This is a genomic window from Rhodococcus sp. NPDC056506, assembly GCF_042794945.1.
Classification (GTDB): domain Bacteria; phylum Actinomycetota; class Actinomycetes; order Mycobacteriales; family Mycobacteriaceae; genus Rhodococcus_F.
The window spans coordinates 1-57,671 of record NZ_JBHTSW010000026.1; the positions used below are offsets into that span (position 1 = coordinate 1).

At 63.5% G+C, this 57,671-nt stretch carries 54 protein-coding genes and 1 riboswitch (1 of these 55 running past the window's edge); of the genes, 31 read left to right on the forward strand and 23 right to left on the reverse strand.

All coding sequences use genetic code 11. The annotated features are described in order from the left end of the window. Nucleotides 1-72: 72 nt before the first annotated feature. The 6 genes from ACFQ6H_RS19715 to ACFQ6H_RS19740 all read right to left on the reverse strand — a co-directional run bounded on the left by ACFQ6H_RS19715 (nt 73) and on the right by ACFQ6H_RS19740 (nt 10,470). A complete protein-coding gene (locus ACFQ6H_RS19715; RefSeq protein ID WP_378648043.1) occupies nt 73-4,248 on the reverse strand; it encodes a TIGR02680 family protein in 4,176 nt (1,391 codons plus the stop codon). Continuing rightward, nucleotides 4,245-5,687: a TIGR02678 family protein gene (locus ACFQ6H_RS19720; RefSeq protein ID WP_378648045.1), complete on the reverse strand. Its 1,443-nt coding sequence runs from the start codon at nt 5,685-5,687 to the stop codon at nt 4,245-4,247. Before ACFQ6H_RS19720 ends, ACFQ6H_RS19715 begins: the two co-directional genes overlap by 4 nt. Next, nucleotides 5,684-7,189 carry a TIGR02677 family protein gene (locus ACFQ6H_RS19725; protein ID WP_230815680.1) on the reverse strand — a complete coding sequence of 502 codons (1,506 nt, stop codon included), beginning with the start codon at nt 7,187-7,189 and terminating at the stop codon, nt 5,684-5,686. Before ACFQ6H_RS19725 ends, ACFQ6H_RS19720 begins: the two co-directional genes overlap by 4 nt. A gap of 33 nt (nt 7,190-7,222) precedes the next feature. Continuing rightward, on the reverse strand, nt 7,223-8,308 hold the full coding sequence (locus tag ACFQ6H_RS19730) for a hypothetical protein (protein ID WP_230815679.1): 1,086 nt from the start codon (nt 8,306-8,308) through the stop codon (nt 7,223-7,225). A 147-nt stretch (nt 8,309-8,455) separates the two neighbouring features. Then, complete coding sequence (locus tag ACFQ6H_RS19735) at nt 8,456-9,619, reverse strand: MFS transporter (RefSeq protein WP_378544045.1); 1,164 nt, start codon at nt 9,617-9,619, stop codon at nt 8,456-8,458. Then, nucleotides 9,616-10,470, reverse strand: coding sequence for a PAC2 family protein (locus tag ACFQ6H_RS19740; RefSeq protein WP_378648132.1), 855 nt, complete (start codon nt 10,468-10,470; stop codon nt 9,616-9,618). Before ACFQ6H_RS19740 ends, ACFQ6H_RS19735 begins: the two co-directional genes overlap by 4 nt. A gap of 168 nt (nt 10,471-10,638) precedes the next feature. On the opposite strand from ACFQ6H_RS19740, the gene metH reads away from it, so the two are divergent. From metH to hisG, 6 genes are all read left to right on the forward strand, one after another. Continuing rightward, the gene (metH, locus tag ACFQ6H_RS19745; RefSeq protein WP_378648047.1) at nt 10,639-14,208 is read left to right on the forward strand and encodes a methionine synthase; all 3,570 of its coding nucleotides are present in this window, start codon (nt 10,639-10,641) and stop codon (nt 14,206-14,208) included. Continuing rightward, entirely contained in the window at nt 14,201-14,899 is a 699-nt protein-coding gene (locus ACFQ6H_RS19750) for an HAD family hydrolase (protein ID WP_378648049.1), read from the forward strand. Before metH ends, ACFQ6H_RS19750 begins: the two co-directional genes overlap by 8 nt. A 12-nt stretch (nt 14,900-14,911) precedes the next feature. After that, entirely contained in the window at nt 14,912-15,772 is an 861-nt protein-coding gene (locus ACFQ6H_RS19755; protein WP_378446060.1) for a rhodanese-related sulfurtransferase, read from the forward strand. A gap of 57 nt (nt 15,773-15,829) precedes the next feature. After that, nucleotides 15,830-16,690: a pseudouridine synthase gene (locus tag ACFQ6H_RS19760; protein ID WP_378648134.1), complete on the forward strand. Its 861-nt coding sequence runs from the start codon at nt 15,830-15,832 to the stop codon at nt 16,688-16,690. A 59-nt stretch (nt 16,691-16,749) separates the two neighbouring features. Then, entirely contained in the window at nt 16,750-17,013 is a 264-nt protein-coding gene (locus ACFQ6H_RS19765) for a phosphoribosyl-ATP diphosphatase (protein WP_003944933.1), read from the forward strand. A gap of 97 nt (nt 17,014-17,110) precedes the next feature. Continuing rightward, nucleotides 17,111-17,962 carry an ATP phosphoribosyltransferase gene (gene hisG, locus ACFQ6H_RS19770; protein WP_095970083.1) on the forward strand — a complete coding sequence of 284 codons (852 nt, stop codon included), beginning with the start codon at nt 17,111-17,113 and terminating at the stop codon, nt 17,960-17,962. Nucleotides 17,963-18,008: 46 nt separating this feature from the next. On the opposite strand, the gene ACFQ6H_RS19775 is transcribed toward hisG, so the two are convergent. Together ACFQ6H_RS19775 and ACFQ6H_RS19780 are read right to left on the reverse strand one after the other, a co-directional pair. Beyond that, complete coding sequence (locus ACFQ6H_RS19775) at nt 18,009-18,818, reverse strand: thioesterase family protein (protein WP_378544051.1); 810 nt, start codon at nt 18,816-18,818, stop codon at nt 18,009-18,011. Nucleotide 18,819: 1 nt separating this feature from the next. After that, complete coding sequence (locus tag ACFQ6H_RS19780) at nt 18,820-19,710, reverse strand: RecB family exonuclease (RefSeq protein WP_378648051.1); 891 nt, start codon at nt 19,708-19,710, stop codon at nt 18,820-18,822. Nucleotides 19,711-19,797: 87 nt separating this feature from the next. Here ACFQ6H_RS19780 and ACFQ6H_RS19785 point away from each other — a divergent pair, with 87 nt between their 5' ends. Next, nucleotides 19,798-20,772, forward strand: coding sequence for a tRNA (adenine-N1)-methyltransferase (locus tag ACFQ6H_RS19785; RefSeq protein WP_378648053.1), 975 nt, complete (start codon nt 19,798-19,800; stop codon nt 20,770-20,772). A gap of 64 nt (nt 20,773-20,836) precedes the next feature. On the opposite strand, the gene ACFQ6H_RS19790 is transcribed toward ACFQ6H_RS19785, so the two are convergent. Then, complete coding sequence (locus ACFQ6H_RS19790) at nt 20,837-21,361, reverse strand: hypothetical protein (RefSeq protein ID WP_378532930.1); 525 nt, start codon at nt 21,359-21,361, stop codon at nt 20,837-20,839. A gap of 195 nt (nt 21,362-21,556) precedes the next feature. Here ACFQ6H_RS19790 and arc point away from each other — a divergent pair, with 195 nt between their 5' ends. Next, on the forward strand, nt 21,557-23,332 hold the full coding sequence (gene arc / locus ACFQ6H_RS19795) for a proteasome ATPase (RefSeq protein WP_003944870.1): 1,776 nt from the start codon (nt 21,557-21,559) through the stop codon (nt 23,330-23,332). A 119-nt stretch (nt 23,333-23,451) separates the two neighbouring features. Further along, nucleotides 23,452-24,129, forward strand: coding sequence for a TIGR00266 family protein (locus ACFQ6H_RS19800; RefSeq protein WP_230815672.1), 678 nt, complete (start codon nt 23,452-23,454; stop codon nt 24,127-24,129). Nucleotides 24,130-24,147: 18 nt separating this feature from the next. On the opposite strand, the gene ACFQ6H_RS19805 is transcribed toward ACFQ6H_RS19800, so the two are convergent. Beyond that, the gene (locus ACFQ6H_RS19805; protein WP_378648055.1) at nt 24,148-24,705 is read right to left on the reverse strand and encodes an NUDIX domain-containing protein; all 558 of its coding nucleotides are present in this window, start codon (nt 24,703-24,705) and stop codon (nt 24,148-24,150) included. Nucleotides 24,706-24,763: 58 nt separating this feature from the next. Between ACFQ6H_RS19805 and dop the strand changes: the two genes are divergently transcribed. From dop to prcA, 4 genes are all read left to right on the forward strand, one after another. Next, entirely contained in the window at nt 24,764-26,263 is a 1,500-nt protein-coding gene (gene dop, locus ACFQ6H_RS19810; protein ID WP_378648057.1) for a depupylase/deamidase Dop, read from the forward strand. Between the two features lie 148 nt (nt 26,264-26,411). Beyond that, entirely contained in the window at nt 26,412-26,606 is a 195-nt protein-coding gene (locus ACFQ6H_RS19815) for a ubiquitin-like protein Pup (protein ID WP_003944925.1), read from the forward strand. Further along, nucleotides 26,603-27,481 (forward strand): proteasome subunit beta, encoded by an 879-nt coding sequence (gene prcB, locus ACFQ6H_RS19820; RefSeq protein ID WP_230815669.1) that lies wholly within the window; start codon nt 26,603-26,605, stop codon nt 27,479-27,481. The genes ACFQ6H_RS19815 and prcB overlap by 4 nt, the downstream gene beginning before the upstream one ends. Further along, nucleotides 27,478-28,245, forward strand: a complete 768-nt coding sequence (gene prcA / locus ACFQ6H_RS19825) for a proteasome subunit alpha (protein WP_378532937.1) — start codon at nt 27,478-27,480, stop codon at nt 28,243-28,245. The genes prcB and prcA overlap by 4 nt, the downstream gene beginning before the upstream one ends. A gap of 18 nt (nt 28,246-28,263) precedes the next feature. On the opposite strand, the gene ACFQ6H_RS19830 is transcribed toward prcA, so the two are convergent. Then, a complete protein-coding gene (locus ACFQ6H_RS19830; RefSeq protein WP_378532939.1) occupies nt 28,264-29,682 on the reverse strand; it encodes a phosphatase PAP2 family protein in 1,419 nt (472 codons plus the stop codon). Nucleotides 29,683-29,826: 144 nt separating this feature from the next. On the opposite strand from ACFQ6H_RS19830, the gene pafA reads away from it, so the two are divergent. From pafA to ACFQ6H_RS19865, 7 genes are all read left to right on the forward strand, one after another. Continuing rightward, on the forward strand, nt 29,827-31,185 hold the full coding sequence (gene pafA, locus ACFQ6H_RS19835; protein WP_230815667.1) for a Pup--protein ligase: 1,359 nt from the start codon (nt 29,827-29,829) through the stop codon (nt 31,183-31,185). 110 nt (nt 31,186-31,295) lie between these two features. Beyond that, a complete protein-coding gene (locus tag ACFQ6H_RS19840; protein WP_378532942.1) occupies nt 31,296-32,306 on the forward strand; it encodes a helix-turn-helix transcriptional regulator in 1,011 nt (336 codons plus the stop codon). Further along, entirely contained in the window at nt 32,306-33,283 is a 978-nt protein-coding gene (locus ACFQ6H_RS19845) for a helix-turn-helix transcriptional regulator (RefSeq protein ID WP_378648059.1), read from the forward strand. The genes ACFQ6H_RS19840 and ACFQ6H_RS19845 overlap by 1 nt, the downstream gene beginning before the upstream one ends. A gap of 134 nt (nt 33,284-33,417) precedes the next feature. Next, nucleotides 33,418-33,693, forward strand: coding sequence for a Sec-independent protein translocase subunit TatA (gene tatA, locus ACFQ6H_RS19850; protein WP_003944836.1), 276 nt, complete (start codon nt 33,418-33,420; stop codon nt 33,691-33,693). Nucleotides 33,694-33,766: 73 nt separating this feature from the next. Next, nucleotides 33,767-34,795 (forward strand): twin-arginine translocase subunit TatC, encoded by a 1,029-nt coding sequence (gene tatC / locus ACFQ6H_RS19855; protein WP_378532946.1) that lies wholly within the window; start codon nt 33,767-33,769, stop codon nt 34,793-34,795. 48 nt (nt 34,796-34,843) lie between these two features. Beyond that, nucleotides 34,844-37,555, forward strand: a complete 2,712-nt coding sequence (locus ACFQ6H_RS19860; RefSeq protein WP_378648061.1) for a DEAD/DEAH box helicase — start codon at nt 34,844-34,846, stop codon at nt 37,553-37,555. Nucleotides 37,556-37,607: 52 nt separating this feature from the next. Continuing rightward, entirely contained in the window at nt 37,608-38,423 is an 816-nt protein-coding gene (locus ACFQ6H_RS19865; protein WP_378446049.1) for a DUF4333 domain-containing protein, read from the forward strand. A gap of 4 nt (nt 38,424-38,427) precedes the next feature. Here the strand turns inward: ACFQ6H_RS19865 and ACFQ6H_RS19870 are convergent, their stop codons facing one another. Further along, nucleotides 38,428-39,393, reverse strand: a complete 966-nt coding sequence (locus ACFQ6H_RS19870; RefSeq protein WP_378532952.1) for a 5'-3' exonuclease H3TH domain-containing protein — start codon at nt 39,391-39,393, stop codon at nt 38,428-38,430. 37 nt (nt 39,394-39,430) lie between these two features. On the opposite strand from ACFQ6H_RS19870, the gene ACFQ6H_RS19875 reads away from it, so the two are divergent. Beyond that, the gene (locus tag ACFQ6H_RS19875) at nt 39,431-40,567 is read left to right on the forward strand and encodes a M24 family metallopeptidase (protein WP_378532954.1); all 1,137 of its coding nucleotides are present in this window, start codon (nt 39,431-39,433) and stop codon (nt 40,565-40,567) included. Here the strand turns inward: ACFQ6H_RS19875 and ACFQ6H_RS19880 are convergent, their stop codons facing one another. Then, a complete protein-coding gene (locus ACFQ6H_RS19880) occupies nt 40,568-40,993 on the reverse strand; it encodes a PPOX class F420-dependent oxidoreductase (RefSeq protein WP_030536346.1) in 426 nt (141 codons plus the stop codon). Nucleotides 40,994-41,023: 30 nt separating this feature from the next. Here ACFQ6H_RS19880 and ACFQ6H_RS19885 point away from each other — a divergent pair, with 30 nt between their 5' ends. The 8 genes from ACFQ6H_RS19885 to ACFQ6H_RS19920 all read left to right on the forward strand — a co-directional run bounded on the left by ACFQ6H_RS19885 (nt 41,024) and on the right by ACFQ6H_RS19920 (nt 47,333). Next, nucleotides 41,024-41,785, forward strand: coding sequence for an SDR family NAD(P)-dependent oxidoreductase (locus ACFQ6H_RS19885; RefSeq protein WP_378532956.1), 762 nt, complete (start codon nt 41,024-41,026; stop codon nt 41,783-41,785). Then, nucleotides 41,782-43,065, forward strand: coding sequence for a precorrin-6y C5,15-methyltransferase (decarboxylating) subunit CbiE (gene cbiE, locus ACFQ6H_RS19890; protein WP_378648063.1), 1,284 nt, complete (start codon nt 41,782-41,784; stop codon nt 43,063-43,065). The genes ACFQ6H_RS19885 and cbiE overlap by 4 nt, the downstream gene beginning before the upstream one ends. Continuing rightward, nucleotides 43,062-43,811, forward strand: a complete 750-nt coding sequence (gene cobM / locus ACFQ6H_RS19895; RefSeq protein WP_378648065.1) for a precorrin-4 C(11)-methyltransferase — start codon at nt 43,062-43,064, stop codon at nt 43,809-43,811. The genes cbiE and cobM overlap by 4 nt, the downstream gene beginning before the upstream one ends. After that, a complete protein-coding gene (locus ACFQ6H_RS19900) occupies nt 43,808-44,581 on the forward strand; it encodes a cobalt-precorrin-6A reductase (protein ID WP_378648136.1) in 774 nt (257 codons plus the stop codon). The genes cobM and ACFQ6H_RS19900 overlap by 4 nt, the downstream gene beginning before the upstream one ends. 145 nt (nt 44,582-44,726) lie before the next feature. Next, entirely contained in the window at nt 44,727-45,647 is a 921-nt protein-coding gene (locus tag ACFQ6H_RS19905) for a HAMP domain-containing protein (protein WP_007729850.1), read from the forward strand. A 159-nt stretch (nt 45,648-45,806) separates the two neighbouring features. Beyond that, the gene (locus ACFQ6H_RS19910; RefSeq protein ID WP_378648067.1) at nt 45,807-46,448 is read left to right on the forward strand and encodes a ScbR family autoregulator-binding transcription factor; all 642 of its coding nucleotides are present in this window, start codon (nt 45,807-45,809) and stop codon (nt 46,446-46,448) included. Between the two features lie 10 nt (nt 46,449-46,458). Continuing rightward, the gene (locus ACFQ6H_RS19915) at nt 46,459-46,818 is read left to right on the forward strand and encodes a VOC family protein (RefSeq protein ID WP_378648069.1); all 360 of its coding nucleotides are present in this window, start codon (nt 46,459-46,461) and stop codon (nt 46,816-46,818) included. Continuing rightward, the gene (locus ACFQ6H_RS19920; protein WP_378648071.1) at nt 46,815-47,333 is read left to right on the forward strand and encodes a DUF1990 domain-containing protein; all 519 of its coding nucleotides are present in this window, start codon (nt 46,815-46,817) and stop codon (nt 47,331-47,333) included. The genes ACFQ6H_RS19915 and ACFQ6H_RS19920 overlap by 4 nt, the downstream gene beginning before the upstream one ends. A gap of 13 nt (nt 47,334-47,346) precedes the next feature. On the opposite strand, the gene ccsB is transcribed toward ACFQ6H_RS19920, so the two are convergent. After that, nucleotides 47,347-48,306, reverse strand: a complete 960-nt coding sequence (gene ccsB / locus ACFQ6H_RS19925) for a c-type cytochrome biogenesis protein CcsB (protein WP_378648072.1) — start codon at nt 48,304-48,306, stop codon at nt 47,347-47,349. Between the two features lie 274 nt (nt 48,307-48,580). On the opposite strand from ccsB, the gene ACFQ6H_RS19930 reads away from it, so the two are divergent. Beyond that, complete coding sequence (locus ACFQ6H_RS19930; RefSeq protein WP_378648074.1) at nt 48,581-49,363, forward strand: alpha/beta hydrolase; 783 nt, start codon at nt 48,581-48,583, stop codon at nt 49,361-49,363. Between the two features lie 443 nt (nt 49,364-49,806). Here ACFQ6H_RS19930 and ACFQ6H_RS19935 read toward each other — a convergent pair whose 3' ends face one another. The 9 genes from ACFQ6H_RS19935 to cobG form a co-directional block, all read right to left on the reverse strand. Beyond that, nucleotides 49,807-50,397, reverse strand: a complete 591-nt coding sequence (locus ACFQ6H_RS19935) for a dihydrofolate reductase family protein (protein WP_378648076.1) — start codon at nt 50,395-50,397, stop codon at nt 49,807-49,809. 77 nt (nt 50,398-50,474) lie between these two features. Continuing rightward, on the reverse strand, nt 50,475-50,714 hold the full coding sequence (locus ACFQ6H_RS19940) for a PLDc N-terminal domain-containing protein (protein ID WP_378648100.1): 240 nt from the start codon (nt 50,712-50,714) through the stop codon (nt 50,475-50,477). A gap of 97 nt (nt 50,715-50,811) precedes the next feature. Beyond that, nucleotides 50,812-51,144, reverse strand: a complete 333-nt coding sequence (locus ACFQ6H_RS19945; RefSeq protein WP_378648102.1) for a type II toxin-antitoxin system HicB family antitoxin — start codon at nt 51,142-51,144, stop codon at nt 50,812-50,814. Further along, the gene (locus ACFQ6H_RS19950) at nt 51,141-51,362 is read right to left on the reverse strand and encodes a hypothetical protein (RefSeq protein ID WP_378648104.1); all 222 of its coding nucleotides are present in this window, start codon (nt 51,360-51,362) and stop codon (nt 51,141-51,143) included. The genes ACFQ6H_RS19945 and ACFQ6H_RS19950 overlap by 4 nt, the downstream gene beginning before the upstream one ends. 135 nt (nt 51,363-51,497) lie before the next feature. Further along, a complete protein-coding gene (locus ACFQ6H_RS19955; RefSeq protein WP_378648106.1) occupies nt 51,498-51,902 on the reverse strand; it encodes a hypothetical protein in 405 nt (134 codons plus the stop codon). Further along, on the reverse strand, nt 51,899-52,258 hold the full coding sequence (locus ACFQ6H_RS19960; protein WP_378446033.1) for an HNH endonuclease: 360 nt from the start codon (nt 52,256-52,258) through the stop codon (nt 51,899-51,901). Before ACFQ6H_RS19960 ends, ACFQ6H_RS19955 begins: the two co-directional genes overlap by 4 nt. 26 nt (nt 52,259-52,284) lie before the next feature. Continuing rightward, nucleotides 52,285-53,772: a precorrin-3B C(17)-methyltransferase gene (cobJ, locus tag ACFQ6H_RS19965; protein ID WP_378648108.1), complete on the reverse strand. Its 1,488-nt coding sequence runs from the start codon at nt 53,770-53,772 to the stop codon at nt 52,285-52,287. After that, nucleotides 53,769-54,395: a precorrin-8X methylmutase gene (locus tag ACFQ6H_RS19970; protein ID WP_007729839.1), complete on the reverse strand. Its 627-nt coding sequence runs from the start codon at nt 54,393-54,395 to the stop codon at nt 53,769-53,771. Before ACFQ6H_RS19970 ends, cobJ begins: the two co-directional genes overlap by 4 nt. Nucleotides 54,396-54,414: 19 nt before the next feature. Then, on the reverse strand, nt 54,415-55,557 hold the full coding sequence (cobG, locus tag ACFQ6H_RS19975; RefSeq protein WP_378648110.1) for a precorrin-3B synthase: 1,143 nt from the start codon (nt 55,555-55,557) through the stop codon (nt 54,415-54,417). A 74-nt stretch (nt 55,558-55,631) separates the two neighbouring features. Then, a riboswitch (cobalamin riboswitch) is annotated at nt 55,632-55,718 on the forward strand. Between the two features lie 63 nt (nt 55,719-55,781). Here cobG and cobN point away from each other — a divergent pair. After that, nucleotides 55,782-57,671: the 5' portion of a cobaltochelatase subunit CobN gene (gene cobN / locus ACFQ6H_RS19980; RefSeq protein WP_378648112.1), read on the forward strand. 1,731 nt of this gene lie beyond the right edge of the window; the window shows 1,890 of its 3,621 coding nt (coding positions 1-1,890); the start codon lies at nt 55,782-55,784; its stop codon lies off the right edge, out of view.

Sequence of the window (57,671 nt, forward strand, 5' to 3'; positions counted from 1 at the left end):
TTTTCGCTTCGCTTATGTCCGGCGGGGCGCATTTATAACCCGGGGGGGTTTAAAAACGGCGCACAGCAGTTTCTAGGCGTAGTCCAACGCACCCTCGGCTGGTGTCGGCACCCGGCGCCGCAGCGGCGAGCCCAGCGCCCGCGCCAGATCCGTTCCGTCGTGCTCGGCGAGCAACTCACCGTTCGACCACACCAGCAGCGCGGCGCTGACCGCCTGCTCGGCAGTGGAGTGCGCGAGGTCGTAGTGCGCACAGCCGGGCACGTCCGCGTACGTGATCCACAGGTCGTAGCCGGTCATGAAGAGATCCAGATCGAACTGAACGCTCAAGCCGAGAAGCTCGCTGCGACCGTTGTCGTCGACGCCGGCGAAAGCCTCGTCCAGCGCCAGTAGCCGTGGGGCGTGCGGGTCGGCCGAGTCCAACATGACGTGCGCCGCAGCGAAGAGCGGAAGGTGCAGCGAGACGGACTGCTCGCCACCGGACAGTGCGCTGTGCCGCGCGACGGTAAGGCGGTCTTCCTTGCCCTCACCGCTGATGAGGGTGAACGAGAACACACGCCACTGCCGGTAGTCGAGCGCCGAGGACAGGATCTCCGGGTACGAGCGTTCGGGGTGCGCGGCGCGGGCGGTGCGGATCTGGGTCGCGAAATGTGCTCGCAGAGTAGCGAGTTCATCGACGCCGAGGGCCGACGCATCTCGATCCAGCAGTTTGGAGATCGCCCGCGAGCTGTCGTCGAGGTTGTCGGCCAGCACCCAGTGAACGCCGATGGTGTTGCCCGAGGACATGCGACGCTCACGCATCTCGGTGCCCATCTGTGCGATCAACTCTCGTGCGTCGACGGTGCGCTCGTGGATCTGCTGAGCCAAACCGGTCAGCAGGGCATCTTCGAGAATGCGACGCTCGGATTCGGTGAGCAACTGCTCCTGATCGCCGCGAGCGTCGTGGATCCGCGTTGCGAATTCACCGATCGACGAATAGCCCTGATCGTCCTGCACTCGTACGACGGTCAGTCCGTCCGGTGCATCCCATTGCAGGCGGTAGTCCTGTCCGGCGGCGGCGAGTTGCGCGTCGAAGTCCTGCAGCGCCGAGGTCAGTGCCGTGCGGGTTGCCTTGCGGGCGCCGTCGGTGACGCGGACCGCCGAGGTCGCAGCCTCGAGCGCTCGGTACAACTTGTCGACGTCTTCGGGGAGGACAGGCGGGTGGGCGGCGTCCTCGCTGCGATCTTCGTTCTGGATGCGGTAGACCAACTGATCGGGACTCATCCACGCCGCCGAACTGGCCGGCCAGCTCAGGTGCTCCTTGACGCCCAACAATTCCAGCAGGTCGGGACGAGCGTAGGGCGCGAGTCGCTCTGCATCACTGCGGGTTTCGGTCAGGGTGTGACGCAACGTCTCGACAGCGGTGTTGTATGCACCCTCTGCCGTGCCGATCTGGAGGACTGCAGCGTCGTATGCCTTTCGCGCAGCACGCTGCTCGACCTTGCATTCTTCGATCTTCGCGCGCGCTTTCGCCAGGTCGAGATCGATCTGCTCGGCGCTGGCACCGAGAGTGTCGCGGAGCGTCTCGAGACGCTGCACCTGCTGGAGCAGACTCTCCTCGGCGATGGCGGCTTCTTCGGCGAATTCCTCGGCATTGGCCCGTGATTCGTCGAGGCGGTCACGGGACTCGCGCTCGAGTTCGACTTCCTTGGCGTGCTCGCGCCGGCAGCGCAGCGCCAGTTCGCCCTGCTTCTCGAAGTGCCGGATCGCCGCGGCGAGCGAGTCCAGTTCACGGCCGACGTGCGGCGTCCGGTGCTGCGACGCCGTCGCCCGGAGTTGCTTTTCCTTCGCTGCGAGATCGGCGATCGCCGCGTCGAGTTCGCGTTGCGCTGTTTCGGTGGCCTCCGAGCGAGTGCGGAGAGCACCGGCGGATTCGGTGACGGTCTTGAGTGCGCGCAGGATCGAACCGGTCTTCGGCAATTCCTTTGCCGCAGAGTTGATCCGGCTCAGCTGCTCGTTGGTCTGCGCCACCAGTGCCTTGGCTGCATCGACTGCCGCCGCAAGCTCTTCCAGGGCAGCGTCGATCTCGGTGATCCGAGCTTCGCGTCGACGCGCCCGTGCTGTCGTACCGATGTACTCGGCGTCGGCCTTGACGTGCCGGCCACGTGCGACGCCCTGCCAGAAGCGGCCGTCGACGCCGATGGCGACGCTTGCATCGGAGTCGCCCGGTGCCTCGACGAGACTGATCGACGCGAGAATGTCCTGTACCCGAGCGTCGGGTACGTCGGCATTGCCTTCGACCTCGAGGACGTCGGCCAGCGTTCGTCCCTTCGGGCGCTGCTTGACAGGAAGAGCGGTCAGGAATTGCTCGCTGACGTGATCGGGAATCTTCTCGTCCGGGCAGACCCAGCCGTCCAGCAGATTTGCCGCCTGGAGTGCGGATTCGATTCCCGTGGCCACGTCTGGTTCGACGGAATCGGCGAAGCGCACCAGCTGCCACAGCGGTGCACCACCCAGTTCACTGCGGTTGTCGGTGCGTGCGTGGAAGGCAGGCGGAGCGTCGTCGTGTTCCGCCGAGACGGCCTTGCGCTCGGATTTGAGAGCCGCGATGGAGGCGTGTGATGCCGAGATTTCCGCTTCTGCTTCGCGACGACGCTCGCGCAGCGTCTCGGTTCCGGCCTCGGTGTGCTCGGCGAGAACTGCGGACAGCGCCGGCGCGTCCTCGTCGCCGACCTCGGCGAGCGCTGCGTCGAGAGCCTCGAACAGCGACGTGTCGGCGCCGACAGCCGAGAACAGAGAGGAGTGATCGGTCCACCACGCGCGGAGCCCACTCGCGCACTGACTGCGTGCGAGTTCCACGGCAGCTTCGCCCTCGAGCACAGCCGCCTTGGACGCTTCGAGCAGCTCTTGTCCACGGCGAGAGCTGTTTTCGGCCCGGGTTCGTTCGGTCGCCGCCTTCTCGACGGTCGCCAGTGCGGTGCGGACGACGCGTACGTCACCGTCACGTTCCTCGGCATGGCCACGGACGGCTGCCGTGATCTGGTCACTGCGTGAGCCGTCGGGCAGGGGAGTCCAGACGATGCCGGCGTCCTCGGCTGCTGCCTGCAGTTCGTCCTCGGCGCGCGAGAGTGCTTCGGCCGCACGCTTGACCGACGATGCGGCCTTGTCGGCTTCGTCGCCGCGTTGTGCGAGTGCGGCCTGCGCTTTCCGTGACTTGTCTGCCTGCTGCTCGGTCGAGAGCTTCAGCGTCGCGACGGCCTGGGCGAGATCGTCGAGTTGCTGCTTGCCTTCGTATGCGCTCGAGCGTTGCAGTGCTTCGACATTGGCGCGCGCGTTCTCGAGTGCCTGCTCGGCCTGGTTGAATCGTTCCTCGGCAGCTGCCCGCGCCTCACGGCTGCGGGTCTGGGCGAGCGACGACTCGTCCATGGCGGCAACACCTCTGGTGACCGCTGCGAGGCGGGTACTGACCTGTTCGATCTCTCCGCGGGACTGTTGACGCAGGTACTTGGTGTAGACCCCGATGAAACTCTGCGCCGCCTGATCGGCTGCCGCCAGCCCCTCGAGCGCCCGGCCGACCTCCTCCATGTCGCTGAACGAACGCGCAGCTTCGAGGACCAGCTGGTCGTCGAGCGGACGGAGACCGTCGGTGAGTGCCTGCGAAAGGCCCTTCGGGTCAAGGTTCTTCGCGAGCTGGGGGCGGCGAAGCGTGAGAATGAGGTTGATCAGCTGGTCGTAGCGCTGCACACCGAGACCGAACATCCGCGCGTCGATGGCAGTGCGGTAGTCGAGGGGACGGTCGGTGATGGAATCGCTGCCGAGTTGTTCGGCCAGCTGCTTCTTGGTCAGGGGACGATCGTCGTTACCGATCAGCGAGAAGTCGACCCCGACGCGGCCGTCGGCGACGAAGTACCAGCGAGTGACCTTGTCATTGGTGCGTGTTGCACGCATGCCGATTCCCACGGTCACCGACTCGGGATCTTCGAGTGAGCCGCGGCAGAACTCCATCCACACGTAGGAGTGCGCGCTGTCCTGACCGCGGTAGAGCAGGTTGGACTTCATGGTGCGCTCTTCACCGGCGAACGGGTTGAGGCGCCGCGGTTCGATGCGGCCGTCGAAGACGAACGGGAACAGGACCTCGAGGGCCTTGGTCTTGCCGGATCCGTTGGGTCCTCGCAGAACCAGTCGACCGTCGGCGAACGAGAACTCTTGGTCTCGGTAATCCCAGAGGTTGATGATTCCAGCCCGAGTAGGTCGGAAGCGGGCGTTGCTCATACGTTCTCTACCTCTGATAGTTCGCCGTTGGGGGAAGGTTCGGGGCCGAATTCGTCGACCGGATCCGGTGCGGAGTTGTCCACCGCGAAGTCGATCTGAGGGTCGCGTTCGCGCACGGAGACCACGACGTCGCGGTACCGGGCCAACACGGGCAAGACCAGAACTCCGTCGTCGACCACGTGCGTCAGTCGTAGACGCTGCAACAACCCGAGCGCCTGCTTGCGCAGTCCGTTGTGATCGGCCTGCCACTGTGCCGCGAAGGTTCGCCCGAACTGGTCCACCAACTCGGTGACCTTGTCAGCGAGCCAGTCGTCGTCGATTTTCGGATACGTGACGGGTTCCGGTGGCTCGGCCGGTTCGCCGGCGGGCAGCACGAAGTCGTCGTCCTCGTCGGCGAGGTCCTCGAAGATTCCAGCCTCGGGGATGGCGGCATCGAGTTGTTCGATCAGGTGATCGTCCGACACGTGCGGGATCGGAAGTTTCGGCAGTTCTGGAGCGTCGACGTCGAGTACGCGGTCGGCAATCTCGCCGGCCAGGAGAAGTGCCACCTGAGCGATCGTCCCGGTGCTCGGGAAGCGGACGTCGGAGAGTCGACCGGTGGGATCGATCATCGCGATTCCCTCGGCGCGGCGCTCGGCCACCAACCCCGTCAGGAGTTCGACTTCCGACGCGGTCTTGGGCTGCGCCAACGCGATCAACTCGTGCTGATCGAGTTCGCCGGCCAGTACGACCGGGCGCTCGACGAGTGCCCGACGCACTCGGCGTCCGATCTCTTTCGCGTCCACGGGAATTCCGTCGTCCTCGGAGGCGCTCGAGGTCTCCGCCGCCAGCAGCCCTCGGATGGAGTGAAGGTGCTGCAGGGCGCGCGGCGGACGGAACAGGGCCACGACGACGGACCGATCAATGTCGTAGAGCGCTTCTCCCGCTTCGGGATTGGACGCCCAGCCGTTTGCGTCACCGTCGGCGAGGGCGATGGCGCCCCGGACGCCGAGCCAGCCGACGGCGTCGACGAAGGCGTCGCGGTCCGACGCACGATCGGTGGACAGTTCGACGCCGTCGACCTGCGCGGCGTCGGCCGCGACGTGATCGGCCAACTCCGACAACGTGATCTGGTTTCCGGCGCGGCCCAGAGCGGCCAGGCACAACGCCAGATAGGCGTAGCGCGTGCGATCGAAAGTTCGCTCGGAGGCAGTTCTGGCCGGTGCCGACGGGTTGAGCCGATCCGACACCGTGAACAGGCGCGCCGTGGTCTCCGTCACCTCGAGGCGGTATCCGAACAGCTCCAGTAAGTCGTCGCGCAACTCGGTGGCCCAACGGCGCAAGAGCGGCAACGCAATTCGATCCGGGTACGTCGAGGTGATCAGGTGATTGGACAGAATCACGCGCGCCGCTCGTTGGTACGAATCGAGGGCAAGGGGCGTGATCTCGCGAGCTCTCATCGAACACTGACCTCGATACCGTCGAGATGCATACGTCCGCGGGCGGTCTTGATGGTGGTCGAACCGTCCGAGGGACTGAGCGTGAGCTTCACCCCGTTCTCGCTACCGGTGGAACTCTTGACGCGTCCCACCACCGGAACGCGCGCGGTCAGTGCTGCATTGAGCAGACTCAGCAAAACTTCGGTCTCCTGCTCGTTGAGTTCGCGTTGATAAACACCGTTCGACGCGAGAGATTGCGCGGCGGCGCTGCGGGTACGTTGCGCCGCCAACTGCTCTTCGCGCAGTCGGCGGATGCTGCCGTCGTTGCGGGCAACTTTGCTCGGCAGCCCGGGTGAGGGGGGCCGGCCGGTTTCGGCGAGTGTCCGCGCGATCTCCACCGGCGGTGCCTCCCACCACGAACGCGAGTGCGAAATGATGTCGGCGTCCGGATGCACCATCGACAGGTGGCGGGGTCGGCCGAGATCGAAGACAGCTTGAAACAGAGCGTGAGCTGCGTCTTCGGACGGGGTGGCGGCAAACCAACCGGCGAGGTGCCTGAGTTGGCTCTCACGGCTGACGCCGCCGCGACGGGTCTCCGTGACGCGGCGAAGGAGCGCCAGAACCGCGGCGATCGCACTCATCGTGCCTTCACGCAGGCGTTCGGACTCGCTGATCCCCGATTCCGCGGAGACGAACCAGGCGGTCAATCCTCGCCAACGCGCAGCCCAGTCGTCTTCGCGTTCGGCGATCGGGACGAACACCCGCTCGTCACTGGCGGCGGCGAGGCGGATCATGCGATCGACACCGGTGGATTCGACGTGCTCGATCGCTTCCTTGAGCTTCGGGGCGTAGCGCGCCAGATCGGAGCTGAACTCGCGCATGTGGGTGAGCAGAGCGTCCTTGTGCGTGAGGAAAGCCTGCGGAGTGATCTCCGTGGTCCGCACCAAGTCGCCGAGGGTCAGATAGAAGTGCGCGGCTCGATCGGCCATGTCGGAGAGCGTCGAGTCGAGGCGCTTGAGCTTGCGGAAGATCAGATCGCCGTCGGAGCTTCGGTTGGCTTCCGCGAGTTCGGACATGTCTGCGAGCAGGTCCGCCAGAGCGAGACGAGAGAGCGACGCCGAGTCCAGGCGTGCGGCAAGAACGTCCTCGACTGATCGATAGACCTGGTATCCGGCCTGACCGAACTGGTAGACGAAGTGGCGATTCCGGTACTCGGCCAGCGTCGCTGCACGGGTGCCGTCGTAGCTGCGTTCGAGGATCTCCCACACGTGGAGCTGATCCAACAGGGGAGTGACCTCTGCTGCCGACAGGTCGGCGGCCGGATCCGAGCCGCCGATCTTCTCGAGGATGTGCGCGACGGTTCCGGCATGCAGCAGCACGGTGTAGTTGGCCCGAGCATGGTCGAAGGCACGAAGCACCCAGAGGTACTCGGCCCGTTTTTCCGCGATCGTGAACGAAAACAGCTTCAGTCGATTGGTGTCGGCGTACGCGGCGTAATCGGGCGCACTCGTTTCTTCCACCATGACAGGGTAGGCGAGAGACGCCCCCTCTTTTTCCTACGGGCGATCCGTAGCAGGGGATGCGGCGCGTCGCCACTGTGATTCGTTCTCGATCATCCACGTGAGCAGGTGCTCGGCTGCCGCTTCGTCGGAGTCCGGGCCGACCAGAAGATCAGCGAACGCCTGGCTCGGCGCGACGATGCGGATGCCGTCGCGAGTGAGTAATCGATCGAATGCGGACGGTGAGAGGGGAGCGGTGATCCACACGTCACCGCCGGATTCCACACGTCGAAGGCCGAGAGCGTCGGCGAACTGGTCGACGTTGTCGGCATGGAAGTGCGCGCGTTGGGTGGGGGCGTACCGAGCAAAGGGCGCCGCGGCCACCGAGGCGGTACCGGCATAGATGTGACCGCTGAGCTGACGCAGTTGGTCGAAGAGTGCTTCCAACCCGTCCGGCGCGTGAAAGCCGTGAGGCGTTGGTGCTTTGGCCCCGGCCTCAGCCGCCCATTCACGAAGCATCTTCGGCCAGCGGACGTCGCCAATTCCGCCGCGGGGGAGACGCGTCACCAGTTCGCGATCCGAAAGTGTCTGAACCACCCGATAGGTTGCTCCCGTCGACGCACCGGCCAGGCGCACCAAGGCAGTGATCGCCAGTGGCGCCGCGAAATCGGCAAGCGCACGCACGACGCGAGCTGACGGATCGCCCGTCAGCTGTCCGGAAGGACGTCCGGGCCCCCGCCACGGATCGGCATCTGCTCCGCGTCCGCGAACCCAGACGGCGGGTCGATCTGCGGTCAACGACACGTTGCCCGTGGCATCTGCGTACGAGATCGCGTGAGAATCGAGCTGCCGGCGGACCGGCTCGGACAGATATTTTGCGCACACGAAGCCCGATTGACCGGTGGGGAAGCGGTCGGCAATACCGGGAACGTCGCTGCTCAGGACACCGTGAGCGGCGTACACGCCGAATTTGGCTACGGCGCCGTCAGGGGAGCGGAGGTCGAGGCGGAGCGGCGCCTCGGACAGGTCGGGGGAGCGCTGAGTCGACAAAGACCAGGTAGGAGGCAAATTTTCTTCGATGACGGCAACCGATCGCCGAAAAATGTCGATCGGCCGTTCCGGTTCCGACTCAGATTCGCTCATGTTCCAATGGTATCAATATCTGTCGCTGACGGAAACACAAGATTTTCCGAATATAGCTCAACCGGTCGGTCTCAAGACAACGGCGGTCCCTTTCCTCAAACACCTCGGCGTTCGCACCACAAAATGTCCGAAACCAGCCCAGACCGATCAGCGTTGCTTCGGCATCACCAGGGGAGCGACGACGGCGAGCAGTATCGCGGGGATCAGGAAGCTCGCGGCAGGCGAAGAGTCGTAGATCGGTGTCAGGGCCAGGGGAGCAAGGGCAGCGCCGCCGAAGCGCATCGCTTGCACGACCGACACGGCGCCGCCGCGGTTGGGCCCCTCGGAGCCGAGTACCGCAGCGTTGACGCCTACCAGGACGAACTGGCTCGCGACGCCTGCGACAAACCATGCGATCGCGATCACCGGCACCAAGCCGGCGAGGCCGACGACGGACACCAGAACTGCACCGCCCAGGGCGCCGATCATCACGGAGGACCGTGCGCCGATGCGATCGATGAGGATTCCGATGCGTCGGGCCGAGAGGATGCCGGCCACACCGAAAACGGTGAGCAGTAGGCCGCGGACGGTGGGGGACAGTCCGAACTCGTCTTCGAAGCGGAAGGCAAGCAGGAAGCTCAGCCCACCGAGGGCGCCCCAGCCGAGCAGTGCAGCGATGCCGATCCGGAGCACTTCGGGGCGCAGTGCATCGCGTAAGCGTGCGGGAGTAGTTGCCGTCGGCGCTTCGGACTTCGGGAGCCCGACGGCTCCCAGGATGCCTGCGACCACAGCAATGACGAGAAAGGCCAGACGCCAGTCGAATTCGGCCGCGAGGCCGCCGATCAACGGAGCTGACGACTGCCCAGCAGCCTGGAAAGCGCCGAAGGCTCCGAGCGCTCGGCCCAGTCGAGCCTGCGGTGTTGCGGCCGCCAACGAAGCAAGAAGTAGCGGTGTGGTGAATGCGTTCGCCGAGCCCTGCAGTACCCGGGCGGCCAGGAAGATCTCGAGAGTCGGGGCGAGGAAGCACGCCAACGACGCGAAGACGTAGACCCCGTATGCGATCCGCACGGTCCGGACTTTGCCCCACCGTGTCCCGAGTGTCCCGGACACCAACATCAGTGCGGCGAAGGGGAGCAGGTACGCGGTGAGCGAGGAGGCGGCCGCCGACGGCCCGACCCCGAGATCGTCACCGATCTCGGGGAGGATCGAAGCAACCACACCGCCGCCGAACGGGCCGAGGAACCCGCCGGCGTACAGCGCGATCAGTTGAAGTCGGAGACGCACGGGGCGCTGTGTACTTCCGCCTTCTTCCTCTGGAGTGTTCTTGCTCACAGTCCGAAGCTGCCGGGGCCTCGCCGTCTGAGGTAGCGCTCGAATTCCGCAGCGATGGCGTCGCCGTCGATCTTGGAGATGGCTTCGCTGATGTCGGTTTCAGCGTCGCCCCGTTCTTCCAGGGTGCGCACGTATTCGCCGATTTCCTCATCGTCCGCGGTCATTTCGTTGACCGCTTCCTCCCAGTCCTCCGACTGAGCTGGGAGCTCCCCGAGGGGGACCTCGATGTCGAGAACATCCTCGACGCGTTGAAGGAGGGCCACTGTGGCCTTCGGGTTGGGTGGCTGCGACACGTAGTGCGGAACCGCTGCCCAGAACGAAATAGCGGGTACACCAGCACGAACGCACTCGTCCTGAAGGACTCCGGTAATGCCTGTCGGTCCTTCGTAGCGGGTCTGTTCCAGATTGAACCGGGCGGCGGATTCACTGCTGTACGCGGTGCCGGTGACCGGGACCGGGCGTGTGTGCGGAGTGTCTGCAAGCAGTGCACCGAGGATGACCACGGTCTTGACGTTCAGTTGGTCGATCAATTCGAGCAGATCCTCGCAGAAGCTGCGCCACCGCATGTTGGGTTCGATCCCGCGCAGCAGGACGATGTCGCTCTCGCTGCCAGGAGGCGAACAGACCGACAAACGTGTTGCCGGCCAGACGATTTCGCGGGTGACTCCGTCGACCTGACGGACCGTGGGACGGTTGACCTGATAGTCGTAGTAGTCCTCGGAATCGAGTTCGGCGAGCGGCTGGGCATCCCAGATCAGCTTGAGATGTTCGACCGCACCACTGGCCGCGTCACCGGCGTCGTTCCAGCCCTCGAAAGCTGCAACGAGGATGGGATCACGTAGGACAGGGATGTCGCCCTCGAGGCGGTCGCTGCTGTCGACGGCAAAGCCGTCAGGACTCTCGAAGGCCGCGGAATCGTCGAAATCGACCGGGCCGTCGGGAGTGACGGGGAACTCACTTGGACTCACCCACCCAGCCTACGGCCAGAGCTTGTCGGTGCGCCCACTACTCTGGACGGCATGTCTGCCCCATTTAACTCTGCCCTGCTTGATGCGCTGAAACAGCGCGTTGTCATCGGCGACGGAGCGATGGGCACCATGTTGCAGGCCGCGGACCTCACCCTGGACGACTTCCTCGGCCTCGAGGGGTGCAATGAGATCCTCAACGACACCCGTCCCGACGTGCTCAAAGACATCCACCGTGCGTACTTCGCCGCTGGTGCCGATGCCGTCGAGACCAACACCTTCGGTTGCAACCTGCCCAACCTCGCCGACTACGACATCTCTCACCGGATCCGCGAACTCGCGGAAAAAGGCACTGCTCTCGCCCGTGAAGTAGCGGACGAGATGGGACCAGGCCGCGACGGCATGTCCCGATTCGTACTCGGCTCGATGGGACCGGGAACCAAGCTCCCCAGCCTCGGACACGCACCGTACGCCGTCCTTCGTGACGCGTACACCGAAGCTGCGCTCGGCATGATCGAAGGTGGCGCCGACGCCATCCTCGTCGAAACCTGCCAGGACCTGCTTCAGGTGAAAGCTGCAATCCTCGGCAGCCAGCGTGCGATGGAGCAACTCGGACTGCGGTTGCCGATCATCACGCACGTGACGGTCGAGACAACCGGAACGATGCTCCTGGGCAGCGAGATCGGTGCGGCGCTGACGGCACTCGAGCCACTCGGTATCGACATGATCGGCCTGAACTGTGCCACCGGGCCGGCCGAGATGAGTGAACATCTCCGTCATCTCTCCAAGTACTCGACGCTGCCGGTGTCGGTCATGCCCAATGCCGGCCTGCCGCAACTCGGCCCCAAGGGTGCCGAGTACCCGCTGACCGCCGACGAATTGGCCGAAGCCCTCAGTGGTTTCGTCTCCGAGTTCGGACTCGGTCTCGTCGGTGGCTGCTGCGGTACGACACCGGAGCACATCAGCGCGGTGGCCGAGGCGGTCCGCCAGGTCGAGAAGGCCCAGCGCACTCCGATCCACGAGCCGAGCACCTCTTCGCTGTACTCCGCGGTGCCGTTCGAGCAGGACGCCAGCATCCTGATGATCGGCGAACGCACGAACTCCAACGGCTCCAAGGCTTTCCGCGAGGCAATGCTCTCCGCGGACTACCAGAAGTGCCTGGACATCGCCAAGGACCAGACCCGCGACGGCGCACACATGCTCGACCTCAACGTCGACTACGTGGGCCGCGACGGTGCCGCCGACATGTCTGAGCTGGCAAGCCGTTTGGCGACGTCCTCGACGCTCCCGATCATGCTCGACTCCACCGAGCCTGCCGTGCTGCAGGCCGGTCTCGAGCACCTCGGTGGCCGCTGCGCCGTCAACTCCGTCAACTATGAAGACGGCGCCGGCCCGGAATCGCGTTTCCACAAGATCATGACGCTGGTCAAGGAACACGGCGCGGCCGTTGTCGCCCTGACCATCGACGAAGAAGGCCAGGCTCGCACCGCCGAGACCAAGGTTGCCATCGCCAAGCGTCTGATCGAGGACATCACGGGAAACTGGGGACTCGCCGAGTCCGACATCATCGTCGACGCCTTGACCTTCCCCATCTCGACCGGTCAGGAAGAGGTACGACGCGACGGCATCGAGACGATCGAAGCCATCCGTCAGCTCAAGGCCGCCTACCCGGAACTGCACTTCACCCTGGGTATCTCCAACATTTCGTTCGGTTTGAACCCGGCCGCACGTCAGGTCCTCAACTCGGTGTTCCTGCACGAGTGCACCGAGGCCGGTCTGGACACGGCGATTGTTCACGCGTCCAAGATTCTGCCGATGGCCCGTATTCCGGACGAGCAGCGTGAAACTGCACTCGACCTGGTCTACGACCGTCGTCGCGAGGGTTACGACCCACTGCAGAAGCTGATGGCTCTCTTCGAGGGCGTTTCGGCTGCGTCGGCGCGTGAGTCCCGTGCACAGGAACTCGCGGGACTTCCGCTGTTCGATCGCCTCGAGCGTCGCATCGTCGACGGTGAGCGCAACGGCCTCGACGACGACCTCACCGAGGCGATGACGATCAAGCCGCCGCTGGCCATCATCAACGAGACTCTGCTGTCCGGCATGAAGACCGTCGGTGAGCTGTTCGGCTCCGGTCAGATGCAGCTGCCGTTCGTGTTGCAGTCGGCCGAGGTCATGAAGGCTGCGGTTGCTTTCCTCGAACCGCACATGGAAGCCACCGACGAGGACGGCAAGGGCCGTATCGTGATCGCGACCGTCAAGGGCGACGTTCACGACATCGGCAAGAACCTGGTCGACATCATCTTGAGCAACAACGGCTACGAGGTAGTCAACATCGGCATCAAACAGCCGATCGCGACCATCCTCGACGTCGCGTTGGACAAAAAGGCCGACGTCATCGGCATGTCCGGACTGCTCGTGAAGTCCACTGTCGTGATGAAGGAAAATCTGCAGGAACTCAACGCACGCGGTGTCGCCGAGAAGTTCCCGGTTCTGCTCGGCGGTGCGGCGCTGACGCGCTCGTACGTCGAGAACGATCTGCAGGAGGTGTACGAGGGCGACGTCAGCTACGCCCGCGACGCTTTCGAGGGTCTGAACTTGATGGACCAGATCATGACGACCAAGCGTGGTGGCGGCCCAGCGCCGGACAGCCCGGAGGCCATCGCAGCGCGTGAGAAGGCTGCCGAGCGTAAAGCCCGTCACGAGCGTTCCAAGCGAATCGCCGAAAAGCGTAAGGCTGCAGCGGTTCCCGTCATCCTGCCGGAGCGTTCCGACGTTGCCACCGACATTGCGGTGCCGACACCTCCGTTCTGGGGTTCGCGCATCGTCAAGGGAATCTCGCTGTCCGAGTACTCGGGCCTGCTCGACGAGCGCGCTCTCTTCCTCGGCCAGTGGGGTCTTCGCGGTCAGCGCAAGGGCGACGGTCCGACGTACGAGGAACTGGTCGAGTCGGAAGGCCGTCCGCGGCTTCGATACTGGCTCGATCGCCTGACGTCCGAGGGAATCCTCGCGCACGCCGCTGTTGTGTACGGGTACTTCCCGGCGATCTCGGAGGGCGACGACGTCATCGTGCTCACCGAGCCGAAACCGGATGCACCCGAACGGTTCCGGTTCACTTACCCGCGTCAGCACCGCGACCGCTTCCTGTGCATCGCGGACTTCGTCCGCTCGCGCAAGGACGCCGAGGCCACCGGCCAGGTCGACGTGCTTCCGTTCCAGCTGGTGACGATGGGTCAGCCGATCGCGGACTTCGCCAACGAGTTGTTCGCGTCGAATTCGTACCGCGATTACCTCGAAGTACACGGAATCGGCGTCCAGCTCACGGAATCTCTGGCCGAGTACTGGCATCGACGCGTCCGTGAAGAGCTTGTGCTTCCCGAGGGCCACACCGTCGCGGAGCAGGATCCGACCGAGGTTGCCGGGTACTTCGATCTCGAGTACCGCGGCGCTCGTTACTCGTTCGGATACGGCGCGTGCCCGGACCTCGAGGATCGTGCCAAGTTGGTGGCTTTGCTCGAACCCGAGCGGATCGGCGTCGAACTGTCCGAGGAACTGCAGCTGCATCCCGAGCAGTCCACTGACGCTTTTGTCCTGCACCACCCGGAAGCAAAGTATTTCAATGTCTGAGTTGTTGACCGAAGTATCCGAAACGATTCTCGGTGGTGTCCTGTGGGACATGGACGGCACCCTGCTCGATTCGGAGAAGCTGTGGGACATCGCGCTACGTGAGCTGTCCCTGCGCCTGGGCGGACCGATGACGGAAGCGACTCGCATCGCCGTCATCGGTGCGTCGAGCCCCTTCGCCCTGGCGACGGTGTTCGACGCGCTCGGCCTGGAGAAGCATCCCGATGCCATCGCCGAGGCGAAGGACTGGATGTACACCCGCGTCGGCGATCTGTTCGAGGACGGCGTGACCTGGCGACCGGGCGCTCGCGATGCTCTGTCGACCGTGCGTGACGGTGGTCTGCGTTCTGCACTGGTCACCAACACCGAGCGAGTTCTGGTCGATCGGGCACTCGGCATGCTCGGCCGTGAGTTCTTCGACCACTCGGTGTGCGGCGACGAGGTCCCCAACGGAAAACCGGCGGCGGATCCGTACCTGCGCGGCGCGCATCTGCTCGGACTCGAGCCGGCGCAGTGCCTCGCGATCGAGGACTCACCGACCGGTACGGCGTCGGCTAGCGCCGCGGGTTGCGCGGTGCTCGTCGTTCCGTGTGAGGTCGACGTCCCGGCCGGTCCTGGCCGCGTGTTCCGAGAGTCCCTGGTGGACTTGTCCATTCACGATCTTCACGACGTTCACTCGAGCGCGGCACGTTAGGCTGGATTTGCTGTGGCTATTCCGAAAATTGTTCTCTTCTACCAGTTCACGCCCTTGGCGGACCCGGAAGCGATCAAGCTGTGGCAGCACAGCCTCGCGGAGTCGAACAACTTGACGGGTCGGATCATCGTCTCGCCTCACGGGATCAATGCGACGGTCGGTGGAGACATCGAGGATGTCAAGCGATACGTCCGAGGTACGCGTGGCTACGAGCCGTTCCGCACCGCTGACATCAAGTGGTCGGACGGACTCGGTGACGATTTCCCTCGCCTGAGCGTCAAGGCTCGCTCGGAGATCGTGACGTTCGGTGCCCCCGACGAGCTGAAAGTCGACGAGAACGGTGTAGTCGGCGGCGGAGTTCACCTGGCGCCCAAAGAACTACACGAACTCGTCGACAGTCGCGGTGACGAGGTCGTGTTCTTCGACGGGCGCAATGCGTTCGAAGCCGAGATCGGCCGTTTCCGAGATGCAGTGGTTCCGGACGTGGCCACCACTCGCGATTTCGTCGACGAACTCGACAGCGGCAAGTACGACCATCTCAAGGGCAAAGCCGTGGTCACCTACTGCACCGGGGGAGTGCGCTGCGAGGTGTTGTCTTCACTGATGCGCTCACGTGGCTTCGACGAGGTCTACCAGTTGGACGGCGGAATCGTCCGTTACGGCGAAACTTTCGGCGACCGCGGTCTCTGGGACGGTTCCCTGTACGTGTTCGACAAGCGGATGAACATCGAGTTCTCATCCGAAGCCAAGACGCTCGGCGTCTGTGTCGATTGCGGTACTCCGACGCCGCGGTTCCGCAATCGGATCGACGGTGACGGCCGCACCCTCGAATTGCTCTGCGAAAGCTGTTCACCAGACCTCGAGCAGGACTGAGCAGTGCCCAAGGCCCCGTTGCCGATCCGAAACGGTCTCGGGCCGGATCGGCTGCGGATGCCGGCCGAGTCGTCCGCGCGTACCGTTCTCGAGCACCTGATCGCCGACAATCCGGGGGAGCGGGATCTGTGGGCGGACCTCGTGAACGCCGGGGATGTCGTCGACGAGCACGGGCGGAAGATCACCGGCGAAACGCCTTATCAGCCGACCCGTTTCGTGTACTTCTACCGCGAACCAGCTCCCGAGATTCCGGTCCCGCACGAGATCGAGATCCTGTACCGCGACGACTTGATTCTCGTGATCGACAAACCACACTTCCTGGCGACCATTCCGCGGGGAGCACACATTGTCGAAAGCGCGGTCGTGCGACTGCGTCGCGACCTGGATCTTCCGGATCTTGCGCCAGTTCACCGCCTCGACCGGATGACGGCGGGGGTCATCGTGTTCACCATGACACCGGACCTACGACGGCCGTACCAGGAACTTTTTGCCGAGCAGCGGATCGTCAAGGAATACGAGGCGATTGCAGGCTTCGATCCGGAACTGACTTTTCCGCGCACAGTGCGCAGTCGCATCAACAAGGTTCACGGCGAGATGACGGCCACCGAGATCGCGGGTGAGCCGAACAGTGAGACCTCGATCGAACTGATCGAGGTGATCACCGACTCTGTCGGCCGGACACTTGGGCGATACAAGTTGCTCCCACGGACCGGCCGGACCCATCAGCTTCGCCTGCATCTGAACTCTCTCGGTATCCCGATCGTCGGCGACAATTACTACCCCCAGTACCTCCCCGCGGTGCCCGGCGACTTCTCCACGCCGTTGCGATTGTTGGCGCGGGCGCTGGAGTATCCAGATCCGATCACCGGGCAGACCCGCAGGTTCGTCAGTTCGCGCAGCCTCGACGCAGGGCTGTGAACACCGTTGTTCGTGGGCGTGTGAAAACCGCTTCCGTCCTCGTGAAAGAATGTCTACCCGTGAAGACCTTCGAATCCTTGTTCGCCGAATTGACCGAGCGTGCTGCTACTCGCCCCGAGGGGTCCGGCACTGTCGCCGCCCTCGACGCCGGTGTACATGCGCAGGGCAAAAAGGTCATCGAGGAAGCCGGTGAAGTGTGGATCGCTGCGGAATACCAGAGCGATGAGCAGCTAGCTGAGGAAATTTCCCAGCTGCTGTACTGGACGCAGGTGTTGATGGTCGGTCGCGGACTGACCCTCGAGGACGTGTACCGACATCTGTGATCGGAGCTGACCAGCGAGATGTTCGCCATCTCGCTCGTCCAGGGCTTCCGATTCACGTCGTCTCACGTCAACCACACCTTCCGAAAGGACATCCACCATGCTGCGCGTAGCAGTTCCCAACAAAGGCTCACTGTCCGAGTCCGCCGCCGAGATTCTCAGCGAGGCCGGCTACCGTCGACGCACCGATTCCCGTGATCTGACCGTCCTCGATCCTGCCAATCAGGTCGAGTTCTTCTTCTTGCGCCCCAAGGACATTGCGATCTATGTCGGCTCCGGTGAACTGGATCTCGGCATCACCGGTCGCGACCTCGCCGGCGACTCGGGAGCTCCCGTGTCCGAGCGTCTGTCGCTGGGCTTCGGCCGTTCGTCGTTCCGCTACGCAGCACCGGCCGGCAAGGATTGGACGGTCGAGGATCTGTCCGGCCTTCGTATTGCGACGTCGTACCCGAACCTCGTCCGCAAGGACCTCACAGATCGCGGACTCGACGCCACCGTCATCCGTCTCGACGGCGCCGTGGAGATCTCGATTCAGCTCGGTGTCGCCGACGCGATCGCCGACGTGGTCGGATCGGGTCGCACTCTCCGTCAACACAACCTTGTGGCTTTCGGCGAATCGCTCTGCGATTCCGAGGGTGTCCTGATCGAGCGCACCGGCGCTCCGCAGGACGATCCCGCCCGCAACCAGCTCATCGAACGCGTACGGGGAATCGTCTTCGCTCAGCAGAACCTGATGATCGACTACGACTGCCCGCGCACCATTCTCGACGACGCCATCAAGATGACACCCGGTATGGAGTCGCCAACGCTCTCGCCGTTGGCCGATCCCGACTGGGTCGCGGTTCGCGCGATGGTCCCGATCAAGGGACACAACCAGGTGATGGACGCCTTGGCCGAACTCGGTGCCAAGGCCATCCTCGCGTCGAACATCCGCTCGGTACGCGCTTTCTGATCACTGCCTGAATAGATCTACGCGCATTCGCGCCCGTTCCTGGAAGTCAGGAACGGGCGCGAATCTGCAAAGTCTGGGCGATACGGCCGACGGCACCCTGCTCGTCGTAGAGCACACCCGCACACATGCCGACGCCGTCCGGACCGGTTGTGGTTTCGGCGGCGACACCGACCCAGTCACCCTCGGGCACGCGGAAGATGTGCACCGTGAGATCGGTGTTGAGAAACGTCCAGTGCTCCGGGTCGAGCTTGGCGCCGACGCCGTTGGAGATGTCGGCCACCGCGAACAAGCGCTCGAGGGCAGACATCTTCTCGCCCTCGACCAGTTCGGGCTTGGGGCGTGCCCACACCTTTCCGGTGCCCACGCACCCGATCGGAGCAATCCAGGACCAATCGAGGGTCTTGAGGTAGCCGACGCTCCAGAGACCCTCGAGAACGCCCGGGGTTCCACTGTCGCGGGGTTCGAGCGGGGGATCGACAACGTGGACGACGTCACCGGTATCCACTGTCTCCATCCGCCATGCCGTCCCTCGTGCAACAGCGCGTGCAGATCCGTCGGCGGTGGTCGCCCACAGTTCGGCGACGATCAATTCGATACGGCGACCGGGTCGTTCGATCCAGGACCGGACTTCGAGGTCGGCGATCGGAATCGGTCCGAGAATCTCGACGACGACACGCGTCAGACGGGTCTCGTCGCGCGCACCGCACCGCTCGAGGGCTCGTACCAACAGTGCCGACGGGGGAGCGCCGTGCTGCAGCGTCGGGCCCCAGATGCTGACAGTTGCCTGGGTGCTCGCGAACCGCTCGTGCCCTTCCTCCGTCGTTCCGAGGTAGCGGTAATACGAACTGTCCGTCATGTTATGAATTCTCCTTTGCGGCAACAGGTTCGGTGCTCAGCAGGTCCGGCCAACCTGGATACGGCGGAGGTGTTCCGCCGAACGAGGGGCACAGTGACTTGTGATCGCACCAGTCGCACAGTTTGCCAGGCTTGGGTCTGAAGTCTCCGGTCGCACCTGCTGCGAGGATCGCTTTCCAGATGGCGGAGAGGGTTCGCTCGAATCTGATCAGCTCGTCGTGGTCCGGGGCGTACGTGAGAATCGAGCCGGAGGCCAGATAGATCAGGCGCAGTTGTGCGGGAACGATTCCGCGAGTGCGCAGCAGTACGAGCGCGTAGAACTTCATCTGGAAGAGCGCCTTGGATTCGGTGAACTCGCGAGGCGCCTTTCCGGTCTTGTAGTCGACCACCCGCACCTCACCCGTCGGTGCAACGTCTATCCGGTCGACGAAGCCGCGGAGTCGAACGCCGTTCTCCAATTCGGTCTCGACGTAGACCTCACACGCCTCGGCATCGAATCGAGTGGGATCTTCGAGCGTGTAGTACGTCGCGACGAGCTTGCCGACTTCGTCGAGGAACGAATCCAGCTCGCCCTCCGGAACAAGATCAGCGGCCTCGGGAGTCTCGGCACTGACACGTTCCCACGCGGGACGGACGAGTTCGGCTGCGCGATCGGGAACCCGGTGACCGGTCGGGAGTGCAAACAGTGCTTCCAGTGCCGCGTGTACGACGGTGCCTCTGACCTGGGCTCTGGTTGGCGTTTCCGGAATTCTGTCGACTGCTCGGAAGCGATAGAGCAGGGGGCATTGTTTGTAGTCACCCGCCCGAGACGGAGAGAGCGCCGGCCGACTACGCGGGCGCTCGTGTGATGTTGCACCCGTTGGAGTGGGGGTTGGCAATTCGACAGAGCTCACACCTGGCAGGCTATGCGGTTGGTCCGACAACTCCGTCGGAGCCGGTGGCGAGGACACCGGAAACAAGCGAACAGGGATCATCTGCGCATGGCGAACGAGCTGCAACCAGAAGAAGGCACGACCGAAGTGGATGAGGTTGTGCAGTCCGCTGTCGCCGAGATTCCCGAACAAGACCTTCCAGAAGCTGATCTCACTGCGCCGGGCAAGCGGCCGTCAGGTCCGTTCCGCGTAGGCGACCGAGTCCAGCTGACCGACGGCAAGGGACGCCACTACACGATCGTCCTCGAGGCGAACCGTGAGTACCACACCCACAAGGGCGGAATCGTTCACAACGACCTGATCGGTGCCGACGAGGGCAGCGTCGTCAAGTCGGTCAACGGCACGCCTTACCTCGCTCTACGTCCACTACTGGTGGACTACGTGCTCTCCATGCCGCGCGGTGCCCAGGTCATCTACCCGAAGGACGCGGCTCAGATCGTCCACGAGGGCGACGTGTTCCCCGGAGCACGCGTGCTCGAAGCAGGAGCCGGCTCCGGCGCACTGACGTGTTCCCTGCTGCGTGCTGTCGGCCCCGAGGGCAAGGTCATCTCTTACGAGGTCCGCGACGATCACGCCGAACACGCGGTCCGCAACGTCGAGACCTTCTTCGGGGAGCGTCCCCCGAACTGGGAACTGACCATCGCCGATCTCGCGGAGTTCGATCCGGAAGCGCACGGCGGCAAGGTCGATCGCGTCGTACTCGACATGCTGGCTCCGTGGGACGTCCTGCCCGCCGTCTCGAAGGCGCTCGTGCCTGGCGGCGTTCTGATCGTCTACGTCGCGACCGTTACTCAGCTCTCGAAGGTCGTCGAGGCGATGCGCGAGCAGGAATGCTGGACCGAGCCGCGCTCGTGGGAATCGATCGTGCGCGGTTGGCACGTCGTCGGTTTGGCGGTGCGCCCCGAACATCGGATGCAAGGCCACACCGCGTTCCTCGTGAGCGCTCGTCGTCTCGCCGAAGGAACTGTCACCCCGAAGCCCCAACGGCGTGCGGGCAAGGGCTCGAACACCGCGGCCAAGTAGTCACACGAAACCAACAAGAGCGGCGATCCGGTATCCGGATCGCCGCTCTTGTTGTAGCTGGAAGTTATGCGGTGCAGGAAGCGCGGCCCATTTCCAGGAGCACGCAAGCCGAGGTGTCGGACAGCTTCCAGGACCCGTCTTCGAGCTCCCAGGTCCACGGGGTGGCCGGGGCGGCGCCGTGCGGGCTGACGACGGCGACGTCTGCAGTTGCGGTCTGACCGTCGACCTTGACGTTGTCCACGTTGAACGTGATCGCGTAGGCCGGGTTACCGCCCAGCGCAGCACTCATCGTCTCGATGTTGGCCTGACGCTTGGTTCCGTCGACCACCAGAGCGGTCTTCTCCTCGATCGGCTTGGCCGGATCGATCAGAGCGACGAGCGAGGCGTTGAGCTCCTCGGCCGTCGGAGCCGCTGCGGCAGCGGCAGCTGACGTCGTGGCGGAAGCCGAGGCCTTGGCCGTGGAACTCGAGGCGGCGGCGGAAGTCGAGCTGGCAGCCGTCGAATCCTTGTTGTCGTCCGAGCTGCATGCACCCATGGTCAGGACGGCAGCGACGGCACAAGCGCTGATGAGAGTCTTGCGGATGATCACAGCGTTACCTTTCGTTGTAAAGAGAGACAGGCGCTGTCTCCATCTTGTAGGCAAGGCTAACATGACCAAACTCTGGCTCGAGACCAGTCGGCACGGTCCCCGTGCGGGTGTGAATTCGCACTCGCGCACCGTGTCTGGCGACAGTTGGGGCCTTATGCCGGTAGCGTTGATGGATCGCACTGGGAGGAGACGCACATGAGCTCGACAGAGAACCCGGATTCGGTTGCGGCAGCAGAAGAACTCCACGCGCTACGAGTGGAAGCACAGGTTCTGCGCCGACAACTCGCACAATCGCCGGAGCAGGTGCGTGAGCTGGAGTCGAAGGTGGACTCGCTGTCCATCCGAAACAGCAAGCTGATGGACACCCTCAAAGAGGCCCGTCAGCAGCTCATCGCACTTCGTGAAGAAGTCGACAGACTCGGTCAGCCGCCGAGCGGTTACGGAGTCCTTCTCTCGGTACACGAGGACAAGACCGTCGATGTGTTCACGTCCGGTCGCAAGATGCGATTGACGTGCTCACCGAACATCGACACGGACACCCTTGCCCTCGGACAGACGGTTCGCCTCAACGAGGCCCTCACCATCGTCGAGGCGGGCACCTACGAGCAGGTCGGCGAGATCAGCACGCTCCGTGAGGTACTCGACGACGGACTGCGCGCGCTGGTGGTAGGACATGCCGACGAAGAGCGCATCGTCTGGCTCGCAGCACCGTTGGCGGCCGTCTTCGCCGATCCCGAAGCCGACATCATCGCGTACGACGCTGACTCCCCGACCAGAAAACTGCGTCCCGGCGACTCGTTGCTCGTCGACACCAAGGCCGGATACGCCTTCGAGCGCATCCCGAAGGCCGAGGTCGAGGATCTGGTTCTCGAGGAAGTTCCGGACGTTCACTACGACGACATCGGTGGTCTCGGACGTCAGATCGAGCAGATCCGTGACGCCGTCGAGCTTCCGTTCCTGCACAAGGACCTGTTTCACGAGTACTCACTGCGACCGCCGAAGGGAGTACTGCTCTACGGTCCTCCCGGTTGCGGTAAGACACTCATCGCCAAGGCAGTCGCCAACTCGTTGGCCAAGAAGATCGCCGAAGCCCGTGGTCAGGACAGCAAGGACGCCAAGTCCTACTTCCTGAACATCAAAGGCCCGGAACTTCTGAACAAGTTCGTCGGCGAAACCGAGCGTCACATTCGGATGATCTTCCAGCGTGCTCGAGAGAAGGCGTCCGAGGGCACTCCGGTGATCGTCTTCTTCGACGAGATGGACTCGATCTTCCGTACCCGTGGTTCGGGAGTCTCCTCCGACGTGGAGACTACGGTCGTTCCACAGCTGCTCAGCGAGATCGACGGCGTGGAAGGGCTCGAGAACGTCATCGTCATCGGTGCGTCCAACCGTGAGGACATGATCGACCCGGCCATCCTGCGTCCGGGCCGACTGGACGTGAAGATCAAGATCGAGCGTCCCGACGCGGAATCTGCTCAGGACATCTTCTCGAAGTACTTGGTGGACGGTCTGCCGATCAATGCGGACGACCTCGCCGAGTTCGGTGGAGATCGCACTGCATGCTTGAAGGCGATGATCGTTCGCGTCGTCGATCGCATGTACGCGGAGAGCGAAGAGAATCGTTTCCTCGAGGTCACGTACGCCAACGGTGACAAGGAAGTTCTGTTCTTCAAGGACTTCAACTCGGGTGCGATGATCCAGAACATCGTCGACCGCGCCAAGAAGTACGCGATCAAGTCGGTGCTCGACACCGGTGCTCCGGGCTTGCGTGTGCAGCACCTCTTCGATTCCATCGTCGACGAGTTCGCCGAGAACGAGGATCTGCCCAACACCACCAATCCTGATGACTGGGCACGTATTTCGGGCAAGAAGGGGGAGCGGATCGTCTACATCCGTACTCTCGTCACGGGCAAGAACGCCAGTGCAAGCCGCGCGATCGACACGGAGTCGAACACGGGCCAGTACCTGTAGCGAAAACCAACACCGATCGGGCCGGCCACTCCTCGAGAGTCGTCGGCCCGATCGGTGCGCCGCTGCTGTTCCCTCCGCTGCGATTGGACCGGTCGGTCGCGCTGGTTTAGAGTCCCGCCGTGCAGATACATCTTCGACACAATCCGTCGTCCACCGTCGCTCGCTGCTACCTCGCGCCCGGCGAACCGCTGCGCGTGGAGAGCGGGGCGATGCTCGCGCATTCTGCCGGCGTGGTTCTCGAAGCGAAGGCGCAGGGCGGCGTCCTGCAAGGCCTCAAGCGGTCGATGCTCAGTGGAGAATCGTTTTTCGTCACGACGTATACCGCTCCGCCGCAGGGTGGTTGGGTCGATGTGACGGGTGTTCTTCCCGGTGATCTGATCCCGCTGACCATCACGTCCGATCGTCCGTTCTTCCTCAACCGTGGAACCTGGTTGGCCAACTCCTACGGCGTCACGGTCGAGTCCAAATGGGGAGGGATGTCCAACCTCTTCGGCGGTGAGGGCGGATTCGGCCTGCGGGCAAGTGGCGACGGTGAGGTAGTACTGGCCGTGTACGGCGCGATCGACGTCATCGACTTGCAGCCGGGCGAGACGATCACGATCGACACCGGTCACGTGGTCGCCTACGACCTCGGGATGAACTTCAACATGCGGCGCGCCGTTCAGGGACGCACTATTCAATCGATGAAGTCCGGCGAAGGATTTGTCTTCGACTTCACCGGCCCCGGACGCGTTCTCGCACAGACCCGCAACCCCAGCGCGTTTGCGGCGTGGCTCTCGGCGATCACCCCGGGCTGATCACCGTCCCAGTGCTGTTCAACTCCAGCAATAGTCGGCCAGCAGAGCGCGTGAGTCCGGAACGAACGGCCACGACGGGTCTTGCAGGTGGGCGCCGAGTTCATTCGGCGTCCACCACCAACCTTCGGCGATCTCGCTGGGCTGATGAGCCATCGGACCGTCGTACCTGAGTTCGAACGCAAACAGGTGACAGCGCAACGGAGAATTGTTCCACTCGCCGTCCCAGGATTTTCGAGCGATCTCCGTTAGTTGGAGTGGCTGATCTGCCGTTCCGAAGATTCCGAGCTCTTCACCGACTTCACGGATCGCAGTTTCCTGCGGCGTCTCACCTGGATCCACGACACCTCCGGCAAGACAGTCGTGATAGCCCCCGAACACTGCCTTCGTGTCGGTTCGGCGATGGACGTAGATGCGCGAACCGTCCCCGGTGCGAACGAGGACTCCTGCGCTCGCGTGCCAGAGCCCGCCCGAGTAGACGACGGAACGTGACGCTCGGCCGATCGGATTACCCGTCCGGTCGTACACGGCGACTACCTCGTCCGCGGGATTGAGGTCTGCGGTGAGAGGTTGGTGCATTCCTCCAACTGTGCCACGCCTGTAGGCGCCGCGCCTCAATCACATAGGCTCTTGTGTCATGCAGCGGATCATCGGTGTCGAGGTCGAATACGGAATATCTTCACCCAGTGAGCCGTCGGCGAATCCGATTCTCACTTCAACCCAGGCGGTGCTTGCCTACGCCGCCGCAGCGGGCGTGCCACGAGCCAAGCGCACACGCTGGGACTACGAGGTCGAATCTCCGCTCCGTGACGCCCGAGGCTTCGATCTGGGGCGAATGAGCGGCCCCGCACCGGTGATCGACGCGGACGAGATCGGCGCCGCGAACATGATTCTCACCAACGGGGCACGGTTGTACGTCGACCACGCCCATCCGGAATATTCGGCCCCCGAAGTCGCCGACCCGCTCGACGCCGTGATCTGGGACAAAGCCGGCGAACGCGTGATGGAAGCTGCTGCGCGGCACGCATCCAGCGTGCCCGGTGCACCACGGCTGCAGCTGTACAAGAACAACGTCGACGGCAAGGGGGCGTCGTACGGCACGCACGAGAACTACCTGTGCTCGCGCGACACCCCGTTCGCCTCGATCGTGACCGGCTTGACGCCGTTCTTCGCGTCCCGGCAGGTGATCTGTGGTTCCGGTCGTGTGGGTCTCGGTCAGTCCGGCGACGAGGCCGGATTCCAGCTTTCGCAGCGATCCGACTACATCGAGGTCGAAGTAGGCCTCGAGACCACGCTCAAGCGCGGAATCATCAACACCCGCGACGAACCGCATGCGGATGCGGACAAGTACCGCCGGCTGCACGTCATCATCGGCGACGCGAACCTCGCGGAGATGTCGACGTACCTCAAGGTGGGAACAACGGCGCTGGTACTCGACCTGATCGAGGCTGGTGTCGACCTCACCGATCTGCAACTGGCCCGTCCGGTCACCGCTGTCCACCACATCAGCCACGACCCGACTCTGCGCAAGACCGTGGCGCTGGCAGACGGACGTGAACTGACAGGACTTGCGCTGCAACGTATTTACCTCGAACGTGTCTCGAAGTTCCTGGACCGTGCGACCGATCGTGATCCGCGAGCGGACGACATCGTCGCCAAGTGGGCGATGGTTCTCGACCTACTCGAGCGCGATCCCATGGAGTGCGCGAACATCCTGGACTGGCCGGCCAAACTGCGTCTGCTCGAAGGTTTCCGCAATCGTGAGGGACTCGCGTGGTCGGCGCCGCGGTTGCATCTGGTGGATCTGCAGTACTCCGACGTGCGGCTCGACAAGGGGCTGTACAACCGCCTGGTTGCTCGTGGCTCCATGGAGCGGCTTGTCACCGAACAACAGGTTCTCGACGCGGTCATGAACCCTCCCACCGACACTCGCGCATACTTTCGCGGCGAGTGCCTACGTCGATTCGGTGCCGACATCGCGGCCGCGAGCTGGGATTCGGTCATCTTCGATCTCGGGGGCGAGTCGTTGATCCGAATCCCCACCCTCGAGCCGCTTCGCGGCACCAAAGCGCACGTCGGAGCGTTGCTCGACTCCGTCGACAGCGCCGCGGAATTGGTTGATCAGCTCACTCACTGAAATCAGCCGATGCGGCTCGCCGTCGCGTCTCTCCACACCTGACGGTGCCGCTCGGTAGGGTGAAGGTCCGAGCGGGATCAGTTACCGACTCTGCTGGGCCGAACAGGATGCTCGCGAGAGCTCCCTTCACACAAGGAGGTCGACGGCGATGGCTCAAGAACAGACGCAGCGTGCCGGTGGCGGCGAAGACGACGAAACCACTGGTGGCGACGGCAGCGCAGGCCAGGAACGTCGCGAGAAGCTGGCTGCAGAAACCGACGACCTGCTCGACGAGATCGACGACGTGTTGGAAGAGAACGCCGAGGACTTCGTCCGCGCCTATGTCCAGAAGGGCGGCCAGTGACGGTGGATCGCGCGCCCCGGATCACCGACGGGGACACACGGTTGAGCTTCGGCTCGAATCTGTCGTCATTCTCGGAATACCTTCGTGTGCATGCACCGGAGCATCTTCCGCAGAACCGCTTCGCCGACACAGGAGGTGTTGTCATGGGCGGGGGAGACGTAGCTCCGCACGGCACCACCATCGTCGCGATCAGCTATGCGGGTGGTGTTCTGCTCGCCGGTGATCGCCGAGCGACGATGGGCAACCTCATCGCCAGCCGTGACGTACAGAAGGTGTACGTCACCGACGATTACTCGGCTGCGGGTATCGCCGGAACGGCCGGGATCGCAATCGAACTGGTTCGGCTCTTCGCAGTCGAACTCGAACATTACGAGAAGATCGAAGGCGTCCCACTCACGTTCGACGGTAAAGCCAATCGACTTTCGTCGATGGTTCGCGGAAATCTCGGAGCAGCGATGCAGGGATTGGCGGTCGTGCCGCTGCTCGTGGGTTACGACCTGGACGCGGTCGATCCGTCAACGGCCGGCCGGATCGTCTCCTACGACGTCGTCGGTGGGCGATACGAGGAGCGCGCTGGATATCACGCAGTCGGGTCGGGTTCTCTGTTCGCGAAATCGGCGCTCAAGAAGCTGTATTCCCCGGGAATCGACGAGGACACTGCACTTCGATTCGCAGTCGAAGCGCTGTACGACGCAGCAGATGACGATTCGGCTACCGGTGGTCCCGATCTGACACGCGGGATCTATCCGACAGCGGTCACCATCACCTCCGCCGGTGCGGTGGAGTTGTCGACAACGCGGGCTGCCGAGATTGCCAGGGAGATCGTCGCGGCTCGCACTGCCACCGCGAGTCCGGAAGGGGAGTCTGCGCTATGACGATGCCGTACTACGCATCAGCCGAACAGATCATGCGCGATCGTTCGGAATTGGCGCGCAAGGGAATTGCCCGCGGACGCAGCGTCGTCGTTCTCACCTACCGCGACGGAGTTCTCTTTGTCGCGGAGAATCCGTCGCGGGCGCTGCACAAGGTCAGCGAACTGTACGACCGTCTCGGATTTGCTGCAGTGGGCAAGTACAACGAGTTCGAGAATCTGCGCCGCGCGGGCATCGTGCACGCGGACATGCGCGGGTACTCGTACGACCGTCGGGATGTCACGGGGCGTTCCCTCGCCAATGCGTACGCGCAGACGTTGGGAACGATCTTCACAGAGCAGCCAAAGCCGTACGAGGTCGAGATCTGCGTTGCCGAGATCGGCCGCTTCGGAAGCAGTACGCCGGCTCAGCTCTACCGGATCACGTACGACGGTTCCATCGCGGACGAGCAGGAATTTGTCGTCATGGGCGGTACAACCGAACCGATCGTGACGGCGATGCGTGAGTCGTACCAGCGAGACCTCGACCTCGAATCCGCAGTGCGGATCGCGGTAGGGGCGCTTCAAAAAGGTGGCCCGGCACCGGCCGGAACCACTGAGGCGGAACCGCGAACACTCGACGTGAGTGCGCTCGAGGTTGCTGTCCTCGACAGCAACCGTCCACGCCGCGCGTTCAAACGAATCGCTGGAACGGTTTTGGAAGAGATGCTTCCAGCTCCGGTAGCAACTGAGGATGCGCCGCCGGCAAACGGCGACGCACCCTCGTAGTTACTGCAGGTCTGGGAGTTACTGCGTGATTCTGTAGACGGCCACCGCGCCCGGTTCGGTGTCGAAATCGAACCGGCGCGCGTCTGCCACCACTTCGCCGTCGGTGGCGATAGCTACTGGTGAATCGGCCACTCGTACCGACATCGACGACACGAGTTCGCGTACGTAGACCCGCGAGCTGCCCAATGTTCCTGTGGCGGCTGCAAACAGAAGACGTGAGCGCGAGAACTTCTTGTCTGCGCGCAGGTAGCGGACGTCGAGTAGTCCACGGTTCATCTCCGGACGCGACATCGGCACCTGATCGGCGGGGGAGTATCGCCCGTTTCCGACGAACAGCATCCAGATGGTAGTCGGTTTCCCGTCGATGGTGACAGTCATCGGCTCCGCCGCCGCGAGAACACGGATCATTGCGGCGCCCGCGGCCGGCCACTTTCCGAATCGCGGTTCCCACTTCTCCCGCAGCCGCACGGCGTCCGGGTATCCACCCAGGCTGGCGGTGTTGAGAAAGCGTGCAGTCACGCCGGAATCCGTGCGCACCACAGCGTGGTCGACAAATGCGGCCTGGCCGGACTCGACTGCCTGCGCGGTCTCCTCGACGTTCACCGCGCCGACGTCACGGGCGAAATGGTTCAACGTTCCGCCGGGAAAAACCGCAAGGGGTAGGTCGTGCTTTGTTGCCGCGGTCGCGACCGTGACCACTGTTCCGTCGCCCCCGCATACACCCAACGCTTTCGGCGAGAGTTCGGGGATCTTGGCGTCGATCTGCATGTCGAAGTCGATGTCGGCGTCGAATTCGTAGATGATCGCTGCCGGTAGTGATTCTCGAATCGATTCGACGATCCCGTCGTCCTCGGAGCCGGAACCCGGATTGGTGAAGACCAGCAAGCCTTCTCCCCGAGAGAGCGCGGGAACTACGCACTCGGGCCCGAGTTCGGCGGGCTCTTCGTCGCGCACCGCCCACCAACGTCGTGTGCCGGCAGCGATTGCGCCGCCGACCGCGAGGCCGGCGAACACGTCGGACGGCCAGTGCACTCCGTTGTGAACGCGTGAGTACGCGACCGCTGCGGCCAATGGTGCGATGGCCGCGCCTGCCGCCGGGGATTCCATGGCCACTGCCGCGGTGAATGCCGCCGCTGACGACGAATGACCGGAGGGGAACGAGGACGACGTCGGAATGTCGACTCCTCGCTTCGGGCTCAGCCAGACACGCGCCGGGGGGCGCCGCCGGGGAAACAGGGGCTTGAGTATGCCGTTGGCCAGCGCGCTCGAACCGGCAAGTGCGAGCATCCCACGTGCCGCGGCCCTCCTGGGCCGGCCACCGATCAGCGCGAGCAAGGCGGCGACGACCATCCACAAAACGCCGTGATCGGCCGCTCTGGAGAGAAACCGCATGGTCGGGTCGAGCACGGAAGGGCGCAGTGCTCCAGTGCTTTCCATGACTTTGACGTCGCTTCGGACAACTTTTCGGCGAATAAGGCTCACACCGTCACACTATGCCGCCGCCCGACGTTGTCGAGTCGTGACTTACGACGCGATCGAAGTACAGGGGTGAACCTCGCATTCTGGTTGTACTGTCGAAGTGTGCAGAGACGAATCATGGGTATCGAGACGGAATTCGGCGTTACCTGCACCTTTCACGGGCACAGGCGACTGAGCCCCGACGAGGTTGCTCGTTACCTCTTCCGTCGTGTCGTGTCGTGGGGTCGCAGCTCCAACGTCTTCCTCCGCAACGGAGCCCGCTTGTACCTGGATGTGGGTTCGCATCCGGAGTATGCGACGGCCGAGTGCGACAGTCTCATCCAGTTGGTCAATCACGACCGAGCTGGTGAGCGTGTGCTCGAAGAACTGCTGATCGACGCCGAGGCGAGACTCGCCGAGGAGGGGATCGGTGGCGACATCTACCTCTTCAAGAACAACACCGACTCGGCCGGAAACTCGTACGGATGCCACGAGAACTTCCTCGTCGCGCGCGCCGGGGAGTTCTCCCGGATTTCGGATGTCTTGTTGCCGTTCCTCGTCACGCGCCAGTTGATCTGCGGCGCCGGTAAGGTGCTGCAGACACCGAAGGCTGCGACGTTCTGCCTCTCGCAGCGTGCGGAACACATCTGGGAAGGCGTCTCGTCGGCGACCACTCGCTCGCGTCCGATCATTAACACTCGCGACGAACCGCACGCGGACGCCGAGAAGTACCGCCGTCTGCACGTGATCGTCGGCGATTCCAACATGGCCGAAACGACGACGATGCTCAAGGTCGGTTCTGCAGCACTCGTGCTCGAAATGATCGAAGCCGGAGTTTCGTTCCGCGATTTCGCCCTGGACAACCCGATTCGTGCCATCCGTGAGGTCAGCCACGACGTGACCGGCAAGAAGCCTGTCCGGCTGGCCGGTGGACGTCAGGCCAGTGCTCTCGATATTCAGCGCGAGTACCACTCCAAGGCAGTCGAACACCTGCGTAACCGCGAACCGGACCCGCAGGTCGAGCAGGTTGTCGATCTCTGGGGTCGTACCCTCGACGCCGTCGAAGCTCAGGATTTCGCGAAGGTCGACACGGAGATCGACTGGGTCATCAAGCGCAAGCTGTTCCAGCGCTACCAGGACCGTCACGGCTTCGATCTGTCCGATCCCAAGATCGCGCAGCTCGACTTGGCCTACCACGACATCAAACGTGGCCGCGGCGTCTTCGACGTGCTGCAGCGCAAAGGCTTGGTCAAGCGGGTCACCGAGGACGAGACGATCGACGAGGCCGTCGAGAATCCGCCGCAGACTACCCGCGCCAAGCTGCGGGGGGACTTCATCACTGCAGCCCAGGCCGCCGGCCGGGACTTCACGGTCGACTGGGTTCACCTCAAGCTCAACGATCAGGCGCAAAGAACTGTGCTCTGCAAGGACCCTTTCCGTTCTGTCGACGAGCGTGTCGAGCGTTTGATCGCTTCGATGTAGGTCCCTCATTTTCGAGTTGTACAAGACGGCAGGTCTGTTTTGCGGCGACGCGCCGGGCACGAAAGTGTCCGGCGCGCGTTCGGTTATCGGATAGCCACTAGGATTTCGGCGTGGCGACATCAAAAATCGAGCGGTTGATGAACCTGGTGATCGCATTGCTGTCCACCAGACAGTTCCTCACGGCGGAGAAAATCCGCGACAGTGTGGCCGGGTACAACGATTCCGCGAACTACGAAGCGTTCAGTCGCATGTTCGAGCGCGACAAGAACGAACTTCGTGACCTGGGTGTCCCTTTGGAAACCGGTCTGGCAGGACGGTTCTCGACGGTCGAGGGGTACCGGATCAATCGCAATGCCTACGAGCTTCCGGACGTGGACCTCACCAGCGAGGAATCTGCTGCCGTCGCCGTCGCAGTGCAGTTGTGGGAATCTCCGGAACTTATTTCGGCAGCCCAGAGTGCGCTGCTCAAACTCCGAGCAGCCGGCGTGCAGGTCGACGCAGAAGTCAGTGCCGCACCGGTGACTGCGATTCCCGCACGCACCCGCGGCTCGGAGCCCGCTCTCGGAAAGCTGCTTGCAGCAGTCGACGCCGGCCGAGCAGTTCATTTTCAGCACCGTGGTGCATTGAACGAACCGTTCACCGAACGCACCGTCGAACCGTGGGGCGTCGTCACGCACAACGGCAAGTGGTACCTGGTCGGGCACGACGTCGACCGTGATGCGGTGAGAACCTTCCGGCTCTCCCGGATCGGTGACGACGTCAGGGAGTTCGGGCCCGCCGGATCGGTCCACAAACCCGAGGGTGTCGATCTTCGCGAGGTCGTCGACCGGGTGACCGGGTCGGGCGTGGTGACCGGGACCGCTACGGTGTGGGTCGCAGACGGTCGCGCACACGAGCTTCGCCGGCTTGCGACGGCGTCGTCCGATCGGCGGTTGACCGATCGCGACGGCAGCGTGCTGTCCGTCCCCGTCCGATCCTGGGAGTGGACCGCTCGGTTGATCGCCGGACACGGGGTGGATGCACTGGTGTTGGACCCACCGGATTTGCGTGCGGAAGTCGTCGCGAAGCTACGCGCCGCGGCGAGCCCGATCACCGGCAACGACGGACAGGGGGAGAACTGATGAGCAATCGACTGTCATCTCGGTTGGCGCGGCTGCTCAACCTCGTGCCGTACTTCATCGCGAATCCGGGTATCAGTCCCGCCGAGGCTGCCGAAGAACTCGGTGTCAGCACCACTCAACTGATGACCGACCTCAATCAGCTGTGGGTCTGTGGACTGCCCGGCTACGGTCCGGGCGATCTCATCGACCTGTCTTTCTCCGAGGAAAGCATCGAGGTCACGTTCTCGGCCGGAATCGATCGCCCGTTGCGCCTGACCTCAACGGAAGCGACTGCATTGCTGATCGCGCTTCGATCATTGGTGGAAATGCCGGGCATGGTCGATCCGTCTTCGGCCCAGCGCGCTATCGCGAAGATCGAGGACGCAGCAGGCTCGGCCGCGGCGCGAGCCGTCGGCCAGGATCGCGGTACTTCGCCGGCTCCGGATATTGCCGAAGACCCGATCGCCGCGACGGTCAGAGCCGCGCTCGCCGACAAGACCGCCCTTCGATTGACGTATTACTCGGCCTCGCGCGACGCGGTCTCCGAGCGCATCGTCGATCCCGTTCGTATCGTGTTGGTCGACAACTACAGCTACCTCCAGGCCTGGTGTCGCCAAGCCGAGGGTGTGCGGTTGTTCAGATTCGATCGGATCGACGCAGCAGTCCAACTCGACGAACCTGCCGATCCTCCGCCACAAGCCCTCGAGGAGGATTCGAATCTCGAGTTGTTCAGCGGCGACGGTTCCCTTCCGGAAGCACGGTTGTTCATCACCAAAGAATGGGTGTGGATGCTCGACTACTACCCGATGGACGTCGTGCACGTGGACGACGACGGGTCGGTCGAGGCGACGATGAGTTTCGGAACTCTCGAATGGATGGCAAGGCTGGTCCTCGGGTTCGGTGAGGGTGTTCGGGTCCTGCATCCGCCGGAATTGGTCTCCGAAGTCCACGATCGGGCCGTTGCGGCACTCGACGCGTACGACGTAATCGGTTCGTAAAACTTCGGGAAACTTCACCCTCAGTGAGTTCGCAGGAAACAAACAGGTAAAAGGTAGCTGAAGTAAGTGCTTTGACACCTCCGAGCGCCGGTTGTGTCCGGTAGCATCGAGGAATCTGATCATGGGAGGTCGTTATGGGTGCAATGCAGCCGATGCATTGGCTGATTGTCGCTGTTGTCGTCGTAATTCTGTTCGGGTCGAAGAAGCTTCCCGATGCAGCACGCGGTTTGGGTCGTTCCCTCCGCATCTTCAAGAGCGAAGTCAAGGAAATGCAGAACGACGATGCGGCGCCCGCAAGCGCGCCGGTCGCACAGCCTGCTCCGGCACAGTTGCCGACGGCCAACACCGCGGTGGTCGCAAACGGTGCAGCAGCACCTGTTGCGCAGCCGACCGAAGTCAAGCCGCTCTAGTACACACTGCGTTCTAGCCGGGGTGAAATATTCGTTCACCCCGGTTGTCTGCTGACCAAGACCAGGATGCACAGTGCGTATTCCGTTAGACCCGCGTAACCGCAAGCGGAAGGTCAATCCAGACGGCACCATGTCGTTGGTCGACCACCTGTACGAATTGCGGACTCGTTTGTTGTTCGCATTCCTCGGCGTGATCATCACCACGGCGTTCGGCTTCTTCTGGTACTCACACTCGATACTCGGTCTCGAGAGCCTGGGCGATCTGCTTCGCGGACCGTATTGCGAGCTTCCGTCCGAGAGTCGCGCCAACCTCAGCACCGACGACGCGTGCCGATTGCTGGCGACCGGGCCGTTCGAGCAGTTCATGCTGCGATTCAAAGTGGCGCTCACCGCCGGTATCGTCCTTGCCTGCCCGGTGTGGCTGTACCAACTGTGGGCATTCATCACCCCGGGCCTCTACGCAAAGGAACGTCGATACGCGGTCGGATTCGTCACCGCCGGTGCTGCATTGTTCATCCTCGGCGCGATCCTGGCGTACCTCGTCGTGGCAAAGGCTTTGCACTTCCTCCTGACCATCGGCGACAACGTCCAGATCACCGCGCTCAGTGGTTCGGAGTACTTCGGCTTCATCATCAATCTGCTGCTGATCTTCGGTGTCAGCTTCGAGATTCCGTTGCTCGTGGTCGTACTGAACTTTGCCGGCATTCTGACGTACGAGCGTTTGAAGGCCTGGCGTCGAGGATTGATCTTCGGGCTGTTCGTTTTTGCCGCAGTTGCCACCCCGGGTTCGGATCCGTTCTCGATGCTGGCGCTCGCATTGGCCCTGACGCTTCTCTTCGAGGTCGCGGTCCAGATCGCTCGCCTCAACGACAAACGTAAGGCCAAGCGATCCGGTGAAGACTGGGGCGCAATCTCCGACGAGGAAGCTTCCTCCATCTCGGCTCCGTCCGATCTGAACGAGGCTTTCGACAATCCGACCAAACCCAAGGCCGAATCGAGTGGATTGTTCGGACGTAAGTCCAAGCCCAAAGCTCCGGCCGCGAAGAAATCCGACACCGCCGGCGACAACGCACCAGGTCAGGATTTCACTGACACTCTCTGAGCGCCGTGCCACCACGTCGGCGGCGTGTGAAACCCTGACGAGGTGGTTATGAACAAGAGTGAACTGAGCACGTTTGCGTCCAGCCTGAAATTCGAACTCGATCCATTCCAGGTGAAGGCATGCGTTGCGCTCGAAGCGGGCCACGGTGTACTTGTCTGCGCACCAACCGGCGCAGGCAAGACCGTGGTCGGTGAGTTCGCTGTCCACCTGGCTCTCGCGGCCGGCCGCAAGTGTTTCTACACGACGCCGATCAAGGCATTGAGCAATCAGAAGTACGCAGAGCTCGTCGAGCGCTACGGCGCGAGCGAGGTCGGCCTGCTGACGGGCGATTCGAGCATCAACTCCGACGCACCGGTGGTCGTCATGACCACCGAAGTCCTGCGGAACATGCTCTACGCCAACTCCGAGGCACTGCGCGGGCTTTCGCACGTCGTCATGGACGAAGTGCACTACCTGGCCGACCGGTTCCGTGGGGCGGTGTGGGAGGAAGTGATCCTGCACCTGTCCGAGGATGTTCGCCTGGTGAGCTTGTCGGCGACCGTGAGCAACGCCGAAGAGTTCGGCGCCTGGATGGAAACCGTCCGCGGCGACACCACCGTGGTCGTGGACGAGACGCGGCCGATCCCGCTGTGGCAGCACATCATGGTCGGTCGACGGATCTTCGATCTCTTCGACAGTCGTAGTCATCCCGCCGCTGGGCCGAAGACCGTACTCGTCGACCAGGATCTGGTTCGCCACGTCAAGCAGCGTCAGGCGCTCGAACGGGTCGAGAGCTGGCAGCCGCGTGGCCGCGGACGGCGTGGCAGCTACCAGAGTTCCAATGATTTCCGGCCCTTGCCGCGACCTGAGGTCATCGCTCAACTCGATCAATCCGGACTGCTCCCGGCGATCACTTTCATCTTCAGCCGCGCCGGTTGTGATGCGGCACTTGCACAGTGCCTGCGGTCCAGACTCGATCTCACTTCGCCGGAGCAGGTTCGCGAGATCGACACCATCATCGAGAAGCACACCGGGGAACTACCCGAAGAGGATCTCGAAGTCCTCGGATATCGGGACTGGTGCAAGGCACTGCGACGCGGACTGGCCTCCCACCACGCGGGCATGCTGCCGGCATTCCGCCAGACAGTCGAGGAACTGTTCGTCAAGGGTCTCGTGCGAGCGGTCTTCGCGACCGAGACGTTGGCCCTCGGTATCAACATGCCGGCACGCACCGTGGTGCTCGAAAGACTGGTCAAGTACAACGGCGAGACGCATGCCGAACTGACGCCGGGGGAGTACACGCAGCTGACCGGTCGGGCCGGCCGTCGCGGCATCGACGTCGAAGGACACGCTGTTGTGTTGTGGCAGCCCGGGGTCGAGCCGACGGATGTCGCCGGCTTGGCGTCGACACGGACGTTCCCGCTCCGCAGTTCGTTCCGCCCCTCGTACAACATGTCGATCAACCTCGTCGAGCGCATGGGAGCGGCCGATTCACGCAAGCTGCTCGAGCGTTCCTTCGCACAGTTCCAAGCGGACCGCTCGGTGGTCGGCCTGGTGCGTGGCATCGAACGGAACGAAGAAGCACTGAAGGGTTTGCAGGAGAAACTCGGTGGTGCAGACGGCGAGTACTTCGAATACGCGTCGTTGCGTGAGCGGCTCAGTGCGCGCGAGCGGGCGCTCGAACGTAAGGGCCGCGAGGATCGCCGCGAAGATGCGGTGGAGTCCCTCCGTGCACTCACCCGCGGTGACGTGATCGCGATTCCCATCGGTCGTCATTCCGGAGTGGCCGTGGTCCTCGTTCCGGACAACGATCCGAAAGACCCTCGTCCGCTGGTTCTGACTGCCGATCAGTGGGCCGGCCGACTCTCCTCGAGCGATTTCCCGGAAGCAGCCGAGGCTTTGGGAAAGATGCGCCTACCCAAGCATGTCGACCACCACACTGCCCGGATTCGGCGCGATCTGGCCTCGGCGTTGCGTAGCACCGGAATCAGCGCCCCTCGGCGGAAGAAGCGTCACAAGGCGGGTGCGTCCGAAGACGCCGAGGTCGCTACTTTGCGACGCGCTATTCGCTCGCATCCGTGCCACAGCTGGCCCGATCGCGAACATCTGAGCCGGATCGGTGAGCGCTACAACCGATTGGCCCGCGAAACGCAGGCGATGAGGGAAAAGGCCGCGGCCACCACCAACTCGTTGGCGCGCACGTTCGACCGAATCATCGCGCTGCTCAAAGAGCGTGAGTACATGACTGCCGAAGCAGCGCCCGAAGTCACCGAATCCGGACGACGACTCAGTCGCATCTATTCGGAAAGCGACCTTCTGGTCGCCGAGTGCCTGCGGACCGGTGCGTGGACAGGTCTCCGCCCGGCCGAACTGGCGGCAGTCGTGTCCTCGGTGGTCTACGAATCACGTCGAGACGGCGACACGGTCGATCGGGTGCCGACCGCGGCACTTCGTCACGCGCTCAACGACACTCAACGACTGTGGAGCGAACTGCGGTCGGACGAAATTCGCCACAAGCTGCCGCCGACGCGCGAACCCGATCTCGGATTCGTCACTGCCGTTTACCACTGGGCTAGTGAAAATTCGCTGGTCGACGCTCTGATCGCAGCCGGAGTGCAAGGCCGCGCGCTGTCTGCGGGTGATTTTGTCCGGTGGTGTCGTCAGGTGATCGATCTCCTCGATCAGGTCCGACTGACATCGACGGACGCCGACGTGGCGAAGACCGCGGCGCGGGCGGTAGCTGCGATTCGTCGCGGGGTAGTTGCTGTCGACGCAGCATGACCGCAACTATGTGGTTTGATTCGCAGACTGGTATTTCGAGTGGGAGGCGAACATGAGCGGGCCTTACGGACCGAACGATCCGAATCGGCAATGGGGTCCTGGTGATCAGCAGCAGCCGAACGAGCAGCAGTGGGGGCAGAATCCCCAGCAGCCGGGCGGACAACAGCAGCCTGGTCAGCAGCCCGGCCAGCAACAGCCGTGGGGTCAGCCGCAACAGCAGCCCGGTCAGCAACAGCCTTGGGGCCAGCCTGCCTACGGTCAGCCTGGGCAGCCGGGTGGTCAGCCTGCGTACGGCCAGCCCCAGCAACCAGGCCAGGGGCAGCCTGGTCAGCAACAGCCGTGGGGCCAGCCTCAGCAACAACCTCCGGCTCAGCCGTGGGGTCAGCCCGGGCAACAGCAAGCACCGGATGCAACCCAGGCGTGGGGTCAGCCTCCTGCTGCCGCGCCTCAGCAGGCGTGGGGCGCTACAGCACCCGGCCAAGCCCCGGGACAACAGAACCAGTGGAACCAGGCCCAGCCGTTCCCGAGTCCCGGTGCGCCCGGAAACCAGGCGGGTAAGTCGAAGAAGCCCCTGATCTTCGGTGCGATCGGTGTTCTCGTTGTTCTGGCGGCCGTCGTGGTTGCCCTGGTGTTCGGTGTTTTCGGCAAGAACACACTCGATCAGAGCGCAGCTCAGGCCGGCGTCGAGAAGATCGTCACCGAGTCCTACGGGGCAAAGAACGTGAGCAACGTTCAGTGCCCCGCGGACCAGGAAGTCAAGTCAGGCAACAAGTTCACCTGCACGCTCTCGATCGCGGGCGTGAAGTCGAACGTGACCGTGACGTTTGTCGACGACAACGGCACGTACGAGGTCAGCCGCCCGAGCTGACGCTCTACTGGTCGGAACGGCCTGCCGCCGCAGCCTTCAGCGCGGCGGCAAGCCGGCCGGCCGAGCGTTCGATGTTCAGTGAAGCGGCCACTTCCTCGAAGCGTGTGGGATCGACGGGGGTCGCCGGGAGTCGGTCGTCCTTCGAGAACTGAACGTCCGCGTCGCGAACTACTCGTACCACCGGCAACGCAGCGTCGAGGTATGCCATTGCCTCTGGTGAGGTGAGTTTCGCGCGAATTCCCTTGGCCATGTCGGATTCGGGGTCAGCCGCGGCCGCACGAAGTCCGGCCAGCGAGCCGTAGCGCAGCATCAGCGTCGACGCAGTCTTCTCACCGACACCCTTGATGCCGGGTAGACCGTCGGAGGCGTCTCCGCGCAGTACCGCGAGTTCGGCGTATGCCTCGCCCGCACGGTCTCCGGGTACCCCGTACTTCTCGGCGACCTCGACCGGTCCGAACAGTTCCGCCTTGGACAAACCGCGGCCGACGTAGAGAACACGAACGGGCACGTACTCGTCGGTGACGACCTGCAGAAGGTCGCGGTCACCGCTGACGACGACGGTGAGATCCTCGCGCTCGGTAGCGGCAAGCGTTCCCAACACGTCGTCGGCTTCGAGGCCGACAGCACCCGCCGTCGCGATACCCGCTGCTGCGAGCACGTCCATGATCATGTCGACCTGAGGTGTCAACGTGTCCGGGACTTCCTCGGACGAACCGTCAGAGCCTTCCTCGACGCGATGCGCTTTGTACGTCGGAACGGCGTCGACGCGGAACTGTGGTCGCCAATCCAGGTCCAGGCACACCGCGAGACGACTCGGCTGGTGTTTGGTGATCAGGGAAGCAACCATGTCGGTGAATCCGCGCACGGCGTTGACAGGTCTGCCGTCGGGGTCGACGAATGACTCGGGCAGTGCGTAGAACGCACGAAACCACAGGCTGGCACCGTCGAGGAGAAGCAATGGCCCACTCATGGTCACCATCCTGCCAGTCGGCACTAACCTGTAAGCCATGACGTCTCCAGCCGAACAGGATTCCCGATTCTCCAGCGCCGTGTACGGCGCACGTATCGCTCGTGCCGCCGAGTTGGCTCGATCAGCAGGTCTCGACGGTCTGGTGGTGACTCCCGGTCCGGATCTGCGGTACCTGACGGGTTCTCGGGCTGACTCGTTCGAGCGCTTGACCGCGTTGGTCATCGCCGCGGACACAGCGAAGGCGTCCGTTGTGCTTCCTCGCTTGGAGTTGGCGTCGCTGAAGGAATCGGCGGTGGGCGATCTCGGGTTGACAGTCCTCGACTGGGTCGACGGTGTCGATCCGTATGCGATTGTGGCGTCGCAACTTCCGGCCGGCGCCAAGGTTGCGGTGACGGATGCGATGCCCGCGCTGCATCTGATCCCGCTCGCAGACACGTTGGGTGCGTTGCCGATCCTCGCCACCGGAGTGTTGCGTGAATTGCGAATGGTCAAGGACGATGCCGAGATCGAAGCGTTGCGACGGGCTGGCGCGGCGATCGATCGTGTTCACGCTCGCATGGCCGAGTTCTTGATCGTCGGCCGCTCGGAAGCCGAAGTGGGTGAGGCGATTTCAGCGGCGATTCTCGAAGAGGGGCACACCGAGGCCGCGTTTGTGATCGTCGGATCGGGCCCGCACGGTGCCGATCCGCACCACGAGGTTTCGGACCGGGTGATCGAGAGCGGTGACGTCGTGGTGATCGACATCGGTGGACCGGTCGAGCCTGGATACAACTCGGACTCCACCCGCACGTACAGCATGGGGCAGCCGTCCGCCGAAGTAGCAGCACAGTTCGCAGTACTCGAAGCGGCGCAGCAGGCTGCGGTCGACTCGGTGCGGCCAGGAGTATCCGCAGAATCCGTGGACGTTGCCGCCCGCGAAGTGCTTGCCGCACAAGGGCTTGCAGAGGTCTTCGTTCACCGCACCGGTCACGGTATCGGACTGTCCGTACACGAGGAGCCGTACATCGTCGAGGGCAACACCATCGAACTCGTCGAAGGTATGGCGTTCAGCATCGAACCGGGAATCTACTTCCGCGGCAATTGGGGCGCCCGTATCGAGGACATCGTCGTCGTGACCGCCGACGGTTGCGAGTCGTTCAACAACCGTCCGCACGGCCTGACGGTCCTCGACTGATCAGCTTTCCTTGAACGCCGCGGACCCGAGTATGCGTGTGACGTCGATTTCGATGACCACACGCGCGGGGTTGACCCGTGGCTGGCGGTACCGCTCGGCGTAACGCCGAACGGCGTCAGCCACGGAGTCCGCGTCGGTGAGCACGCGTGCAGGCCCCTCGAGCGTGAGCCAGCGCCCACCGTCGACCGAACTGACGGCGGCGTATCCACCCCGGGCGGCGTTGATCGCCTTCTGCGAACCACCGCTGGTGATCACGCGCGCCTTTCCGGCTTCCTGATCCCAGGTGAATCCGACGGCTACGACGTGCGGGGTGCCGTTCGGACGCAACGTCGTGAGTGTCGCGAGGTGGTATTCACCGACGAACTTCAGCCCGTCTTCGGTGAGAGTCTGCTGTGACGATGGCGTGGTGGAGGGGGTGAGCGTCATGCCACGACGGTAATCCAGGACACTGGAGCGGTGACTGCGGGTGCGAACGTGAATGACATCGAGACAGTGCTGCTACTCGGTGGACGAAGTGAGATCGGCCTAGAGATCGCGGTCAGGCTCGCGCCGGGCCGCAACATCGTTCTGGCTGCCAGACGCAGCGGAGAGCTGTCGGAGCAGAAGCAGATGCTCAGAAACGCCGGCGCTGTCGACGTCTCGACCGTCGAGTTCGACGCCGACGCCGTGGAGACTCACGGAGACCTCCTCGGCGCCGTGGTCGCCGAGCACGGCCGGATTTCGGTTGCCGTGCTGGCTTTCGGAATTCTCGGCGATCAGGCGCGTGCCGAATCCGACGCGGCGCACGCGGTAGCTGTGGTGCACACCGGCTACGTGGCTCAGATCAGCATCCTTACTCACCTCGCGGAGATCATGCGCCGACAGGGAACCGGAAAGATCGTGGTGTTCTCGTCCGTCGCCGGCGTTCGGGTTCGCCGCGCCAACTACGTCTACGGGAGCGCAAAGGCCGGCTTGGACGGGTTTGCCAGCGGCCTCGGCGACGCACTGCACGGTTCGGGTGTTCAATTGATGCTGGTACGTCCGGGATTTGTCATCGGCAAGATGACCGAGGGAATGTCGCCTGCCCCGATGTCGAGCACCCCGTCGCAGGTCGCCGACGCCGTCGTACGGGGACTGAACTCCGGGGCGACGCGTGTGTGGGTACCGCGAATTCTGCAGCCGGTGTTCTTCGTCATGCGGCTTCTGCCTCAGACGATCTGGCGCCGGATGCCGCGATGACCACACACCCGGTGGTGATCGTCGGTATCGGTGCCGACGGCTGGGAAGGGCTGTCCGAGAGCGCAAAGGGCGCGGTTCTGGGCGCGGAGGTCCTGATGGGATCACCGCGCCAGTTGGACTTGGTTCCGACTACGCATCTCGGGGCACGGCGAGCGCACACCAGACTGACCTGGCCGTCTCCGATGATTCCGGCCTTGCCGTCGATGTTCGCCGAGAGCGCCGATCGCAGAGTGTGTGTACTTGCGAGCGGTGACCCGATGTTCCACGGTCTCGGGGTGACTTTGGTGCGGCTGCTCGGCGCGGACAATGTGCGAGTGATCTCCCACCCGTCGTCGGTGGCATTGGCGAGCGCGCGAATGGGATGGGCATCGGCCGAGATCGACGTCGTGAGCCTGGTCAACCGAGACTCGGCGACCGTGTTGGCTGCCGTGACCGACGGCGCCCGCCTGCTGGTTCTGAGCAACGGGCGCTCGACTCCGGGGGAGGTGGCGAGGTTGTTGTCCGGCGCGGGGTTCGGTCGATCGATCGTGACCGTGCTGGCCCAGCTCGGTGGAGCCGGGGAATCGCGGACCGTCACCGTCGCAGACGAGTGGGATCACGCGGACGCGGACGTGGACGCGTTGAACGTTCTCGCCGTCGAGTGCATCTCGGCGGATCTTCCGATACGGCTGACTCGAATCCCGGGGCTACCGGATGCTGCGTTTGTCGGCGACGGTCAGATGACCAAGCAGGAGATCCGCGCATTGACGTTGTGTGCACTCGCACCGGCGCCGGGAGAACACCTCTGGGACGTCGGCGGAGGGTCGGGAACCGTCGCCATCGAGTGGATGAGAACCCACCCGCGTTGCACTGCAACAGCATTCGAGAAGGTGGCGAGCCGGGTATCGCAGATCGGTGCCAATGCACTCAATCTCGGTGTGCCTGCGTTGGCAGTGAAAGGGACCGCGCCCGAGGCGTTTGCGGAAGAGGTTCGGCGTCCCGATGCGGTGTTCGTCGGCGGCGGCGTCACGCAACCGGGAATGCTCGAAGCGTGCTGGGAGCAGTTGAGCGTGGGCGGGCGTCTGGTTGCCAACGCCGTGACTGCCGAGTCCGAGTCGTTGCTGCTCGGCTGGATGAGTCGCCACGGTGGGACGCTGCGACGCTTTCAGGTGCAGCGCGCCGAGCCTTTGGGGGCATTCAACGTTTGGCGACCGCAACTTCCGGTGGTCCAATGGTCCGTCACAAAAAGTCAGCCGTCTGCAGGCGCAGACACAGATACGCCGGAGGAATCCACACAATGACCGTTCATTTCATCGGTGCGGGTCCCGGTGCGGCAGATCTGATCACCGTCCGCGCGCAACGCATCATCGCTGCGAGCCCTGTGTGCTTGTACGCCGGCAGCCTTGTTCCAGCGGAGTTGCTCGAGTGGTGCCCGGTCGGAGCGCAGGTCGTGGACACCGCTCGCCTGAGCCTGGACGAGATCACCGCGATCCTTGTCGAAGCGCATTCGGCCGGGCTGGACGTCGCGCGTCTGCATTCCGGTGATCCGTCGATCTTCAGTGCAGTGGCCGAGCAGGCTCGTCGCCTGGACGCAGCGGGTGTCGATTTCGACATGATTCCCGGTGTTCCTGCATTTACCGCGGCAGCGGCTGCACTGGGGCGTGAGCTGACCGTCCCAGGCGTCTCGCAGACCATTGTTCTCACTCGAGTCTCCACCTTGTCGACGGCAATGCCGGAGGGCGAGGATCTGCGGTCCCTGGGCCGCAGCGGCGCAACGATGGTGGTTCACCTCGGCGCTCATCGCATCGAACAGATCGCATCCGAGTTGGCCGACAATTACGGCGAGGACTGCCCGGTGGCGGTCGTCGCCTTCGCCTCGCGGCCCGAGGAGATCGTTGTTCGAGGCACTTTGAAGACGATCGTCGAACTTGTTCTTGCAGCCGGCATCACGAAGACGGCCGTTGTGATCGTCGGCCGAGTGTTGACTGCTGAAGGATTCCCGGACAGTTACCTCTACTCGGCAGCGCGTGAGAGAAGCACACACTGACCCCGACGGGTACTCGTCGTCGCGTACTCCTGCTCGGCGGCACGGGTGAAGGTCGAGTGATCGCTTCTCGGTTGGCCGGTTCAGCCGACCTCGAAGTTGTCACATCGCTGGCCGGCCGGGTTCGTGATCCTCGATGGCCGGAGGGGGAAGTGCGTATCGGCGGGTTCGGGGGAGCCGACGGGCTCTCGGAGTGGCTGTCGGCCAATGATATTCGTGCAGTGCTGGACGCCACGCATCCGTTTGCCGCTCGCATCACCAAGAATGCATTCGACGCGTGCCGCGCGAATTCCGTTCCGTACGCCATGTACCGACGCCCGCCGTGGCGCGAGCAACCCGGCGACACTTGGCTTCCCGTACGCGGTCTCGATCATGCCGCAGAATTGGTGCCGACGGTCGGCTCACGCGCTTTTCTGACGATCGGGAGGCAAGGAGTTTCGGCGTTCGGCCGTGTGAAGGACGTCTCGTTTCTCGTGCGTTCCATCGATCCGCCTTCAGGGACATTGCCACCTCATTCGCAATTGCTGCTCGCACGTGGCCCATTCGACGTCGAAGCGGAAGTCGATCTGATGAGAACTCACGGCATCGACCTCGTGATCACCAAGAACAGTGGCGGCGAGCAGACGTACGCAAAGATCGCCGCAGCCAGGCAGCTGTCGATCCCGGTGATCGTCGTCGAACGACCACCGATCCCGGCGACCGCTCCCGCATTCGACACCGAAGCCGGGGCGGTGGACTGGCTCACGGCTTTCGGTAGTGGAACGGCACTGTGAAGCCGACATCGCGTTCGCTTCAGGTTCGTCTAAGGTTCCGTGACCATACTGGAGGGATGTTGGGATCTTTCGACGCCGCACTGCGGGACCGCGCATGAGAGTGTCGGTTCCCGGAATGAGCCGTCGAAAACCATCGGGAATTCACGTGCGGACGCTCCATGCGCGCGTGAAATTGCTGACTGCAGGCCTGGTGGCGATCGCAGTGATCGTGTCGGCGTCGGCGGTGTACATCGTGTTCAACGCGTATTTGCAAGGCAACGTCGATCGACAACTCGAGCGCACGAGTGACGCGATCACCGACACCGTCAATTTCGGCGGTGTCACACCGGTTCTGGGATTGACGGCCGGCGCGGATACAGCGGTCATCCAGGCGGTGGGGCTTCTCACTGCCGACGGCGCCTTGGTGACGGCGACTCCCGGTCTGCCGCCGTTCAGCACCAGCGCAGACGCCATCAGGTCGATCGCCGACGGCAATTCGTCGCAGACAATCGCAACCGTCGATGCGTATCGAATTCTTGTCGAGCCCTCGGTTGCGGGCCAGACTTTGGTTGTCGCGCAATCCCTGGGGCCGACGCGTTCGGTACTCAAGCGACTCGCAGTGGTGTTGGCGGCACTTGGGGCGGCCGGGATCGCACTCGCTTATGCGGCCGGAGATGCTGTGGCACGCACAGGATTACGACCGATTGCGCGACTCACTGCGGCAACGCGGCGAGTTGCCGAAACGGATGATCTTGCGCCGATCCCGGTGACCGGTGACGACGAATTGGCGTCGTTGACAGTCAGTTTCAATCGGATGCTCGGGACGTTGTCGGAATCGCGGGCACGCCAGAGAAGTCTGATCACCGAAGCGGGCCAGGACCTTCTGGCTCCGTTGACTGCGCTGCGCACCAATATCGAGTTGTTGATGTCCTTCGATACCAAGTCCGGCGCGATTTCCGAAGCAGATGCAACGCAGTTGCGCGAAGAAATCACCGACCAGATGATGGAGTTGACGCTCCTCGTCGGAGAGTTGGTGGACCGTGCGCGGGTTGACGAAAGCACGTTGGGGAGAGGAGATTCCCTCTAAATCGGACGTCTGACCAGCGACTTTGTTGCATTCGTAATTGAAGCAATGGAAGAAGCGCTGGTAATGTGGGGCAATTGTGAAGTTTTTGGGTATAGCTGGAGTGTGGCGCGAACCGTGGGGTTTGCTGGGCGGGGGCCTTTGGAGGACGAGAGGGATTCAGTGGTCAAGCAAGCACGCGCCGAGCTGACTCGGCAGCAAATCGTTGCCGGCGCGGCCGCGCAGTTCGAGAAGACTGGTTACGGCAGCACCAGCATGGCCGACATAGTCTCGGGGGCCGGTACTACCAAGGGCGCGTTGTACTTCCATTTCGCGTCGAAGGACGAGCTCGCGCAATTCATCATTGCCGAACAGCATCGGCTCTCGATCGAGTCGGTGCAGGCGATTTCCGCGACGGGCAAGGACCCGTTGGAACAGATGATCATGCTGACGCACGAAATGGCACGCCAGATCGTTGATGAGCCGATCGTTCGCGCGGGCATTCGCCTCACGCTGGAACTGAGCACGTACGAGGGGCCGGTGGAACCGTACGCCGAATGGATCTCGGCAATCACCGATCTCACCGCCAGAGCTCAGGCGGAAGGTGAAATCCGAAAATCGGTCAGCGCAGAATCGTTCGGCAGGTTCATGCCCTCGGCATTCACCGGGGTACAGCTGGTTTCGAACGTTCTCACCCGACGCTCGGATCTTCCGGATCGTGTCGACGAGATGTGGCAGGTCCTGCTTCCGGGAATCGTCAGCGACGAACTTTCCGGTGACATCGAGCGCCTCGTCAAGTCGCGGTGGACTCCGGCGGCGGCGTAGCCTGCGGGATATGGCCGTCAGGCGGATAGTTTCGGATCTGTCGAGTAGTTCGCTCGAGGCCGCGCAGCGCTTCTACACCGAAGTGCTGGGCCTCGAAGTTGTCATGGATCACGGGTGGATCGTGACGTTGGCTTCGCCGACGGATCCGTCCTTGCAGATCAGCGTCATGACGCACGACGCTCATGCACCCGTCGTGCCGGACGTCTCCGTCGAGGTGGATGATCTCGATGCGGCGTACGAGGCCGCGGTGCAGCGCGGCGACACCATCGTCTATCCCGTCACCGAGGAGCCATGGGGTGTGCGCAGGTTCTTCGCCGCCGACCCGGACGGCCACGTGATCAACATCCTCAGCCACCGACGCGACCAATGACGGCTTCGGGCCCGGGCGGGCTGACGTACCTCGAGGTGGGCGCAACGTCAGGCGTACTCCCCGCCGGCTATCACCACGTTCACGAGAGCGCGACGGTCGGATCCGGACGTGAGGATTTCGAGGTTGCCGCTCGTACAGTCGCGAATTGGGGAATGCACCGCGGAGCTGGTTTGACCGTCCGGGCGGCAGCCCCGACCGCGGCGGCCGGTCAGGACGCGACCTTCGGACTCGGTCCGGTGTCGATCCCGGTTCGGATCGTCTATGTCGTCGACGAACCCAATCGCAAGGGCTTCGCGTACGGAACCCGCGCAGGCCACCCCGAATGCGGGGAGGAATTGTTTGTCGTCCAGTTCGACGAGACCAGCCAAGCGGTTCGCATCGAGATCGTCGCATTCTCCAAGCCCGGAACGTGGTGGGTGCGTCTCAGCGCTCCGATCGGACGTCGAGTACAGGCGTTTGTCACGCGCCGCTACATCCGTACCGTCCGCGAGAGCGTCGACCGATCGCGGGTCTGACCCGTTGTCGGTGTCAATTCAATCCAGCGTACGAATGTAACCCCGACACGACGTAGTTGATTGCAAACATGTTGAAAAGCATCGTTGCGAGCGCAGCAACATTTATCCATGCCGCACGCATGTTCTTGAACCCGGCCGTAGCACGCGCATGGAGGTACGCGGCATAGAGAACCCAGGAGATGAACGAGACCGTCTCCTTGGGGTCCCAGCCCCAGAAACGTCCCCACGCGGCTTCCGCCCAGATTGCCCCGCAGATTACCCCGATGCTGAACAGCGGGAACCCGACGATCGTTGTTCGGTAGGCCACGCGGTCAAGCAATTCGGATGACGGCAGCCTGGCCGCAATCCAACGCAACGCGGGATTCTTCGACTGCGGACCTACCTCGGCAATCATGAAAAGTGCGCTGACCGCACTTGCGAACGTAAGGATGCCAGAGGCGGCGACGATGATCGTGACGTGTACGCCGATCCAGTACGAACGAAGAGCGGGTACGACCGGCGCTGCCTCGGCATACGTGACTGCGGCGGCGACAAACAGAAGCACCACGGTGGGTGACAGAACGAAGATGGTCAATGAACGAATCTGGTACCGCCCCAGAATAACCAGCCAGCACGCCACCAATGCCGCGCTGAGGAAAAGCGCGTACTCGTAGAGGTTTCCGAGAGGCCATCGGTGCGTCGAGATGCCGCGAAGTGCGAGCGCGGTGACGTTGAGGACCAGGGCGACGACAGTGAGAGACACGGCAGCGCGACCCGCACAATGGGTGCGAGTTCGATTCGGCGGCATAGCAATCCGGCCGGGCACTGCCGGATTTGATGCACTTCCCACACGTGCGAGTGCCGGTCGCACTGTGGCCGAGAGGGGTGCGCTGGAGAAGTCGACAATGGAAAGAACCAGGGCAAGAACGTAAATCGCGAAAGACGACGCGAAGGCGTAGTCGCTGTACTGCGCAAGAACTGGATCGACCGACATTTAACTCCCCATAACGACCGGTTGGTTGTCATTCGGAATCTACTACACATGATCGTAGAAGTGGATGAGCCGTCTGTCGGATCGGTGGGCCGGAAAATGATTGGACGGGCTTCGGTTCGGGTTGATAGCTTGTGCGAGACCGTGACAGCACGCCAGGAGGTGAGACCCATGAACGCAGTAACCATGTGGGTGCTCCCACTCGTGTTCACGGATCGGCGATTGACGTAGTTGTCGCCGGGAGCGCCTCGAGTAGGCAATCCCGAAAGGTAACACCATGCAATCCAATTCTCAGACCATCGAATTCATCTCCGAGACAACGTCGAACGGTGTCGTCGAACGCCATTTCGTTCTGGACGACATCACCGGTGTCCTCTGGTCACCCGCATCCGGATCTGTCGCATCACCACTACTGCTGTCCGGGCACTCCGGCGGCATGCACAAAAAGGCACCAGGACTGGTTGCCAGTGCGCTCCACAGCGTGAGTTCGCACGGGTTCACGGTCGCCGCGATCGACGCGCCCGGACATGGCGACCGGCCGCGGACCACACAGGATGAACAGTGGGTTGAGGCGATCCACCAGGCCCGGGCGGCCCGCGAGCCGATCGCCCCGATCGTCGTCGAGTACAACCGGTCGCTGGCGAAGCGTGCAGTGCCCGAATGGCAGGCGACCCTGGACGCCCTGCAAGCGCTGCCCGAGATCAATGCCGACGCTCCGATCGGCTTCGGCGGCGCGTCGTTAGGGGTCGTAACCGGGCTGATGTTGGCCCCGGTCGAACCCAGGATCGCTGCCGTGAGCTTCGGCGGAGTTTTTGTCGACGACTCCCTCCTCGAGGCTGCACGAAGGCTTACCGTCCCGGTCGAGTACCGGATCCCTTGGGACGACAAGGATTACGACCGCACGTCAGGGGTCGCGTTGTTCGATGCCTTCGGCTCGGAGGAGAAAACACTGCACGCCTATTCGGGCAGGCACTATCCGGTGCCCGACTACGAGCGCGACAGTTCGGCACGGTTCTTCGCTCGCCACCTCGGCGGGAGCGTTGGCGCTTCCGTGAGCTGACGTGAACACGTATCGGCGTCCGGCGCCGCCGGACGCCGATACGATCTCGACCAGGTTTCGTTTCTCAGCAAGACCCGTAGTAGTGGCGTCAACGTATCCTGCATCAATTTGACCGAAGCTTTTCAGATGATCATTTTTGTGGCGCTCGCGAAGGTGATGATTTCAATCCTTTGCTCGCTAGTAGCCGTCCAAATTGGCCATTTTTGCTGAGGCGCTCGATGGCGACATATGTCCTTACGGTCCGCCGGGCGGAATGAACTTGTTCGTGATCCAGTTCGATGCTTCGATCTCGTCGAGGGTTGTCCGGAGACTTCGGTGGCTAATGCTCGTGCTGTGTCGAGTGTCCGGTCAATACCGAACATCGAAGAAGAGTGGGAACTTTCTCGCGTCCGAACTGAGGCGACGACATGTCTTTCAACCGCGCATGTCCAGCCATGCGTCGACTAACCGTCCGATACCTGACCCGGGGGCGGTACTTGAGTGGGCCGATATCGCACGGCGACTGCGCCCGACCGGAACTCGTGGCGATCGACGAGCTCGAGTTGGATGCGCTTGCGCAGACCGGCGAGCAACGTCGGTCCGTGTCCGGCGAGGACCGGTTGCACAACGAACTCGTACTCGTCGATCAGTCCCAGGTCTGCCAATGCCAGGGGGAGTGTTACGCCGCCAACCCACAGGCCTTCGCCGGGCTGCTCCTTGAGCCGTAGAATCACTGGCCCCAAGTCGCCTTGCACGAGTTCGGCATTCCAATCGACCCCGCTCAGCGTGTTCGACACTACGTACTTCTTCGCCCGGTCCATGGCCTGGGCGAACGGGATCTCCCACTCGTCCATCCAGTCAGGCCATGTGCCCGTTGCGGGCCGCCGCCACGCCGACTCCATCATCTCGTAGGTCACCCGGCCGAACAGCAAGGCATCGGCTCGTTCCATCTGAGCGGTCCAGTAGTGCATCGACTCCTCGTCGGGTGGGAGCCCCGCCTCGTGATGGCAGCAGCCGTCGAGTGTGACGTTGATCGAGTATCGAAGTGGTCTCATCTCGTTGTTCTCCCCTGATAGGCGCAGAGTGACAGCACCGGACCGTACTCAGACTACTGCCGGGCCGTCGGTGTAGATCAGGTTCGGGACCTGGAGTCACGCGAGGGTCGACCGAATAGGAACCAGACTGCCGCGCCAAGGACGGGCACTGCGATCACCAGCGCGCACCACCAGAATTTGGCGCCCGAACGGTCGAAGTCGGTTCGAGTGATCGACAACAACACCCCGCTCAGCAGGAAGACCCAGAAAACAACTAGGGCCAACGATGCAAGGTCCAACTCGAGCGGAATGGTGGGGTTGTGCGTCGATTCGTTCACGCTTCCGTATCCCTTTCGACAACTGGGCCTTGATGGAACAACACGCACCGGCGTTTGGGCGAACTGAGAGATCGAGTATCTCTCAGTACCCCGTTGATCACGCGGACGCGAGACGTTCGGAGACCAACGCGTTGAGGGAAACCCCTTCCTCAGCGGCGGCTCGTGCCAGCTTGCGGTGCAAGGTCGGGGTAATCCGCACCTGAAACTTGCCCGAATATCCGCGCTCGCTCAGAGGCTCAGGGATCCGCTCACCTGTCTCTGCCATGTCCTCGAGCGTCTCGGCCACCGCTGTACGGATGCCGTCGAGGGCGGCTGCTTGAGTACCCGCGAGCCACGACAGGCCAGGGAACTCCGTGCAGGTTCCCAGGAACTCTCCGTCGGGTTCGTACCACTCGACTCGGTATGTGTAGTGCTCCACTGCGGGGATCACGGCGATTCTCCTTCCATGCGTTCGATTGCTGCCAGAACTTGCCCTAACTGGTACTGCTTGGCCTTACCGCCCGAACCCTTTTGAATATTGATGCGTGGTCCCGGCCACGGCGTCTGGAACTTGGCGTGAGACCCGGCGTTCTGCCTGGCCTGGCCGAAGGCATCGATGCAGAGTGCGAACAGTTCGTCGTAGGTGACGTTCTGCGGCGCGGTCCGCATTTGCGCGAGCAGCTTGTCTCTCTTCCCTATCCACTATTGATACTGCATCTAGTATCACCGTGGGTCAGCGGAGTGCGCAAGGTGTAAGTGCCCACACCGTGCAATTCTCTCTCCCGAGGCGGAGTCTGGAGCTGTTCACGCTTCCAGAGCACTTTCGACGACTGTGCCTTGATGAAATATCACGGTCCACCGATTCTCCGTGAACCGCCAGATGGATGATCGCTCGGTAACTCGTTGCGCTTGCGCCAGCCGGTAAGTCACCAGATACGTGTCAGGTGCAATCCGGCTCAGCGCAGGTCGGTCAACCCTCCATCCGAGTTCGGCCGCGTCATTCACTTCGCCGCGGAGTCGCCGGGTCTCGACTACCGACTGCACGTAGTCGCGGGTGTATCGCGCACCGGAGGCTCCGATTTCCCGGAACTCCGGGTCGACCACCGCATCGAACTCGTCTCGCGACATGGCTACTCGCGTCCGGTGAAACAGAGGTTCGAACTCCATCAGCTCGTCGAGAATCAGGCGCAACCCGTGCGGGGCCGTCACGACTGCTCCGAGAACTGCGCCCTCATCTCCATACCTATCTCCGCGTGGCGCAGGAGGAAGGCCTTCTCGTCATACCCCTTGCGCCGCAACCAGAGAGTGACCTCGCTGTTGCATTTGCTCGCATTGCACGAGCGGCAAGCCGGTGCGATGTTGTCGAGTGTGTAGCGCCCACCGCGGGAGATCGCGAGCACGCAGTCACGCTGCGGCGACTCGTCCGGCTCACCGCAGTACGCGCATCCACCCCAGGCCGCTTTGAGCGCGGACCACTGCTCGACGGACAGGTCGTGCTCCACCAGATCCATCCGGCGTTTCCGTTTACGCGCGTATCTGGCTTTCCGGGTCCGGTTGACGGGCATGAGGCCATGCTATCGCTGTGTGATGTTCACTCCGGGTAGCGCCGCGGGGTGAACACCTGACGGCCCGAACCGGTTTCGACGACGGTTGTCATCGAGGAGCCGACGATGAGCAGAGTGCGCATGTCGATCTCGGAAGGCTCGAGTTCACCGAGGGTAACGACCCGAACTGATTCCTCGGCACCGGCAACATCGCGGCCGATGACGACGGGAGTCTCGGGGGAGCGGTGCTCGAGCACGAGGTCCTTCATGGCCTGGACCTGCCAGGTCCGGGACTTCGACGCCGGGTTGTAGACCGCAAATGCCATGTCCGCGGCTGCAACTGCCGAGATCCGGCGTGCGACGACATCCCACGGCTTGAGGCGATCGGACAGGGAGAGCACCGCATAGTCGTGCCCGAGGGGAGCGCCGACGCGACTGGCGACAGCGTTTGCCGCCGTCATGCCGGGAAGGATGCGGACCGGGACGCCGCTCCACTGGTCTTCGGCGGCAACTTCGAGAACTGCTGCAGCCATGGCGAATACGCCGGGATCTCCCGACGAGACGACAGCTACGCGGGCGCCGTTCTTCGCGAGGTCCAGCGCCATCGCGGCGCGTTCCGCTTCGACGCGGTTGTCGCTGGAATGGCGACGCTGACCTGGACGCGTCGGCACGCGATCGACGTAAGGGCCATAGCCGACGAGGTCGGTGGCCAACGAAAGCTCATGCGCCACTTCGGGTGTGGTCCAGGCGGTATCGCCCGGCCCGAGTCCGACCACGACAACCTCGCCGCGAGACTCGGTTGCAGGTCGCGGGTTGTTCGACGGGCTCGGAACGATGGCGATCGAGAAGTACGGAACTCCGTCCGGGTCGACGTCGGCAGCAGATTCGACGCGTTGATGTGTGGTGCTCGCACGCTCGACGTAATGGGCTTCATCCAAGCGGCCGGAATCCGCGAGCGCTTGCAGGACTGGCGGGAACGTGCGTCCGAGCTTGAGGATGGCAGCGGCGTCGGTTTCCGCGAGCCGCCTGGTCAGCTCGGCCTGCGGCAACGTGCCAGGCAGGATCGTCAGGATTTCTTCACCCTCGACCAGCGGCTTTCCGAGTGCAGCCGATGCCGCGCTGACGGAGGTGACACCGGGAATCACCTCGGCGTCGAAGCGATCGGCCAGCCTCTTGTGCATGTGCATGTAGGAGCTGTAGAAGAGCGGATCGCCGGCAGCGAGCAACGCGACGGTTCGACCGGCTTCGAGGTGAACTGCCAACCGCTCGGCAGCTGCTTCGTAGAACTCGTCCATCGCGCCCTGATATCCGCCGGGATGATCAACGGTCTCGGTGGTGACGGGGTAGACGAGGTGTTCTTCGATCTGCCCTTCACGCATGTACGGCGCTGCAACGCCGCGGGAGATGCTCTTGCCGTGCCGCGCAGAGTGGAACGCGACGACGTCTGCCTCGCCGATGACGCGGGCGGCCTTGACAGTCACCAGTTCGGGATCACCGGGGCCGATTCCGACACCCCAGAGCTTGCCTGCGCTCATTCGACTTCGCTCGCAATCGCATTGACGACCGCCGCAGTGATCGCGCTGCCGCCGCGTCGGCCGCGGAGCACGAGATGGTCGATTCCGCTGGCGTGTTCGATGAGAGCTTCCTTCGACTCGGCAGCGCCGATGAAGCCGACGGGACCTCCGACGATCGCGGCGGGACGGGGCGCTCCGGCTTCGATGAGATTCAGGAGATGGAACAGTGCGGTGGGTGCGTTTCCGATCGCGACAACAGCGCCCTCGAGCTTGGCTCCCCACAGTTCGAGGGCAGCGGCCGAGCGAGTGTTGTCGATGGTCGACGCCAGCACGGGAACCCGAGGATCGCCGAGGGTGCAGATGACGTCGTTGCCGGCGGGCAGACGCTTGCGTGTGATGCCGGCCGCCACCATCTGGGCGTCGCAGAAGATCGGCGCGCCGTCGCGCAGAGCGGCACGCGCGGCCGAAACGACTCCGGGCGTGAAGGCGACGTCGTCGACGAGATCGACCTGGCCACTTGCGTGAATCATGCGAACTACAGCTTGCGAGACATCCGCCGGGAAACGGCTCAGGTCGGCTTCGGCCCGAATGGTGGCAAAGGACTGGCGATAGATTTCCGCGCCGTCACGGATGTACTCGATCATGTGCCACACGATAGAGGCATCACCGATTGGCCGGATTCACCCGGTAACCGTCACCCGTCGCAACCACATCCGCTACGTCCCCGCGGGGACGTCCGCAACTGCGCTCGCACCCGGCCCAGTGCTGCCGTCCGACGACGGGTAGCTCTGCTTGCTCGACGGCGTTGATCGCGTCGGAGCGCACGTCGGCGAGTGACTTCTCGCATCCCGGACTTCCGGTGCACGCGGTGACGTCGAGCCACGGCGAGTTCTCGTCGAAGATCAGCCCCATGGGGGCAAGCACTCGGACTACCTGTTCGGCCGCCCATTCCTCGAGGTCGAAGATGTGCACCGATCGCCACGGCGTCACGACGACAGGCTTGTCGACGGCGGCGAGGAACTCGGCCAGCCGCGCGTCGAGCAGCCCGAATCGCAGGCCGCCGCCCAGGGCAACCGTTCCGTCTCGCTGTTCGAGCCAGCCGATGGTGGGCCGCGCTTCAGGCGTGAGGTCCGCCGCGCCGATGGCCTCGGCGCCCAGGCCCAACTGCTCGAGGGTGCGCTCGATTCCGTCCGGAACCTCGGCCAGGCGCCAGTGTTTGTCGCGAACGTCGAGGAACGATCGAGCCGCCTCGAGGAGCAATTCGACGGCGTCATCTGCATGTACGCGGTGAGTGGTGTGGTGACCGGCGAGCACCAGGGAATGCTCGGTGGCGCTGTGCGCATGGAGTCCGAAATCGCCCCGCAGTCCGGTGATGTCTCCGCGCCCGTCGTCAAGGGTGAACAGGGTTCGCCCCGGCAGATCGGCCAATGCCTGATCCGCTTGGATGGCCGAATCGAGACGGTGGACCAGTTCACGAATGTCGGCGACGCCCCCGATACGGCCGGACAGTGGGGACGCGAGAATGTTGCGTACTCGCTCGTGCGTCGCGGACGGCAGGAGACCGGCCGACGCGATGCGCGCCGCGAAGGCTTCGGGATCCGAGACCGAGCGCAACTGAACATTGCCTCTCGAGGTGAGTTCCATCTGCCCGTTACCCAGATCGCGCGCCGCGTCTGCAAGCGTCTGCAATTGGGCCGGGTTGAGGAGACCGCCGGGGAGGCGCACGCGTGCCAGTGCGCCGTCGGCGGCGTGGTGAACTTGCAGTGCACCCGGGCACGCGTCTGGCTGTGAACGGTCCGTGGGCATGGCTCCAGGGTACGACCTGTCATGAGTGCCTTCTGCGGACCGGTAGCATCACCACCACCAGTGACGGCAGTTGAGGAAACCGGTGAAAGTCCGGTGCGGTCGCGCCACTGTGAGTGTTCTTTCGAACGGAATGTGTTTCCGCTCGGAAACACGAGTCAGACCCTCAACCGCCGTCGATGACAGATCTGTGCCACGGGGCGCGAAACCCCAGGAAGGCTTCACCCGTGATTCTTCTGCTCTCCACGTCCGACACCGATCTGCTGAGCGCCCGCGCCAGCCAGGAAGCCGGCGACGGAGTTTCCTACCGCTGGGCCAACCCCTCGCGCCTGCTCGTTTCGGAAGACTTGCCGCCGCTGCTCGACGGCGTCGATCTCGTGATCGTTCGCATCCTCGGCAGCCGTCGTAGCTGGGAGGACGGCCTGGACATGGTCCTCGCTTCCGGACTCCCCGTAGTCGTGCTCGGCGGCGAGCACGCGCCGGACGCCGATCTGATGGAGTGCTCGACGGTATCCGCCGGCGTCGCTGCCGAGGCCCACAACTACCTGGCCGAGGGTGGCGCGCAGAATCTGGCACAGCTGCACCACTTCCTCTCCGACACCGTCCTGCTCACCGGTCACGGTTTCGAGCCGCCGGGACACCTGCCTTCCTGGGGGATCGCGGATTTCGCGCCCGATCTCGACTCGGCGACCGGTCCCGTCATCGCCGTTCTGTACTACCGCGCTCAGCACCTGGCCGGTAACACCCGGTATATCCAGGCGTTGTGTGACGCCGTCGCCGAGGCCGGTGGCACCGCGCTCCCGATCTACTGCGCATCACTACGAACCGCAGAAGCCGAACTTCTGACCACTCTCCGCCGCGCCGACGCCATGGTCGTGACAGTTCTTGCTGCCGGTGGCACCAAGCCCGCGACGGCGTCCGCCGGTGGCGACGACGAAGCCTGGGATGTTGCCGCACTCGCTGCTCTCGACGTCCCGATCCTGCAGGGGCTGTGCCTGACCAGTAGCCGCGCCACCTGGGACGAGAACGACGACGGACTGTCGCCTCTCGACGTCGCGACCCAGGTCGCGGTGCCGGAGTTCGACGGCCGCATCATCACCGTCCCGTTCTCCTTCAAGGAAATCGACTCCGACGGACTGTCCACGTACGTCCCCGACGTCGAGCGCGCTGCCCGTGTCGCCGGGATCGCGGTCCGTCACGGCAAGCTACGCCACATTCCCACCACCGAGCGTCGCGTTGCTCTGATGCTCTCGGCGTATCCGACCAAGCACGCCCGCATCGGCAACGCCGTCGGTCTCGATACTCCGGCGAGCGCAATCGACCTGCTCACTGAAATGCGTTCTGCCGGTTACGACCTCGGTCCGGTCGACGGTCCGGACGCAGTTCCCGGCCTGGCGGCGAAGGACGGCGACGCGCTGATCCATGCCCTGATCGCGGCCGGCGGCCAGGATCCCGACTGGCTCACTGCCGAGCAGCTCGAGGGGAATCCGATCCGAATCTCGGCAGCAAAGTACCGCGAATGGTTCGCCACGTTGCCCGAAGAGCTGCGCAGCGGCGTCGAAGAGCATTGGGGCACAGCGCCCGGCGAGCTCTACGTCGACCGCTCGCAGGATCCGGACGGCGAAATCGTCATCGCGGCACTGCGATTCAACAACATCGTGCTCATGGTCCAGCCGCCCCGGGGATTCGGCGAAAAGCCCGTCGCGATCTACCACGATCCGGATCTGCCGCCGAGCCATCACTACCTCGCGGCCTACCGCTGGATCGCGGCGACGCCCGATGCTGGTGGATTCGGCGCCGACGCGGTTGTGCACCTCGGCAAGCACGGCAACCTCGAATGGTTGCCGGGCAAGACACTCGGCATGTCCAGCAACTGCGGCACCGACGCAGCCCTGGGCGACCTGCCGCTGATCTACCCCTTCCTGGTCAACGACCCGGGTGAAGGAACACAGGCAAAGCGTCGTGCCCACGCGACGCTCGTCGATCACCTGATCCCACCGATGGCCCGCGCCGAAAGCTACGGCGACATCTCCCGTCTCGAGCAACTGCTCGACGAGCACTCCAACATCTCCGCACTGGACCCGTCCAAGCTGCCGGCCATTCGCCAGCAGATCTGG

Coding starts and splice junctions, on each gene's coding strand:
- ACFQ6H_RS19715 (WP_378648043.1), bottom strand. CDS start 4,248: ATGAGCAACGCCCGCTTCCGACCTACTCGGGCTGGAATCATCAACCTC.
- ACFQ6H_RS19720 (WP_378648045.1), bottom strand. CDS start 5,687: ATGAGAGCTCGCGAGATCACGCCCCTTGCCCTCGATTCGTACCAACGA.
- ACFQ6H_RS19725 (WP_230815680.1), bottom strand. CDS start 7,189: ATGGTGGAAGAAACGAGTGCGCCCGATTACGCCGCGTACGCCGACACC.
- ACFQ6H_RS19730 (WP_230815679.1), bottom strand. CDS start 8,308: ATGAGCGAATCTGAGTCGGAACCGGAACGGCCGATCGACATTTTTCGG.
- metH (WP_378648047.1), top strand. CDS start 10,639: ATGTCTGCCCCATTTAACTCTGCCCTGCTTGATGCGCTGAAACAGCGC.
- ACFQ6H_RS19750 (WP_378648049.1), top strand. CDS start 14,201: ATGTCTGAGTTGTTGACCGAAGTATCCGAAACGATTCTCGGTGGTGTC.
- ACFQ6H_RS19760 (WP_378648134.1), top strand. CDS start 15,830: ATGCCGGCCGAGTCGTCCGCGCGTACCGTTCTCGAGCACCTGATCGCC.
- hisG (WP_095970083.1), top strand. CDS start 17,111: ATGCTGCGCGTAGCAGTTCCCAACAAAGGCTCACTGTCCGAGTCCGCC.
- ACFQ6H_RS19775 (WP_378544051.1), bottom strand. CDS start 18,818: ATGACGGACAGTTCGTATTACCGCTACCTCGGAACGACGGAGGAAGGG.
- ACFQ6H_RS19785 (WP_378648053.1), top strand. CDS start 19,798: ATGGCGAACGAGCTGCAACCAGAAGAAGGCACGACCGAAGTGGATGAG.
- arc (WP_003944870.1), top strand. CDS start 21,557: ATGAGCTCGACAGAGAACCCGGATTCGGTTGCGGCAGCAGAAGAACTC.
- ACFQ6H_RS19805 (WP_378648055.1), bottom strand. CDS start 24,705: ATGCACCAACCTCTCACCGCAGACCTCAATCCCGCGGACGAGGTAGTC.
- dop (WP_378648057.1), top strand. CDS start 24,764: ATGCAGCGGATCATCGGTGTCGAGGTCGAATACGGAATATCTTCACCC.
- ACFQ6H_RS19815 (WP_003944925.1), top strand. CDS start 26,412: ATGGCTCAAGAACAGACGCAGCGTGCCGGTGGCGGCGAAGACGACGAA.
- prcA (WP_378532937.1), top strand. CDS start 27,478: ATGACGATGCCGTACTACGCATCAGCCGAACAGATCATGCGCGATCGT.
- ACFQ6H_RS19830 (WP_378532939.1), bottom strand. CDS start 29,682: ATGGAAAGCACTGGAGCACTGCGCCCTTCCGTGCTCGACCCGACCATG.
- ACFQ6H_RS19845 (WP_378648059.1), top strand. CDS start 32,306: ATGAGCAATCGACTGTCATCTCGGTTGGCGCGGCTGCTCAACCTCGTG.
- tatA (WP_003944836.1), top strand. CDS start 33,418: ATGGGTGCAATGCAGCCGATGCATTGGCTGATTGTCGCTGTTGTCGTC.
- ACFQ6H_RS19860 (WP_378648061.1), top strand. CDS start 34,844: ATGAACAAGAGTGAACTGAGCACGTTTGCGTCCAGCCTGAAATTCGAA.
- ACFQ6H_RS19865 (WP_378446049.1), top strand. CDS start 37,608: ATGAGCGGGCCTTACGGACCGAACGATCCGAATCGGCAATGGGGTCCT.
- ACFQ6H_RS19870 (WP_378532952.1), bottom strand. CDS start 39,393: ATGAGTGGGCCATTGCTTCTCCTCGACGGTGCCAGCCTGTGGTTTCGT.
- ACFQ6H_RS19875 (WP_378532954.1), top strand. CDS start 39,431: ATGACGTCTCCAGCCGAACAGGATTCCCGATTCTCCAGCGCCGTGTAC.
- ACFQ6H_RS19880 (WP_030536346.1), bottom strand. CDS start 40,993: ATGACGCTCACCCCCTCCACCACGCCATCGTCACAGCAGACTCTCACC.
- cbiE (WP_378648063.1), top strand. CDS start 41,782: ATGACCACACACCCGGTGGTGATCGTCGGTATCGGTGCCGACGGCTGG.
- cobM (WP_378648065.1), top strand. CDS start 43,062: ATGACCGTTCATTTCATCGGTGCGGGTCCCGGTGCGGCAGATCTGATC.
- ACFQ6H_RS19915 (WP_378648069.1), top strand. CDS start 46,459: ATGGCCGTCAGGCGGATAGTTTCGGATCTGTCGAGTAGTTCGCTCGAG.
- ACFQ6H_RS19920 (WP_378648071.1), top strand. CDS start 46,815: ATGACGGCTTCGGGCCCGGGCGGGCTGACGTACCTCGAGGTGGGCGCA.
- ccsB (WP_378648072.1), bottom strand. CDS start 48,306: ATGTCGGTCGATCCAGTTCTTGCGCAGTACAGCGACTACGCCTTCGCG.
- ACFQ6H_RS19930 (WP_378648074.1), top strand. CDS start 48,581: ATGCAATCCAATTCTCAGACCATCGAATTCATCTCCGAGACAACGTCG.
- ACFQ6H_RS19935 (WP_378648076.1), bottom strand. CDS start 50,397: ATGAGACCACTTCGATACTCGATCAACGTCACACTCGACGGCTGCTGC.
- ACFQ6H_RS19950 (WP_378648104.1), bottom strand. CDS start 51,362: ATGCGGACCGCGCCGCAGAACGTCACCTACGACGAACTGTTCGCACTC.
- ACFQ6H_RS19960 (WP_378446033.1), bottom strand. CDS start 52,258: ATGCCCGTCAACCGGACCCGGAAAGCCAGATACGCGCGTAAACGGAAA.
- cobJ (WP_378648108.1), bottom strand. CDS start 53,772: ATGAGCGCAGGCAAGCTCTGGGGTGTCGGAATCGGCCCCGGTGATCCC.
- ACFQ6H_RS19970 (WP_007729839.1), bottom strand. CDS start 54,395: ATGATCGAGTACATCCGTGACGGCGCGGAAATCTATCGCCAGTCCTTT.
- cobG (WP_378648110.1), bottom strand. CDS start 55,557: ATGCCCACGGACCGTTCACAGCCAGACGCGTGCCCGGGTGCACTGCAA.